Origin of the sequence: Alteromonas sp. KUL49 (assembly GCF_006538345.1) — a bacterium.
Taxonomy (GTDB): Bacteria; Pseudomonadota; Gammaproteobacteria; order Enterobacterales; family Alteromonadaceae; genus Alteromonas.
The window spans coordinates 288356-346026 of record NZ_BJKL01000003.1; the positions used below are offsets into that span (position 1 = coordinate 288356).

Below are 57671 nucleotides of genomic sequence, written 5' to 3' on the forward strand. Positions count from 1 at the left end.
CGCTCGGCGTAGATATCTAAAAATGGACTCGATGCCACGACTCGTAGAAGGGGCTCTCGCGCTTGAGTGTCTGGTGTACTAAAAAAATCGCCCTGAATATTCAAAAACGACGGTGACGTATCTCCCCACATAATCGCTAGGTGAGTGTTTGCTTGTATTATCCGTTTTTCAACCAGTAACACATTCATGCGGGCTTGAGATAACGCAGCTTCTGCACGATGTTGTTCAAACTCAGCAGTTGCGCCTGCCTCAACTCGTTGTTTTACGGCTTGATACGCATATTGCGCCAATTCGAGGCCTTGTTGAGCCAGAGTAAGATTAGCCTGCTCGGTAAGGGCATTGATGTAGCGCCGATTGACCTCCCCTAAAATACCTAAGCTTACCGCTCGCTTCTCAGCTACCACTAAGCTTCGTTTCGCATCGACAGTAGCTAATCGCGCATTCACTTTATCGCCAAGCTCAATAACAGATGAAAGTGTTAGTGTTGCCTCCGCTTCCTTAATCCCAGAGACTTCACCCGTTCCTAAAACATCTTCCAACTCAAACTCCAATGTATATCCGGGATTGAGTGCAGCTGATTGTGCCTCACCGTCAAGCGCTAGTGTCTTAAAATCAAAAGATGTTATTTGCGGGCTATAGGCCAATGTGCGCTTGACGGCATCTTCTAAAGTAATACTGGTTATTTTGCTCTCTTCAGCCAAAACTGTTATCGAGTAGAGTAAGCCAATCGTCAGGGCGAAAAGCACACGCTTATTGTGCCCACACATTCGGGCTCGTTGGGCATATCCCAAGTTAAATAAATACATAAAAATCCTAACAAGATTAATTTCATTGAGTGACGTAACGGATGCGGTTTCGTCGGACTAAAATAAAAATGAAGGATTAAACTTTAGGTGGGCGTAGCAGTCTTTCTGGCAGCGCGTTGAGCACTTTGCTTAGATAATGAAAAGTGTGTAATTGGCTAAATTCGATAACATCGGAAGTCACGCTTTGACTCAGCCATTGCACATGAGAGCCGTGGCAGTGACCGCAATGATGACAATCGGCAGGATTATGTGTGTTATCCCCTTTATCACTGGCAACCGTTTCAGCCTGGTGTAAGTATGTGTGCTCAGTATGTGTATGTTCATGTTGGTGCTCAACGTTATGACTTAACGATGCGACATCGTGTGAATCAAGTGCTTTGCCCATTGATAAAAATGACTGACAAATCAACAATGCAACCAACGCATAGCCAAGGTGCGTGGTCCACTGTTTGATATGATGCTTAGTGCCGCAGTGCAGCTTCTGAGTCATAGTTTTCATAATTTTAATCATACATCGCTTATATCACTTCGTCACGGCATCTTTCATCCGCAAATTCAAACTCTATAGTGGTATGCGCAAAACCATAATTGCTCAACACGTTGGAAAAGTCGGTCTTAAGACTTTTGATATTTTTTAGCTCAATGCCTTCAACCAGCACGATATGAACAGTCAACACATGTTGTTCACCATCGAGGGACCAAACATGGAGGTGATGCACTTCACTAACCGAATCATGCCCTGTAAATCGTTGTCGTATCTCAACTAACTGCGCGTCATCGGGAGTGGCTTGTAAAAACAATAAAAGTGTCTCTTTCAAATTTCTAACTACATTAAACAGGATAAATATGGTGAAACCGATTGACAGCAGTGGATCAAGAATGGGCCAATTAACGAACAACAGCACAATGGAAACGATCAATACCGCGACCCAGCCCAGCACGTCTTCTAACAAGTGCCAGTTAAGTACACGCTCGTTGAGGCTCTTACCTTTACTAAGTTTAAAAGCAGCGAAACCGTTTACCAAAACACCAAAGATGGCTAACAATAACATCCCTTCTACTTGCGGCATTTCAGGCGCAGACAAACGAGGAATGGCTTCAAACAAAATCCATACAGATCCCACCGTCAGCACTAACCCATTGATAAGTGCCCCTAGCAAAGAAAAGCGTTTGTACCCATAGGAAAAGGTTTGATTAGCGTCTTTCCGGCTTAACTTGTTAAGCAGCCAAGCGGTGCCTATTGACAAGCTATCACCTAAATCATGGACGGCATCTGCCATAATCGCCGTGCTGTTAGTGAGCCAACCACCGATGAATTCGATGATGGTGAACATCACATTGAGAAAAAATGCCCAACCAATCCGTTTTGAGGCGGTCTCTTCATCACCGTCATGGTGATGGTGTGGATGATTATGCACGATTGACTATATCCAATATCGCTTGGTTCTCTTTTGATATCGACATGGGCTTAAATGCACTGACGTTACTGCCGCCGGTGTTACCAGTTGGCAAAAGACCCAAGAAAGTTTTAGTCAATGCCCCTACAAGGCGCAAAGTTTGACCTAACATTTCTTTAATTGAGCGCTGCCGCCACCCAAATACAAACATACGCCAATGCACCAAGGTATGAAAATACGTCGATTGTTGACCTAGCACATGCGCATCCTCCAGATATTTGAATTCTGTTTCTAAGTCGCCTTGCAAACGGGCACGCTCTGCTGATGCTAATTTTTCATATATGAAAGGGGTAATTTTTCTTTTGAACTGTGTATTCATTTTCATATTGCTTGTGCCTCACGAATTTCATTATTAGCGTCGGTTAAGATCAATCTTGCTCCTCGCAGCACCACGCAGGCGACAATTGAACCAACCGCAATATCCGGCCAACGGGTATCGGTTATCATAACAAGTATACCGGCGCAGATTACGCCTAAATTAGCGATGACGTCGTTGGCTGAAAATATCCAACTGGCTCGCATATGCACTTCATCACTTCTATGATTGCGAATGATTAAAAGGCATATCACATTGGCGATGAGTGCCAGACCGCCCATCATTATTATTAATACAGAGACGGGTTCACTGCCATAAATGCCGCGCCTGACAATATCGATGAGAATGAGCAATCCTAAAGCCAATTGAAAATAGCCACTTACTTTTGCTGCATTGGCCTTGTGAATGATGGACTTGCCTATTGCATAGAGTGCTATTCCATACACAATCGCATCGGCTAGCATATCCATTGAATCAGCAATAAGTGCCGTCGAATCAGCTATCAGTCCAACGCCTAACTCAATGACGAACATAAAGGCATTTATCCCTAAAAGCCAAAAGAGTACACGCTTCTGTGATTCATCATTAACAGTGACTTCACAACCACAACCACTCATATGCATCTCCAAAAAAACGTTCTGATGTTTCCATCTTAATGTCTATACCAGGTATAGGTTCAAGCGAATTACTCCTCAGACTTTCTTTCGACATTCAAACCACCTACACCAAAAGCGATGAGCACAAAGCTCAAAAGTATCACCAAGGGGTGAAGTAATAGGCTGTGCACGATACTTTGCCCTGTAATAAAGCCATGAGTCAGTGCAATAACCAACGTGATAAAACCAATCCACAGTAAAAATGATTTCATTTTTCGTCTCCTGATAGAGCGTGTTATCTAGACTGAGTAAAACTATAATGTCTATACTTAGTATAGGGTCAAGAGCAAGGGTGAAATTATGCAAATAGGTGAATTAGCAAAGCAAACTGGGTGTAGCATTCAAACGATCAGGTTTTATGAACGCAAAGGTTTGCTCGATAAACCGTCGCGCAGCGAAGGAAATTATAGGCTTTATGACAAAGCCGCCGCGGATAGACTTATCTTTATTAAACAGTGTCGCGCGCTGGATATATCAATGAAAGAAGTCGAACGCTTGTTGGAGCAAAAAAACTCACCCAATCAGAGTTGTGCAAACGTAAACCTGCTTATAGAAGAACATATTGCGCAAGTTGATGCCAAAATAGATGAGCTTCAACAGCTTAAAACCGTACTTGCAGACATGTCCCAAAAGTGTTCTAACGAAAATACAATCAAGACATGCGGCATTCTCAGTGAGCTTGAGAGATAACCTAAAAAATTAATCTTTAACTCAAGTATTTGAGCAATTGTAGTTTGATTGCATCTTTAGGCTTAATGAGACCAATGGATGTGCTTGATCTTCCACTGCCCGTCTTGCTTCACCAAAGCGATCGTTTCCATCCCCTCGTAATCACGATCTTTACCGTTATAATTGCCCACAGTATGAGTACGAGATATTGATATTGCTGTGTTCTCAAACATCGTGACTTGATGCTCAATCGATTTGGTTTCAACGGCAGCAAGATATTTCATATCAGACAGCATGTGATGTTGAGCATATTCATCAGCACTGCGTTCTACACCACCACCTTCAAATACAGTTAGTTTGTCGGCCAATAGCGCTCTGGCTTTCTCAACATCACCGGTTTCCAATGCAGTGTGAAACGCCAAAACTACTATGGCTGGCGGGGTATCAACTCCGATGAAAAGTCCTTGCTCAGACTCTTTGTTTTCGTGTGCAAATGCTGTGAGACTTAATGCTGTTAGCATTACAACAATGAGTTTATTATTAATCATTTTTTCTCTCTTTTAAGTGTCAGTACTCAGGTCCAACAATACTGGTAAGTCCTGCGGTAATGAACAGTATTAAAAACGCAATAAGCATTTCCATTGATATTGATTTGTTAAGCTTCGAGCTGTCTAACTCTCTTTTTAAATTCGGTACAAGCTTATATTTATGCCTCACTGCCAACATTGAAATGAAAGAAACCAGTATCAATTTCACAATGAGCATTTGCCCATAGCGCGAATTTACTAGATTCTCCAAACTACCTAATAATGAGTACGCCAATCCAAGCCCTGCAAGGAAAAGAGTGCCCACCATAAAACTTGCTTGTTGACCGAATTTCTCCATCACGGAATGAAGCTCACGGGCCTCCAAATGAGAGCATGCACGTTTTAAGGGGTAAAGTGCACCCATCCACCAAGCCATTATGAGCACATGGACACACAAGAGGGCCTTATCTACGAAACCCTGGCTGGAAATATGGCCGATTAATGTGAATGAAAAGGCGATTGTGGTAAGGCTCAAAAACAAGATGCAGCGTCGCAGAAAAAACCATTTGCTAGTTGTGTATGAAAAGCAAAACAACGCAACTAATGCCACTGCAAACCCTATAACCCGGAAGACAGTGACTTCACCTACAGAACTCGACCATATCATGCTGATCAGGTCCGCATCAAAGGCCCCCACAATACCCTCTTCCGCCAAAGCGCCAACCTGAGCGAAAAACCATAGTATGCTCGCCAGCAGAGCAAGACATAGCACTGTTTTCTCAATGCGTGCACTTGCAGTATATTTATTGTTGAAGTGAGAAAAGAATAGACACCCAGCTAAAACTGCAAAGCCTATATAAATTAGAGCTTTTGATAGAACTGTCACCGAATTCCAAAGTATTATCTCCATACCAGCTACCTTTAACCCTTCAATGCTTTAACCGCTAGTGCACCATAAAACTAAATGAGTGTTTCATTTTATGCCCGTCTTCTCCAAAGAAAGTCACATCCACTGTGTAGGTGTCTGGATTGAGTTTAGATATCGGTAAGGTGAAATTAACAACGGCTTCTTTCGTAGGCGAAAAATCAGTCTCAAGCTTTTCACCTTGACTGTTTTTCATTGTCAATTTCGCAACACGTGACGCTTTGCTGAACGTCAACGAAACGTTCTCTGGCGAAGCCATTAGCATAGCGTTGTCTTCAGGCGTAGTGTCAGTCACACTGACATGCGCCAATACTTGTTGGCTGAAACCAGCAACAATAGCCATTGATAAACCAATCGCTCTAAGCGTATTTGTAAAATTAAAACTTTTCATTTTTTCCTCTTTTTATCCTTTTTATTTGGGTGAGCGCCATAAAAAATACACGGCGGGCAACACAATAAGGGTTAATATAAGCGCGCTGACCATACCGCCAACCATTGGCGCGGCAATGCGACTCATTACTTCAGATCCGGTTCCTGTGCCATACATGACTGGCATCAAGCCGAAAATGATGGACGTTGATGTCATCATGACCGGGCGTATACGCATTTCGCAGCCCTGCATGACAGCCTGTTTAAGCGCGTCAATACTAAAATCATTGCCTAACTCTTTAAATCGGTTATCAAGATAGGCCAACATAATGACCCCTATTTCTACTGCCACACCCGCCAGGGCAATAAAGCCCACTCCAACAGCAACTGAAAAATTGAATTTTTCAAAATACATGAGCCATACGCCGCCAATGAGGGCGAAAGGCAAAGTGCCGATGATCATCGCAACCTGCGTAAAACTTCTAAAACTGGCGTACAGCAAAATTATGATGATGCCTAAGGTAAGCGGAATGACATAGGTCAGTTTTGCCTTAGCGCGCTCCATGTATTCAAACTGTCCACTCCAATTCAATGAATAGCCGGGCGGCAAGTCGACTTGTTCAGCCACTATTTGCCTCGCATTAGTGACATACTGTCCAACATCGATATTTTCAATATCAACGTAGACCCAACCATTGGGTCGCGCATTTTCACTCTTGATCCCCGGCGGACTGTCTTCAATGGTGATGGTAGTGATGTCCCCAAGCTGAATATGCGCGCCGTTTGGCGTCACAAAGGGCAGGCGCCGAAGTGCCTCAGGTGAATCGCGGTAGTCTTGTGGAAAACGCACTTGAACGGGATAACGCTCAAGTCCCTCAACGCTCGTCGTTAGGTTCATGCCACCTACACTACTGGCGATAAATGACTGCACATCGGCGATGTTTAAGCCGTAACGTGCAGCCCTTATACGGTCAATATCGATGGTGATATAACGACCGCCGGCTACCCTTTCTGCGTAAACAGAGGTCGTCCCTTCGACTTTACCGAGTACCTGTTCAAGCTGTTGGCCGATGGTTTGAATGACCGATAAATCAGGTCCGCCGATTTTAATGCCAACGGGCGTTTTTATACCTGTTGCCAGCATATCAATGCGGGTTTTAATCGGCATAACCCAAGCATTGGTTAGCCCCGGAAAATTAACCAAATTATCAAACTCATTGATTAAGTCTTGGGTTGTGACGCCAACTCGCCATTGGTCTTTTGGCTTTAACTGAATAAAGGTTTCAATCATGGTTAGCGGGGCAGGATCGGTCGCGGTGTCTGCACGTCCAACTTTGCCAAATACCGTTTCGACTTCAGGCACGGTTTTAATAAGTTTATTAGTTTGTTGCAAAATGTCTCGAGCTTCCCCAATAGACACCGCGGCATAGGTAGTCGGCATATACATCAAATCGCCTTCGTCTAGTGGCGGTATAAATTCACTACCAATTTTGTTCACTGGCCAAAACCCGATAATCAGCACTAAAACAGAGAGAAATATGGTAATTTTTGGGAAGCGCAACACCGCTTTTAATATGGGGCGATACACAGCGATAAGCGACCGGTTAATCGGGTTTTTGTGCTCAGGCACAATTTTCCCTCTGACAAAATAGCCCATCAGCACGGGCACTAAGGTAATGGCTAAAAACGCGGCGGCTGCCATGGCATAGGTTTTCGTATATGCCAAAGGACTGAACATGCGTCCCTCTTGCGCCTCAAGTGTGAATACAGGTAAAAAACTCACCGTAATGATAAGCAGGCTAAAAAAGAGCGCTGGCCCGACTTCTGTTGCTGATTTCGCAACTACTTCCCAACGGTTTTCCTTTGTGATTTCGGTCTTTTCCATATGCTTGTGCATGTTTTCAACCAGCACAATCGCACCATCAATCATTGCGCCGATGGCAATGGCAATACCGCCTAAGGACATGATATTGGCATTTATCCCTTGTAGGTGCATGACAATAAACGCACCTAAAATGCCGATGGGTAGACTGATGATAGCCACCAACGATGAACGCAAATGAAACAGAAACACTACGCAAATCAGTGCGACAACCGCAAACTCTACTACCAGTTTTTTAGTGAGGTTATCAACTGAGCGCTCGATTAAAGCCGAACGGTCGTACACCGGTATGATGTCCACGCCGTCTGGCAGACTACTTTTAAGCGAATCTAGTTTTGCTTTGACGCCATCAATCGTCGCTTGTGCATTCTCACCAAAGCGCATGACAACAATGCCGCCAACACTTTCGCCCTCGCCGTTCAGATCCGTGACGCCTCGGCGCATTTGAGGACCTATTTCAACTGTAGCGATGTCTTTGATGAGAATAGGCACACTGCTATTTTGTGGCGCTGAGCTTTGTGCCATATTGGCACTGGAACGCACGCCAACAGGAATATTTTCGATATCTTCCTTAGTCTCGATATTGCCTGTCGAACGGATCATGTATTCGGCTTCTGCCATATCAATAACAGACGCACCCGTCTCCTGATTACCGCGCTGCACAGCCATTTTCACGTGAGATAGCGGAATATTCAGTGCTTGAAGTTTGAGCGGATCTACCATGATTTGGTATTGCTTAACCATGCCCCCTACGGTTGCGACTTCTGATACACCGGGCACTGTTTGTAGTTCGTATTTTAAAAACCAGTCTTGCAGGCTTCTAAGTTCACTTAAGTCATGTTGGCCACTCGAATCGGTCAGCGCATACATATACACCCAACCCACCCCTGTAGCATCTGGACCAAGCTGGGGTTTTGCAGTCGCTGGCAGAGACGGCGCAACTTGCGACAGATATTCCAGCACGCGACTGCGCGCCCAGTAAAGGTCAGTATCGTCATCAAAAATAATATAAATGTACGAATCACCGAAAAACGAGAAGCCTCTTACCGTTTTAGCGTTGGGCACGGATAACAGCGCAGTTGTCAACGGATAAGTCACCTGATCCTCAACGACCTGTGGCGCCTGTCCTGGATACGAGGTTTTAACAATGACTTGCACATCGCTTAAGTCGGGTATGGCATCAACGGGGGTATTTTTCAATGAATACAGGCCGCCTCCAATCAGCATGAAGGTAGCCAATAAAACAAAGAATCGGTTGTGAATAGACCAATGAATGATTGAATTTATCATTCGTGACCCTCCTTACCTTCTGTTTTCGCTTCATGATGTTCCATACTAGATCCCATGATATGCAAGGTTTTGACTTGAAACATGCCATTGTCTTCGCGAATGATTTCAACATGCACTGTGTCGCCAACAACAAAATCATCAATATTGATATCACTGGCAACTGTAAAACCCATAGTCATACCCATCATGTCAAAGGCATCAAGATAACCATGTGTTAAGGTGACTCGACGTCTATCGAGCTCAACCTCCACAACAGTCGCTTCTGACCATGCACTTACCTCCTCCGATTGCATATCCTTTTGTTGCATTTCGAACTGCATATGTTCAGCGTGACCATCATGAGCAGCATGCGAGATTGACTCATCTGTCATATGCTGATGTATATTTTCTTTATTGGGTGATGAATCCTCGACAAAATGCACCGTCTTAATTTGGAACATGCCGGTAGGTTCACGAATGACTTCGATATGGATATCCATGCCGATTTCGAAATCGGATATCGCAATGTCATCAGCCAAGGTAAAATTCATGGTCATGCCCATCATGCCGAAGGTATCAAGGGGGCCATGGGTAATGTTGATCATGTTTCGGTCTGCTAACACTTCATTGACGGTCGCTTGAGTCCATGCACTGGCGTCAGCGTCTATCGTATTTTCAACCGGAGTCATGCGCATAAAGTCAGACGTAATACTGCTTTCAGAATCAATCAGAAACTGCGCTGAGGTCACAATGGCATCACCTTCTACAACGCCATCCAATATTTCAAACACATCACCAAAATCCTTACCCAACCGTACACTGACAGATTTGTATTTACCCTCTTCCATGGCCAGCACAACGCGATCGCTTTTGCCCGTTCGGATCACCGCTTGCTTAGGCACGATTAACACGCCGTCGTTTTCACTATTCCCATAAAAGAGTTCTACCCTAGTGTACATGTCCGGCTTGAGTGAATATGAGAGTCTCCCGCTCAGGTCTTTGGTTCGGTTGTCGACTACAAAACGTGCTTGCACCGTGCGCGTCGCGCTATTTAACATCGGATAGATGTAATCCAAAGTGGCCTCAAATACCTGGCCGGGCAAGTCGGTACTGCTGATACTTGCGCGTTGTCCAATGCTTAATAAGCTAGCGTCATTCGGAAATACATCTGCAATCACCCACACAGTATCCAAAGAGGCAATAGACAGCATCGTCATCCCTGGCTTGACATACATACCTTGCTGTACATTGAGCGCATCGATAAAACCCGTTGCAGGGGCTAGCACAGTAACGGTTTGAGAAATCTTGCGCGATTTTTCAATACTTTCAACGTGTGATTGAGGCACCGCTAAAGCGCGCAGCCTTGCCTTTGCAGCATTGATTAACGCAGCGTTTTGTTGATTCAGGGCAATAACAAACTCTTCCTGCGCGTTAACCAGTTCGGGGGAATAAATCGAATACAAGGCTTCACCTTTTTCAATGAAATCACCTTGCGTGCGTACATTTAGCGTCTCGACCCACCCTTCGATACGAGGATGCACATGCTCAATAGCATTTTGCGCATATTGCACCTGACCGACCGCTTGTATCGTGCCTTCAGGCTTTATACTTTTAACTCTGCTGGTTTTTACACCCAAGTTTTGAATTGTCACAGGATCAATAGATACCGTACCAGGCGAATCGTTGGCACTGCTTTCTTCGTAAACGGGTACCAAATCCATGCCCATCGGGGATTTACCGGGTTTGTCTCGCTTAAAATTTGGATCCATCGGAGCGACCCAATATAAAGGCTTATCATCGCCTTTGGTATCGTTTCCCGATGTCTCAGTCATGTCATGAGAGGGTGAAAAAACCAGGAAGGCAAGCACACTCATTACGATACCAAGCCCTAATCCAATACCAAGTGCTGCCTTGGTAGTGATGCTGTTTGTTTTACTTGTCATTGTTGTCTCTTCCACTTGCTTGGTTTACCTGCCTCTGTTGCTCAGCATCAAGGTGATATTCAGAAAAATAATAGTGAATCGAAGCCAGCGCTTTGCGTTTTGCTACCTTTATGCTAAGCGCAGTTATTTGCGCGTCCAGCTCGGCAATCTTGGCTCTTACCACTTCTGCGAAATCGCCCAAATCATTGGTGTAAGCATTCAAAGCAGCATCGGCTTGTTGTGCCATTTGCGGTAAAATTTGTGACTGATAAATAGCTAGGCGTTTGGACGCGCCTTGATACTGGTCGATGCTGCTTTTTAAGCCCGCCATTAGTTCTCTTAACACCAAACGTTTTTCAGTTTTCGTGGCTTCAACTAACTGAATACTGCTGCTGACTTGCGCATCTTGTCGAGCGGTAGAAAACAAGGGTAGCGATACGCTCATGCCCACAGAAAAAAAATCCGCACGGCTATTGCCAGCAGGCGTATCATCGCGAAGTGCATAACTGGCATTAACACCAAATTGCGGTTTAAAGTTTTGCTCAGCGATATCAATACCGATGCGCTCTGCTGAAATTTGCTGGTCAATGGCAACGACTAAGGGATGATTAGCCAAAGTGGAATATAAACGGTGCTCATTGCTGTTCTCTAGCGCAAGCAAAGCCCTCTTTTCTTGGGGAAACAGTTGCTGTTCGCTCGGTAATTCGCCGACTGCCTCAAAGTCAAAAGTTAAGCCTGAATAAGTGGCGCCTTGGTCTGGGCTACGTAAAAATTGCATCAGTTTTGAGAGCGCAGAGCGCTGCCGTGTTGATAGTGATATAAGGCGGTCTTGCAAGCGAACCAATTCTAATTCGGCTCTAATGATATCTTGTTGATTGGCCTTTCCAACGGATGACGCGTAACCTGCGCTGACAATATCGCCCAATTTGTCAAAGAGAGGCTCAGCGTCTTTTACCAAGGAGTAGCTTGCTTGATTTTGATAAGCATCTAGCCAAAGTAATGTTGTCTGTAAAGCGACTTTCTGCCGTCTGTCGACACGCTTGACGGGTTGAATGTTCGCCGCTTGTTGAAGTTGCGCTTCTTGCAATGTCAAGGTGTCGCCACGTGGAAACATTTGCGTGGCACCTACTTTCAACTGTGTCATCGGCTCTTGATCAAATGCAAACCCATCTGTTGGCAGATTGAGAATGCCGATGCTTAATGTAGGATCGGGCAAGGCACTTGCCCCTTCACTCAAGGCCATTAGGCGTTGCTGCTCAAATTGACTTTTTACTAACCAATCGTCTTGTGCCTGAGCAATATTAATGGCGGTGTCCAAACTCAAAACAGGTTTTTCGTTTGCATGGCTTAATGTGCTAGTGAAATTCAAGACAAGCGATGCCAGTGCAACCATTAGCGAATGAGTTGCAAACGCGCCACGACCGGCAGGTTTTGTCGAGGATCTGGATGTGTTAAATGAAGACACCCGTTTTCTAAAAATGTGTAATGGGCCCATGTCGGATCCTTAACTTAAAAAAGTTCGCAATCAGCGAATGTCATTTTTTGGACCTGTACATATCGCACGATGGGCATGCAAAGAGACAGAAAAACTGACTTGAACCGACCGTGAATGGTCAGCTATTCGCTACGTGAAAGAGTTGATTAAGCTAAAGATTGAATTGGGGGCCGCATTAAGAGTGCGGAAAAGGCCGAATGAGGCGGTGGTGAAGACTCGATAAACGTTTCATTTATATTGGGTAGATGGTCTTCAGATAGAGATCCAAAAATAAAGACAGCCGTTGCGGCAACGGCTACGCAAGCGCATTGCCCGTCGCAACAAGTATTTATATCAACACTATCACAACAATCCATTGTGGTTGTCTTGCCGTTATCTAACATCATGTGTACGGACATCGACGCTGTCTCTTTATTTGCATAAGCGTCAGCGTGCAAGGCATGATGGGAATCATTGCTCATGGAACAAGAATTATCAGACATCGATGAAAACACCATTGCAGACGCAAACGCGCCGCTTATCTGAGTGATAAGAAGCGCCAACATCATAATGATTGTCGTAAGCTGCTTTTGCATTTTCATGTGGCGAGTATAAATAATAAAAGCAACTAAATAAATAGTTGCGGAACCAACATCCATATGCCTGCACCAAACATGACTGCATTTTCAGAAAATGAGACAAAACCCAGTGGCACATTAGAGTCGCCACCCACACAAGCGCACTTGAGCTCGCGTTTATCGATGTAAACTGCTTTTGTGACCGATACACCGCCGATACCGCCAATGAACAACATGATTGGAACCGATATTACAGAAAGCGTTCCGCCCACCATTAATAAACCGCCCAGAATTTCTGCATAGGGATAAACAAAGGCATAAGGCACATAGCGACGAGCAAGTAAATCATAGCCCAAAAAGCCATTGACAAACCCTTCCAGATTTTGAAGTTTAAGTAGACCCAGTACAATCATGGAAAAACCAATGAAATGCATTATCAACGTTTGTATTTCCAATCCATTGCCAAATGGATAAGCAATGGCGACAGCTAATAATGCAGCAACGACAAAGACCGCTAAAACGGGAAAGTAGGTTGTGCTGGATTTATCTTTTGGCGCTTTCCCTAAGTGGCGTTGTAAGTCTTCAAAGCCGCCAACGCGCGCATTATCGATGATGATTTGAGGTGTAGTTTTAACATCCAGTTTAGATTTGACTTGTTCCACCTCATCACGTGACGTCAGTATTTTATCGTCGACCTGAAATCCCTTTCGGCGCAACAAATCTTTGGCTCGAAGTCCAAATGGACAAGTATGGTCGTCAGTTTCCATTCGATATAGCGTTGCTGATTTACTCATTGCCAGTCTCCTTATTTGTTGAAACACGATGAAATGATAAGCTGCGTACCTTAGTACGGTGTCAAGTAGACTTTGATTAAATTTGTCGAACGAGGTGATTATGAAAGTGGGAGAGTTTGCGAAACAAGCGGGCGTAAGTGTGGAAACCGTGCGATATTATCATCGCGAAGGCTTGTTAAGCGTACCTGAATCTCTAGGCGCTTATCGACATTACACATCAAAGCATGTCGACAAAATTAGGTTTGTTCAAAACGCTAAGTCAGCGGGATTCTCTTTAGCAGATATCAAACAACTAGACCAACTTGATGCGTTAAATGATAAAGCGACAATTAGGCAGATGTCAGAAGAAAAGATGCGATTACTCGAAGAAAAAATCCAAGAATTAGTCTTTGCTAAAACGTTTCTGACAGAGCTTGTAGACGCTTGCCGACAAAGTGATGAAGAACCTTGCCCCATACTGCAAACACTTAATGGTAAGCCAGCCTGAAATTCGTTTTGAATTGGCACTGACACATTAGGCGTAGAAGCACACTATAGATATGAGACAAAGATCAAAATTCGTGCAGTTTGTCTATGGGTATTACTTTATTATCAGCCCAAAGCCCCCACCAGTTCGTTTCACGTCCAACGATTACCACGATCGCAAGTTTATTCATAAATGCCTTGCGCCAACTACGCAAATCCATTCTCGAAGGCAATGGATTATCCTCTGGGTGCGTGTGCCACTCGCCTAAATAAATTAAATCCTTGTAAGTTTTTGCAGGGTTTTTCATATCAGCTAGATGATGCTCGCATCGTCTCACAAACCTTGTGTTGGTAGCGTAGTCGTGACGACAGGGCTCAGTAACACTCAGCACTTCAATGCAAGGCGGATTGTCGACACTAACTTGCTCATCGCGTTCTGCCCGCATAACCCCCATAAGTATTCCGCCCTGCTCTTTACTTGTGGATTTTAGCTGTCGATACTGCTGCATCGTTGTAATCACATGAGATGGCACTAATAAATATCGGCCATTGGGTAAGGTGAACATCAGATCGTGCATCAGCGCCGGCACACACTGCAGTTGTTTAATGGTTTGGGGTTTTGCCACTTTAGACGTTGCACACCTGCACCCACTCTATACTGACGCAACCTCGGCGCGTTTTTATCATGTATGTTGTCCAGCAGCGTATTGACAATAAGTGACGCACCGGCTAACGACACACTTGTCGCGTAGGGCGTAAAAGACTGGCCACAACTCATGGCTAGTCGATTGTGTGTATCGTTGTCGTTGTTATGTTTGAAGACCGGAAACCGCTCTTTACCTTCAACGCGAAGACATTGTATGCAGCCGGCAGTGTTATCATCCAGTAAACACCTCACTGCCTCGCCATCAGCATCTATCCAGCCGTGCAAAAGCGTTGTTCCCTGTGACAGTGTTGATCGATGATAATCAGAAGAAAGCATGTTAGACAGTGGGATATTACCAACCGCATCAATGACAATATCGCAAAGGGTCAATAGTCTCTTGCAATAGGCTTCATCCATTGGAGGCCACACCTCACATTTTAACGGCCAATAGACACTATTTTGTAGAAAGTGTTTAAGCGCGGACGATTTGGGCTCTCCTAAATACTGTGCATCAAGTACATGACGTCCTATATTTTCAGGTTTTAACCAATCCCCGTCACTGAAGATAAGCTCACCGCCCTCGCCTGTTCCCGCACCTAGTTTGATCAGTGTGCTTGCGATATACCCACCTAAGGTGCCGCAACCCACAAGGGCTATCTTTAAGCCTGCTAAGTCTTTGTTTAATGTATTTCGGCCAATCACAAAGCCAGGTGAGGCATTCAAAATCCCTATTCGTTCGAATGACGTGGCTTGTTGTGCCGAGAACATCGCAACAATATCTTTGAGCTTTCTGCCTTTTTGTCGTGACTTTTTAGCCGATTCACGGGCTCGTTGATCACGTTTTGCTATGGCGCGAATATCCCGCTTGAAAATCACTCTCACTGCAAAGTGGTGTGTTAAACCGCTATTGTTGTTGTAATTTATCAAGATCGTAATCTCATGGGTGCGAAGCGCCATGTTCGCTACTTTCTCCAGCAATAAAGCCACAAAACTGCTGCCTTGTGATTGGCTCCACGCTATAAACGCCTGCCATGATTGTATCGGCCAAGACAACGGTTTGTCAGCGTTTGCTTGAATAGGCGCGTCTTTTAAGGTTAGCGTAACAACATTCTCAGCGGCGCCTTGGTTGTTTTGGGTGTAACCGCGTTTATGTGACCAGGCTTTGAACGTGACACTGTTTTCCCCTTCATGGAGCAGTGTTTCTGAAGTTTCACTCTGGGTTACCGGTGACCACCTCTTGTACTGCGCTATGTATCGCGCTTGTTCATTTCCAATTAAATACGCATAACGGTCTGGTCGCCAATAGGCATCAAACTCATTGTTGAAATCTTCCAATGACAGCTCTGGCGACACCATGCGTTTGATGGTCAGGTTGATAAAACCAATGATATCAGACGCGGCTTTTTCGGGTTGCTCAGCATCCAAATAGTACGCATTGTCATCGATGTAGCATAAAGCATTCCCATCCACGACATGGGTTTGTTTTACACCCTCTATCTTAGGCTTACTTAAGATAGTGACTTTTGGCGCATGTAAAAAGGCTTCATCGGGTTCGTGAATAAGCAACGAAAACGCATGGCCTGATTCAGTCACGTCATAGCGATAGCCTAATGTGGGCGTGGAAACAGGCTCCACGCCGATATCCTTCATGGCTTGACAGAAACGAGCTAAGGTATCTGTCGCCATTAACCAGAGACGTGAGAACGCGCTGCAGAAGGCGTAATGGCTGGTGCCGCGACAACCGGCTTTTTGCGAATGGCTGCCGGCGTGGCTTTTTCCTTTACCCAGTCTTCACGGTTTGGCAAACGTTGCCCCAACAGTGCGATTAACGCATTCACCGCGGATTGTTTTGTGGATGATGCGCACACCGCTTGTGAGTAGCGCAGCGACAACCCAGCTATTCGCGTCCTGATATCCTCTACATCAGCCTCGTCTTTGCAGCGCGACGGAAACATATTCTCGTTATCGTCGGTGGGATTGTTAATCTCGGCGGCGAAAATAGTCGGCAATGCTTGGGTTACCACCAAGAGCGCTTCACACTCACTGTCGGGCGTTTTAGCAAACTGTTCCAATGCTTTTACGGCGGCAACCATCAGCATAATTGAAGAAGGCCCCCCTTCTTGCCACTCAAAATCACGCCATGCTTTGAGGTAGCGACAGACATTGCGTAAAAATGGATAACGTCGCGTCTGTGCGACAAACCAATCGTGTAACTGCTTGGGGTCTGATTGTTGCCACGGTGCATTGTCATCTAATAGTGCAAGGTACACTTGATTGGGATCCAGTCTTTGATAGGGAATGAGCTCATCTTTATAGGCAAAATTGAGGGCTGCTGATCGAGCTTCTGTCAGTTGTGCATATTTGTCATCAGGGATTGCATACACCGGGACATCGATATGGATTTGCTCGTCTATTTGTAGCCGAAAACACATCTTTTTCTCTGACAATGGCCAGCCCTGTTGTTGTGATAACGCGGTCAATGATTGACGTACGAGTGTTATGAGTATCGACTTGTTCGCTGCAGGGTTACTTTCGACAAAAGTCATCGGAAAGTACACGCCGTCATCCAAATCGATTTGTTGATTGGGATAACACGGGAGATTTTGGGTCTTATAAGCGTGACTGCCTTGAGTAAAAAATTTCGGGCTAAGGCTCTGAGCAAACGTCTCTTCAGATTTCCTACTGTCCGATGCATTTTTGCGGTGTAAGGCAAAGTCATCGCGTAGTTTGTCTCGAATCGTCTTTCTGCACGCTAGCATGAATTTATCCGTTTCATCTGGCACATCGAGCCTATCTTTAAACGCTGGTTCGCTTTGATTATTCTTTAGCAACTTTTTAACGATGTATTTTTGGTTCACGTTTACGCCTCTTCTGTCTTTTTTGGGCCATAATAAAACGCTGGCCGTTTTGCTGTGTGGTTCATAAACCGTTCGAAATTCGGTGCATTGATTTGTTCCATCGCCACCTTATGTGCACTGGCCTGAAGTATTTCCATGGCTTGATCGCTTGCGTTATCTAGCGCCAAAATGCTGGCTTTTTTCTCTAAAGGCATTTCATCAATATTCAGCAGATTATCGCCATTCTCTAACATCTTACCCGCTAAAAAATTGTGTAATGTCTCGGTGGTCGACATGGCTAAATCAATGATCCCTTCTCCCATTCCCCATGCCTTCCAGTAACCGCTATTATGCTTTTCAGAATGATCGCTTGTGCGCTTACTACCCATGGTACCGACTTGCATGACATACACGTCCGATAGCGAGCGTCCAAGGTAGTGTTGCGTTTCCATCAGGCCCATCAAAACGGGTGAATTGGCGGCGAGTCCGCCATCAACGAAACGCTCTTTTTCTATTTGATGGATAGGAAAATACGTCGGTGCGGCACTGGTGGCGAGCGCCACGTCAACGACCGATAATTTGTGATCGGTTCGCAAATATGGATGATGCGGGGTTTTAAACGCTCTGATTTGGCCATTGGTCAAGCTGATGGCAGGCACGAGTACATATTTATCCAACTCCCCTATAGTCGTTGCTTGAAACATGAGTTCCAAAACGTCTTTTAAGGGTTGCGATTTATAGAGCGGATGCAACATTCGCTCAACATTGCTAAACCAATTCATTTTCTTCGGAAAAATAGTGAGTCGGTGGGTCAACATTGTTTGCAAGATCTCACGTGCGGTCAGTCCTTTGGACAACCCTAACGCAATGATCCCACCGATAGAGGTGCCACAGATCATGTCGAAGTGTTTTGCAATCGAATACTCTTCTGCTTCTGTTCCTGTCAGGCCTTTCTGCTCTGTTATGTAGGTTTCAAATTGCGCGAGCACAGAGGCGGTGAATACCCCACGAATGCCCCCGCCACTGAGCGACAATATGTTGAATTGCTGTTCCATCGTCTTTTCTTGCAGTTTATTTTAGCGCTAGAAAAAAGCATTGGGGGTGATTGACTGTTTTTCAACCCATCAACTGAATATATTTACAGTATTTTGATGAGCAGAGATTCTGTGTATGGATTAATTTTAATTGCTTTGGTGAATAATCACCGCTCACTGAGGTGCTGAAGTGCTAGTTGAGCGTGTTAATTTATCAATCAGGTCTTGTTGGCTCTGGCACCTACCTTCCAGACGGCTTTTCTCGGTGCGTATCGCATCTATTTCTTTTATCATGTTGCTGTTGGCCTCCTCTAGTTTAGCGCATTGCTGTTTGAGGTGACTACACTCTGCTTGCAAGACAATATGCGCGCTGTTCAGCTCTTCAAGCGTGTTTTTCTGCAACTGATATTGTGCTTTATTTGCGCTTTCTGACTTGATGCTCGCATCACGTTCACTGCGAACAACAGCCAATTCACTTTTTAGGGTGTCAATGTGGTGATGTGCGTCTGCTAACGCGGTTTGTTTTGCCGTTAATGCCTGTTGGGTTTTATGAGACACCTGGCGTAGCTGTGCGCACTCTTGTTCATGTTTCTCACTTTCTCGTTCGCGCTGCTGTGCCATGGCCTCGCGGTAGTGAGACAGTGCCTGGCGCGCATCGTGATGCTTTTCCTCCAAAGAGCGGTTGTGCTGTTGCGCTGTGTCAAGTTGTTGCTCTAACGCACTGATTTGCTGATGATAAAGTTCAAGTTTCTGTTGTGACTTGTCATTTTTCGCACGCAGAGATTTATTTTCTTGCCGCAGCGCATCCGCGTCATCACGCTGTTCTTGATTCAATACCGTCAATGTGTCGATTTGTGCTTTGAGCTGTGCGATCTGTTCGTCTTTATCTTGTATACCCTGCTCAAACAGCACGGTCTTTTCGTCAAGTGTTGCATGGGCTTCTTTTGTCAAACGGGCAGCCACGTGGTGCAAAAGCTGTTGCAATTCGTCAGATAACAATACTTGCGCATGTGCTTCATCTTGTGCGTCTTCCAAATGTTTCAAGTGCTTGTGAATGGTGCTTTTCGAGCCTGTATGGCCCAGCTCCGCGCGCACTGCATCAATGGAGACACGTTCACCACGCGCCAGTAACGTTTGTTTGGCCTTTTCGACGTTGTGTAAAGTGATCCCGCTTCGTGCCATTATTGCATACCGTATTACGTAATATGTAAACAAAGTATATTTACGAGGATTCAAAAGCGCAAACTTGAAGAAATAAGAGGCGTGATAATTCTGGGTTATGTTACCTTGACACCTCTACAGCTTTGATAAACTGTCAAAGTGATACATACTGTGTTATCGAACCGTAAAACGTCGTGAAAAATACAGCACATGCCTGGCTCAAAACGAAACGTACATGTACATTCCGTCGACGACTATATTCATGCGGCCACACGCGATAACACGCGGCGCACATACCAAGGCGCGGTTGAGCATTTTGAAGTGGATTGGGGCGGTGTGTTACCGACAACCAGTGATACCCTGTGTCGGTATTTGTCCCATTATGCTTCTTTACTGTCCTTTAATACCTTAAAGACCAGACTGGCCGCTTTGTCCCAGTGGCATCAAAGCCAGGGGTTTGTCGATCCAACCAAAGCCGCACAGGTCAAAAAGGTGCTCAAAGGCATTCGCGCATTGCACCCTGCCCCAGTAAAAAAAGCACAGCCGCTGGCGATGTCCGTGTTACAGCGTATCGATAACCATCTGAACGAAGCATGTCGGAGCGATAAACGACCTATCGCTTTGCGAGCTGCACGAGATCGCGCATTAATATGGGTTGGGTTTTGGCGTGGATTTCGAAGTGACGAACTGACGCGTCTTACACTGCAGCACATTAATAAATCGTCTGACAATGCGTTGACCTTGTATCTCCCCCAATCCAAGGGTGACAGACTCAACACCGGCAGGCACGTCTCGTTACCGGAATTAAACGCGCTATGTCCTACGTCCGCGTTAAAGACATGGCAAGAGATGCTAAATGAACAAGAAGGCCCTGTATTCAGAAAGATTGATCGTTGGGGTGCTGTAGCCGAGCATGCGCTCAATCCACGAAGTATTAGCCGGATCTTGAGACAACGCTTACAACAAGCTGGAATAAGAGACGCACAGATGTTTAGCAGTCACTCGCTTCGCCGAGGTTTTGCGCATTGGGCCGCGCAGCAACATTGGAGCTTGAGCGATCTGATGACGTATGTTGGTTGGAAAGACACGCGAACCGCCATGGCGTACCTAGATTCGTTACATCCTACCTTCCAACAAGTTAACGCTCTGGCGTCGACTCATCTACATCGGTAGCACCGGGTAAAAGCTCCTCTGGTGTAACACCAATTACCTGTGCAAGTTGAAATAAAAGCTCCACGGTGATATTCGTTTCTCCACGCTCAATACGTCCCATGTAACTTCTATCTATTTTTGCTTTTAACGCAAACGCCTCTTGTGATAATCCGACGGATTTGCGCGATGCGCGAATATTACGTCCCAGCGCAAGGGATAAGTGTGACATAAACCGACCTTTCTAAAAGTCAGTAATATCTCTACTTGCTGCCTAATAAACCACGGACTATAATCCGCATTTTTAAAATTCCCTTTGCAGTAAAAAGGTAAGTTATGCGTCAATTTACGCCCCACCCTGGCCTTATCCGGGCTATTACATCATTGAATACAAGTCGATTTCGCGTGACCGAATTACGCGACCGTTACATGGCATTGTACCCTGACTCACAGAATAAAAATGATGTGAGACGCTGGGTACACAGTTTTATGCGTACCTTTGTTAAACATGGGTTTTTAGTGGATGTCACACAAAAACAGGACAAGGCTGCGCATTATCAGGCGACGAAGAAATTGCACGATACTGTCAAACCTAATACAGAGACAAAGTCCTCTTTTCAAAACGATAAGGTTTCAAATCATACAGAAATCCAAAAACGTCTGAGTGCAAGACAGCACGATATTTTGATCAGTTTGGGCGCAACTGAAGAACTTGAAAGCTTGCGAAATGAATTTCCAGAGTTAGCACCGCGTATTGACCAACAACTGGTTACGTTTAAGGATCAAAATGTACGCACCTTAGGCAAGATCAAAGCCCTTGAAGCTTTATTAGCACAACCATGATAGATCTGCGACTCTGGCAACAGATTTGCCATGACCAAGCCATTACGCATTTTATGAATGGCTATCACCAATTCGGTTGTTTAGCGACGCCGGGGGCGGGTAAAACCATCTTTGCTGCGGCGACAATAAAGCGTCTATTCGATTTGGATATGATCGATTATGTGATATGTGTGGCTCCTTCATTAACCGTCAAAGCGGGATTAAGAAGCACGTTTGAACACGTCCTGTCTCTTCCTATGGATGGGCAGTTTAATGCAGTGGGTGTTTGTATGACGTACCAAAGTTTAGCGAGTCTACCCCCTGCGCTTCTCAATCGGCTGCGTAGCTATCGACTCGCTATCGTTTTGGATGAAATCCATCATTGCGGTGGCCAGGATAAAGCCGAAGCCACAGCATGGGCCGATCCGCTTTTGGCCTTGACTTATCAAAATGAACAAGCTTATACCTTGTCGTTATCCGGAACGCCCTGGCGTTCCGACCGTTTGCCGGTCACCACGCTGCGCTACAATGCATTATTGTCTCCACAGATGCACTATTGTTATGGCTTAAAAGAAGCCATAGCCGATGACGTTTGCCGCGCCCCGATAGTGTCGGTCATCGATAACGAACACTGGACAGTCACCACTGAGCAAGACGGCACCACTCATCATGCCTCTTTAGCATCCTTGTTATCCCATGATGGTCTGCGTTACGAGATGGTGCTTGAAAATCCACGATTTGTTAGTCATATGCTTAGCCTGTCAGTACAAGAATTAACAAAAAGACGCAGGCGTTATGCCGATGCGGGCGGTTTGGTTATTGCGTCTTCCATTGCGCACGCGAAATACATTCAAGCTGAACTAGAGAGCATGACGCATGAACCGATTTGTATCATCACCAGCGAAGATCCCGATAGCCAAGACAAACTCAACCGATACCGAAAAAGTCGCCAAAAATGGCTGGTCACGGTCGGTATGGTCACAGAAGGCACCGATATCCCCCGTTTGCAGGTATGTTGTCATTTAAGTCGAATCTGTACGGAGCTGCATTTTAGACAAGTGCTTGGTCGGGTGCTTCGACGTCGCGAGAAACGCGATGCCAATACAGCGGTACTATTCATTCCGGCTCAACCTGATCTGATTACCTTTGCCAATCGCCTGCAATGCGAAGTGCCGGATGCCGTTGTGATTGACCGCCCAAAATTGACGTCGACACAAACAATAGGCGTTTCACCGTCCTCAACATTCCCTCTTTCACCTGTTAAGCACACGCCCGACAGGGTTTCCGATGAGAACAATGTCGATGACAATACAAGTGTGGTCACTTCATCAATAATACGCGCGCACTTACTCCCTTCCACAAATACAGTGACATCAAGCGAAGTGAGTGTGAGTGCCTACGGAAAATACAAAGAAGAGGTTTTGCGTTACATCTAGTTTATCGACCCATCTGCATCGACCGCTCTTAATTCCTCATGTAGACATTGCATGTTTATACGTACCCATCAACGTCCCCAAACCCAGCATGGGTTTCCCTATCGCAATTCATTTCTGAGTTTTTTGGCATCTAGTATGTAATTTTTTGGATAAACGTATGATTTAATTCTATAATGTTAGAGAAGCGATCATTCCAGAAACCTTAAAGGTTAGACCAGATTGATTTACTGTAAACATTTGAAATCTATAAATAAAATAAATTTTCGATAAGAATATTTTGGATCGTATGATCCAAAATGAAGCGAACGGAATTAATAACGATGGCGTCAAACAAGCCGACTGAAAAAACGTATGGGCAGCTACAGTATGCCTATGACTATTTCAATAAAAAACTGTTCAATGCCCGTTTGCCAGAGGTCGTTTTCACCTACCACAGACAAAATCGCGTCATGGGTTATGCCTCATTTCAGCGCTGGGAGCAAGGTAACAACACCTATGTTGATGAAATTGCCATCAACCCTGAATACTTTACAAAATACCCGTTAATTGAAATATGTCAAACGCTTGTGCATGAGATGACACACATTTGGCAGGGGCATTTTGGTAAGCCTGGACGACGCGGATACCATAACCAACAGTGGGCAAACAAGATGCAGGAAATCGGTTTGATGCCTTCTGCAACTGGAAAACCAGGAGGTGCAATAACAGGCGAAGCAATGATGGACTATGTCTTGCTCGATGGGCCGTTCATGCGCGCGTGCAAAGCCCTAATAAAGCAAGGCTTTTCATTTCCTTTGCTCGACCGCTTCCCCGTGTTTAGAGTGGATGCCCCAATCACAGTGTATGATGATAAGGACAATCCCGTCACTCTCGACCAGCACTACCAATTAAAAGACGCTCCATCAGCCCCCATGTCAGCTTACAAAGATGATCTTTCTGTTGTCGCCATCCAACCTCATGACGCTGATGAGGCAAACGTGTCATCGATAAATAGTGAGCAGATATCAAATGGCGCGCCTGACATCCTGACCACCACGCGCCCGAAACGACATTCAGGTCGCGTCAAGTATATCTGTAAGGGATGTTCTTGTTTATTTTGGGCAAAACCAGGATTAAATGTTGGCTGTTTAGATTGCAATTTAAAATTTCAGGAAGAGGACTGAATTCTTATCTACGCTTAGGGTTTTGGAATAGAAATCAAAACCTGCCATGCAAAACCCAACACTCTTTACACAAGCGCATCACGATACCCCACCGGTGTTTAATGCCGTCGATCGACGATACCATCTCCAGCTCGATGAAGCTTTTATACAAGGCCCGTTAAAAGACGTACGTAAGAACAGTAACCGCGTGTTCTTGTGCTTAGCGTATCGCTATTTCTGTATGTCGAATCAGTTTTTTGACATCGCTATTGACGACGATATTCGTTTTATCGCGCAACAGCTGGGCGTCGCTAATCCGCCGAGTTGGGAAGACTATCAAGCCGACACGAAAAAACGTCACAAGCTTACTATTCTGGAATACATGGGCGTTAAACCTTTTGTTGATGATGACGCCCAGCAACTCATCTTAGACAAACTCATTCACTTCGCACAATGCCAGCTCCCCTTTAAACAAGCATTTAAATCCTTGGTTGTTTTTTTGCGAGAAAAACACATCGAAATCCCAGACTTTCGAACCCTTGAGACGAAGATCAAAAAGACCTATCAAGAGGTTGTCGATAAGCGAATTAAGACTGTCGAGAGTGCATTAGATGCGGACACCAAACGCGAATTGGATAAACTCTTCGATAAATCACCCGGTGGTGTGCACGGACAATACCAACTAACGTTACTCAAGACCTTTTCACAAAAGCTCAGACCACGAGAAATTGCACGAAATATTGAGAGTTTTAAACAGCTCCACGCACTCTTTACTTTGATTGAACCTGCCTTGAAAGCACTGCATTTACCAACGGCCGCTATCAAGTATTACGCTAAAACTGTTCAAAAAACGCAAGTATTCCAGATTGAACGACGCACTGAAGCTGATCGCTATTTGCATTTAGTAAGCTTCATCGCAGATCGTTTCTTTACGCTGCAGGACATCTTGGCGGAGACCTTAAGGCAATCTGTCACCACTGCCTATAATGCCGCTGAAAAACAAGCCAGAGAACACTTTTACAAAGCAAGACAGACGCAGCACGCGCATGCACAAAGTTTAGTGGCATGTACCACTGACCTATACAAAGCCGTGCAACAAATCGAAAGTATACTCAATGATGCGACTTTAAGTGCTGAGCAAAAACTAGCCAAAGTGAGTGAGGCAGTGCAAAAGACGAAGCCTAATCACGATAAAACGGCAAAGACCATTGAAGATGTTAAAACCGATTTGGATTCGCTCAGTGGTGATGCTTTGTTTTATCATTTTTTGGAAGAGGGCTCGCGAAAGCTTCAGCTGCGATGCAATGCGTTGGTTAGCTGCTTAACGTTCAGTGATGACAGTGTGGATAAAGCCCTGTTAAGTGTTATCCAGCGTTTCCAAGAAACTGAAGGGAAAGTCGATGCCTCATTTGCGGTCGATTTTCTGTCGGTAAAAGATCGCAAACATATCGATAAGAAAGAGACGTTTAGAGCACAGCTCTACAAGGTCGTACTATTCAAGTATATATCGGATGCCATTTTTGGCGATGGTTTGTCACTCCCCTACTCTTATGAATGTCGCGCCCTCGATGACTACATTATCCCGCAACAGGTTCTTAATGACAATTATGACTCCTTTCTTATTCAGGCTGATGCGCTTCACCTTAAAGATAAAGCAACTGTCCTGAAAGATGCCTTAGCAAAACTGGATGTTAGCTATCAACAGACAAATGAACATGTGATGGCAGAAGCCAATGACTATGTGAAAGGCGATGGCTTAGGGGGATTTCGCCTCGCACACAGTAAAATGAACGCGGTTCAACTACAGGAAATGGTGGAGGCCGATGTTGACCTCTTTCCACAAGCACTCCGTGTGACCTTGCCGGAATTGTTAAGTACCGTGCATACCTGTACGGGATTCTTAAATGAACTTCAACCTCACAGCCAACGCTACAATAAAAAGCGTCCACACAATCGCGAGTTGGTCGCGGGACTCATTGGTAAAGGGTTGCATTTTACTGAGCATAAGTTTGCCAAAATCATGCGTCAGACCAATACATCGACTGTGGCTACTGTACAAAAGAGCTTTCTTTCCAATGAAAACTGTATATTGGCCTGCAACGCTATTATGCATTTCATTGACAAAATGCCATTGGCCGATCTTTTTTTAGTCAACGGAGAGCCGATCACCTCAAGCGATGGCGTAAAATATACCAATTCGAAAGGATCGCTTAACGCCCGAAACTCGTTTCGCTACGGCGGCAAAGAACAAGTGGTCAATGCGTACCTTGCTAATGATTGTCGAAACCTATTCACCCATGCCAACGTGATAGGCGGTGCAGAGAGGGAAGCCCCTTACATGATTGATTGTGTTCAGAATCAAGAAGTGGTGAAGTCGAAAATGCACGTTACCGATACGCATGGCTACACGGAAATGGTATTTGGTGCCACCGATTTACTCAGTATTACCTTTGCGCCCAGAATAAAAAACATTCATCGTCTGCAACGCTTTGCCCCTAAGGGCAAGAAAAAGTCATATGCCCACAAAGAGTATCCCATTCTGCCAAACAAAAACATCACTCCGGAACACATACTCGCAGGTTGGGATGAGCTTATTCGCATGGTCGTATCCATCAAGCTGGGTTACACCACCGCGTCGCAGCTTTTTAAACGGTTGAACTCCTATACCAGCGACAGAAACCCGCTCAAAAAGGCATTAACAGCATACGGGCAAATCATGAAGACGCAGTATATTTTGGACTACATAGACAACCTGGAATTGCGACAGGTCATTCATAAACAACTCAATAAAGGCGAAAGTGGCAACCGACTGGACAGAGCGCTGGCCATCGGCTCATCAGGATTAGACTATGTAGAAAAAGAAGAACAAACAGCCGTTGAAAACTGTAAACGAGTGATCAAGAACGCCATTATTTGTTGGAACTATATGTATCTGACGCAGAGACTCATTAATACTGAAAATACAGCCGAGCGACGCGCGTTAATCGAAAAGATCAAAGCGTCTTCAGCCAATGCGTGGGACCACATAGTTATCCATGGTGAAATCGACTTTTCAGATTCTCAATTGGAAGACTCTCAGCATTTTGCGTTTGAGCGTATGCATGATATTGATATTTTACTGTCTTCGTAATACAGGAAAATAGCCACAACGAATTGGCAAACGTTGACTCATTAGATAGTTTTCAAAATGCGTTGTAATTCGATGGATTTGTCATAAGTAGCACCGACTAATTTACCTGTCCAGAGTGCTTGGCAGTCAGTTGTTACTAAAATAAATTCCAAAATAATATACTTTTTGAACAAGGCTTAAGTAATGCAAAAACAAGAACAAATTTACGAATCGGCAAACGAAGTTGCAAAATCTAACTTCAAGAAACTCTCTAACTCGATGCCGGTTGAGTTGAGCCAAAAAGAAGCCAAGATAGCAAAACGATTAACCAAAGCTAAAATGCCTGTGTTGAGAAAACTCAACAGGTTATATGAGTTGATGGATGAGCTATCGGCCCATGTTGATAGATTTACGCCCTGTTCCAAAGGCTGCAATCACTGTTGTACTTATCCTGTTACGGTGTCAGAGATTGAAATACAGAATATTGAAAACAGTACAGGCGTGAAAAGAAACGCAATAATCGTGAAACAAGAAAGGGGGAAGTTTACACCATGCCCGTTTCTCAAAAATGGTGCCTGCTCTATTTATGATGCGCGGCCGTTTGTTTGTAGGATGCACGTAACAATAACTGAAACCAACGAATGGTGTAAGCCTGAAAATGCTTTTGAATATTCTTTTCCACTACTCTCCTTTACAGAAATAAATAAGTCTTATGATTTGATTAGAGTTGAGAGTGGAAAGCCTTCATTGGTGGATATTAGAGATGTATTTTGACGTGTCGAAAAAAGCTTACTCTAGGCGTAACATCATTTTGATTAGTAAAAACTTAACCTGAAACACCCGCACAGACATGCAACCAATGGAATGCAAACATCGATTGAACTCACAAAAATGGTAGACTGTCACTTTCAGGAATCACAACAGGACTTTCCCTCCTGGATCGGCGGGCACTTTACAGTTCCAAAAGAACAGTAAACACAACAGTCGCCTGCTTTTGGCTTTAATAGCGTTTTGCAAGCTACGCATTCGTAAAACCATTGGCATGCATTGATCGGCATAGTTTCTTGACTAACGTGCCCACACTCAGGGCAAGTTAAAGTTGATAGTAATTCAACATCAGCCACAGCGCAGCGCTCCTTGATAATAATTAACTCTTAAGAAGTTTGGCTGGGAAGCCAGAATTTGAAACAGCGTCTATTAAGTCCTGTGTTGAGACTTCTTCATTATCAAAAATCACGACAACCGTTTTGTCTTTCATAGACACTGAAACCTCATTTACCCCATCTAACTTGAGCAATGCACTTCGAACTACCACTGGGCAGGTCGCGCAGCTCATATTTTCTACCGTCAGCGTAGCGTTTTGCGTTTCCGCATGGCTGACAAATGGCATTAGCCAAAAAGTCGTTGCTAGCAATATATACATTAAATTACGTTTCATTTTTTATACTCCATAATACAAACTGACTGCATAAGGGAACGCCGCTGCAATAATTATCAATACAGCGGCTATCCAGAAAGCATTTTTCACAAACCTTTGTGGTAACGGTTTTGTGCATATTTTTCCATCATCACATTTATTCTTCGAATTGCTGAATATCAAACGGTAACTCAAACCCAACATTAGTAATGCGCCGCTTAATATCCATAAATGGTATTCAGCTAAGGCTGTAAGGTTTGCTATCCAAGCCCCTGAGATACCCACCCATAGTAAAACAAGTGGGAGTACGCAACATGCTGATGCAGCTAAGCCTCCAACAATCGCGCCCGAGACTGCCGTCCACTTTTTCGCGTCAGAAGCCACAGTTAAACCTCTTCATCTATTTTACGCCTCGATAATTTTTGACATCTATTACCCCTAATACCTGTTGAGCCTTAGCTTGTAAGCCTTGCCCAACTTAATTGTAATGCTAATATCTGTAGTTACTACAGATGCAAGAAAAAATTTCATGATTAAAGACCCAAACTCTATTGGTTCAGTTTCAAAGCTGACTGATATCAATATCGAAACCATTCGATACTACGAAAAAATAAACCTGATCGACAAACCATCCAGAAGCGAGGGCGGAAATAGGCTTTATCTCGATGAGCACATACGACAACTGCGATTTGTAAAAAGAGCGCGGCAGCTCGGGTTCAGTCTTGATGAAATCAGAACACTGTTAGAGCTTTCTGCAGGCAATTCTGCCGACTGTTCATTTGCGAAAAATATCGCTGATAAACATTTGTTAGACATAGAGCTAAAGATTATAGATTTGAAAAAATTGGCAAAGGTTCTGAAATCACTCTCGACTGAATGTGAGCAAACAACAGGCACAGATTGTCCGATATTGGCCTCGCTGAATTCATTTAATTAGCGGTAGTCAAATGTAAGCCCAATGCGCCCTGAGCAACTTATTGATTCTTGCTGCCTTTCAGGTGAAGTCGAAACTCCCGATTAAACCAGTCAGATTAGATATGAATGACTACAAACCATGGATATTAATAATTATCATTCGCTATGCGTGATTTTGATGTTTTGTTTAGGAAAAACCATAAGATCAAAGTCACCAAATGCCACGCTGGGACCAAACGAAAAGTACTCATTTCCGATGTTTCTTCCACCTAAAATACTCGTCACGCCATCGGCGGTAATCAACTTATTGTGCATTCGTTGGTTAGCGGTCTTAAAATCAAAAATGTACGACAGCCATTTAGGGTTTCTATATTGAGTTGGGTTAAAGAGTCTAACTTCTACATTAGGATGTTTAGCTAGCGCGTAGAGTAACTGCTCGTTTTTAGCCGGGAAATCATCTAACAATAAGCGGACTTTCACGCCTCGTTCAGCGGCTTCGAATAAGCGCCAAGAGATGAGTTGCCCCGTTTCGTCGTTATTGAATATGTAGTATTGGAGATCCAAACTTACCGTTGAAAGCTCAATAAGTAATAGTCTTGCTAAAAGCGAGGCTCTGTTGTTACTCAGAGGATAGAAGCCATCTTTTGAAGCGGTTGGATTACCAACCGCTTCAAAATAGTTAGCTAATGTAGAGTTATTAACGTAAGGCTGGCTCTGGCTCATAGATTTGGGCGGGTATGTTTTGAACTGCGTTGCACAGCCCGATAAAGCAAAAACCAGCGCAATAATGTTTAGCTTTATCAACAATCGTTTTATCTGCATTAAAGCTTTCCCTCGCTAAACTGACACTATTTGTAGTTTACTCTACACAACATAGACAAAGCGAACCACCCTACACTGCCGCCTTACGATTACCACTGCAACGCTTGGAACAGTATTTAACATGCTCCCAGTTCTTCTCCCATTTTTTACGCCAAGTAAATGGCCTATTGCACACAGGACACACTTTTTGTGGAAGATCACACTTCTTGGTTGGCATCTAATTTACTCAGAAAACGCTCTGCACTGTTGTTCATAGCATCGATAGATTCAGGTTTCATACGATGATACGTGTTCAATATCATCCCCATGCGATGGTTTTCTTTGAGCTTGTCCTTATGCTTGTCGATAAAATGCCAGTATAAGTAATTGAACGGGCATGCATCATCGCCTACTTTTTTATTCACTTTATAACCACAGTTACCACAGTAGTTGGACATTTTTTTGATATAGCTACCGCTTGCCACATAAGGTTTACTGGCAAGATTCCCACCGTCACTATACAAGATCATTCCCGCTACGTTGGGCAACTCAACCCATTCGTACGCGTCGGCATAAACGCTCAGATACCAGTCTTGAACCTGAGCTGGAGACAATTCAGCGAGCAAGCTAAAGTTACCCAAGACCATCAGGCGCTGTATATGATGTGCGTAGGCGTTTTCCTTGGTTTCTTTAACGCACTGTCGCATACAGTTCATGTTTGTTTGGGCAGTCCAATAGGCATCAGGCAATGGTCGATGGTTATCGAAGTAATTGTCTGTTTTTAACTTAGGCATGAAATACCAGTAAAAGCCTCTCACATACTCTCGCCAACCAAGTATTTGCCTGATAAATCCCTCGGCAGAATTTAATGGCGCCTGACCTGAATGATAAGCAACTTCAGCAGATTTAATGATTTCTCGTGGGGTGAGCAGGCCACAGTTTAAGTACAATGAAATGTGCGAATGATAGAGCCAGGGCTCGTCTTGTAACATTGCATCTTGGTATGTACCGAAGTTATTAATTCGCTCATCAATAAATCGGTCTAAAACGTGGAGGGCATCTTCGCGAGTCACACCATAGTGAAATCCGTCAGTGCTTCCCATGTGATCATGAAATTGTTCATCAACTAATGCAATCACTTGTTGCGTCACCGCATTAGTTGGGAAAACCGTATTTTTTGGGACGTTAGTACCCGCAGGAAGCGTTGCCCTATTTTGTTGGTCGTAGTTCCATTTCCCTCCGATGGGTTTCCCGTTTTCCATCAAAATGTCATAGCGCTTGCGCATTTCTCGATAAAAATACTCCATGCGATACTGCTTACGCCCCTCAGCCCACGCTGCAAAATCGCCAATTGACGCCATAAATCGAGTGTCTTCATTTATTATCACTGGAAGGTTAAGTGCTTGCTCCCAGCTTTTCATTTCTGTATCAAGTCTAAATTCACCGGGCTGGGTCACTTCCACTGCACTGGCATCAGTAGTTGTAACGGCATCTTTTACCGCATTAAATAAACTGCCCGGATTTTCAGCATCATCATATTCAATATAGTGAACATTAAATCCTTCTTGTCTCAGTCCTTTGGCAAAATGACGCATCGCACTAAACAGGAATACAATTTTTTTCTTGTGATGTTTTACGTATGTAGCTTCTTCCCTCACCTCTGCCATTATTATGGTGTCATTAGACTTATCAGCATTTTGCAGCATGGGAAGGCTTAGCGTTAGTTGGTCGCCCAGTACCAGAATAAGTTTTCCTGCCACCCTACTTTCCTTTTATCTTTGCAAACGCATCAAGCGCTCGAAGTCTCGACGCTTTTAGGTCAACAATGGGTTTAGGGTATGTTTTCCCCAACTCAACCCCCACACCTTTGGCAATGATTGAAGGAGCTTCCCAGGGTTTATGGATGTATTTGTCGGGTAAGTCTTTTAGCTCAGGGCAGTACCTGCGAACGTAGTTGCCTTTACTGTCAAACTTTTCTCCCTGTAATACTGGGTTAAACACTCTAAAATAGGGTGCAGCATCTGCGCCGCTCCCAGCCACCCATTGCCAACTCGCACTGTTACTGGCTAAGTCAGCATCGAGTAAACAATCCCAGAACCATCGTTCTCCTTCACGCCAATCAAGTAGCAGATTCTTCACAAGAAATGAACCTACAATCATACGAACACGATTGTGCATATATCCGGTTTGCCAAAGCTCCCGCATTCCCGCGTCTACGATTGGAATACCGGTATTACCCTGTTTCCACGCATTGAGGGCGTCAGTGTCAGATAACCACTCAAAGTGGTCGAACTTTGCGTTGAAGTTTTCTGTAGGTAGTGTTGGAAAGTGATACAGCAAATAATAGCTAAATTCGCGCCATCCAATCTCGCTAAGAAAAGTGTCGATACCTTCTTGTGAGGTATCACCAAACGCACCTAGTATGGCGTACCAAATTTGATGCGGCGAAATCTCTCCAAAATGTAGATGGGGAGATAGTTGAGAAGTACCCGTGACCGATGGAAAGTTACGGCGCTCGCGATATTGCGTTACAGCGGATGATATAAACTGTTCTAATTTATCCGAGGCACTGCTCTCACCGGGTTGCCATTGGTTTGCAATCTGAGTATCCCAAGTAATAGTGGGAAGTAGACCTAGATCGTCGATTGCGGTGCCTTTATTTTCTACTTCAGCAAACTCAATACTTGAGGGCACGCCCATGGGCATTCTTGGAGCGTCCTTCCCCAAACAGCCTTTTCTATAATAAGGCGTAAAGACCTTGTACGGTGTGCCGTCTTTTTTAAGTACGTCCATAGGTTCCCAGAGCAAGCTACCGTTAAAGCTTCTTGCGTTAAATCCGCTCTTTTTTAACGCTGTTTTTAGTCTCTTGTCCCTCTCCATTTCCCATGGTGTATAACAACGGTTCCAAAAGATACTGTTGGCTCCGAAAGCATGCATCAATTCAATAAGTATTTTTTTGGCACTGCCTACAAAAACTTGTAGGTTGCCGTTAAGACGTTGATTTAGTGACGATAAACTATGGTGTAACCACCAATTACTTGCGCCACCTTTTTGGAATTGTTCTGGGGTGTCGGTATCAATGATATATACAGGAATGACTTCACCTGAATCACAGGCTGCATGCAATGCAGGATTATCATTTATGCGTAAGTCCTGCCTGAACCACATTACACTGATGGCTTGAGTCATTAATACCTCATTTATTAAATATAATTATCTCTAAGCTATTTACGTGTTTTTTTCGTATTGAGTTTCATTGATCTGGCTGATAACTGAGAAATCGTCGTTAAGTGGTAAAAATTTCATCAACTCAACCTATTCGTGGGGTGTTCTGGTTTAGAAACGACCTGCGAACCCACGACTTGCCGGCTCTATCGCAGCTTTGTGAACACATCGATGAGTTAGCTTTCGTCTATGTGATGGCTACCGAAAAAGAGTACCGACAGCCTGACGACGTGTCCTCGTCAAAGCTGGTGTTGCCGAGCGAAAAGCGAATACAGTTTTTAAATGAGTGTATCGACGATTTGCGTACTAACCTGCAAGAATTAGGACACGATCTAATACTACTAAAAGGTGATCCGGTTACTCAGCTATCTGCTTTTTGTGAGCAATACAAAGTGACATATATAGGTGTAACGGAGCATGCTGGATTTAATGAAAGAGTTCAGGTTCAAACACTTGACGAAGTATTAGCACACACTGAGGTAATAATAGGTGAAGGTGCTTCAATGATAAACGAGGAGCAACTCCCCTTCTCTATTACGGGAATGCCGTCAACCTTCAGTCCGTTTAGGCGCAAAATTGAAAAGCGACTCGAACGTACAGACGATGTTCTAGCGCCATCAATTAGTGTTACTGAGCTTCCCCCACCGTTTGTGCGTGGCGTATCACCAGACACATTGACCAATAGTCCAATGGCAATGCAGTTTTTTGGTGGCGAATCCGCAGCTTTGCGGCATCTCGACAACTACTTTAAACACTCTCACCAAGCGAGTGTATACAAAGAAACCAGGAATGCACTGGATACTTGGGAACATTCTACAAAATTTTCGCCTTGGCTCGCCCATGGTTGTATATCACCAAAAACCATACTAAAAGCACTCGTCGAATATGAGGAAGCAATTGAGAGAAACGAAAACACCTACTGGATCTATTTTGAATTACTGTGGCGTGATTTCTTCCTTCATATGCAAAAGCGACACACTAAAAGCTGGTTTGCATTTGACGGTATAAACGGAACACTCCCATCTACAGATTTCAAACAATCAGAGTTTCAGCGTTGGTGCGACGGGAATACTGGTTATGACATTGTTGATGCTTGCATGAAACAGTTATCAGAGACTGGATACATGTCAAACAGAGGCCGTCAATTAGTGGCTAGCTGTTTTGTTCACGAGTTGAATCTTGACTGGCGGTATGGCGCTTCATGGTTCGAGCACACCCTACTAGACTATGATGTCGCTAGTAACTGGGGGAATTGGCAGTACCTTGCTGGTGTAGGTTGTGACCCTCGAGGACATCGTCAATTTAACCTCGAAAAACAAACACAGATGTATGACCCCAATGGTGAGTTTCGCAACCGATGGTTGAAGTAAAACCGGAAATCGCTTTGGTGTGGTTAAAACGTGATCTTCGATTACGAGATCACGCTCCCTTGTGTAGCGCCATCAACACTGGCCTGCCAGTGATTATGCTTTACTGCTGGGAACCTGAAGTCATAGCAGATCGACACATGAGCCAACGGCATCTGCAGTTTATCGCTCAATCCCTTAACGACATAGACCAACAGTTAGGCACTAACGCCGTATTGCAAATACAAGGGAGTGCAATTGAAGCACTGAATCTCGTTTTAACTGAGTTTACTGTACGCCAGTTATTTAGCCATGAAGAGATAGGTGTAGAAGTCACTTTTAAGAGAGACAAACAGGTAAGACAGTGGTTAAACGATCGCCAAATACCATGGACCGAAACGCCGTACGGTGCGGTGCAACGAGGTCTACCAAATAGAAAAGGTTGGAATCGACACTGGAAGTCTGTCACTCAACAAGCCACTTTTGACCCAGATATTACTGCCTTGAAAGATAATCATTGGGCAAATACCAAACTCTGCTCATTGGTTGGCGCTCCAACAATAGAGAACAACACAAATTTCCAGATGGGCGGTGAACGAAGAGCGTGGCATACGCTGTATGATTTTTTCAAAGGACGAGGCCAAGACTACTATCGTAAAATTTCATTTCCAATGGACGCGCGTACCGCTTGTACACGCCTGAGCCCCTATCTTGCTTGGGGTAACATCACAATTAGGCAAGTGATCCAATTTATCGATCAGCAGAAAGCCAATGGGAATGCCAAGGGTATTCATTGGACACGCACGTTAACGGCATTGCGTTCAAGGCTTCAATGGCAATCACACTTCATACAAAAATTTGAAAGCGAACACCAAATGGAGTTTAGAGCGGTTAACCGAGCCTATGCCCATTTTCCCTTTATTGATGGCCCTGAGTCACATCGAAGATTTGTTCATTGGCGTGATGGGAAAACCGGATATCCTTTGGTAGATGCCTGTATGCGAGCACTAGCGACTACCGGGTATTTAAACTTCAGAATGCGCGCTATGGTAACGAGTTTTTTATGTCATCATCTAAACGTAGATTGGCGCTGTGCTGCAGAATACTTGGCACAACAATTTTTAGATTTTGAACCCGGAATTCACTTTCCTCAAATTCAAATGCAGGCCAGTGTGACGGGGGTGCATACAGTACGCTTGTATAACCCAGCAACACAGTCAAAACGGCTAGACCCAGAAGCCGTATTCATCAAAAAATGGTTACCAGAGTTAGAAAAGCTGCCCAAAGACGTGTGTCATGCCCCCTACGACATCCCTCCCCTTGAGGCGCAAATGTTGGATTTTGACATAGCGCGTGACTATTTTGTCCCCATTGTCGATATTCAAAAAGATCGAAAGCAGAATGCTGAACGACTTTGGAGCTTCAAACAACGAGATGACGTGTTAAAAGAGGCAAAACGCATCGTAAAAATGCATACCCTTGCTGATAGCCCAAGCCGAGTTTGGGTGAAAGAAAATACCGAGTAGCTTACCAATGAGCTTAACGATCGTTTTTAATCAACCATTCATTAAGTAGTTTTATCTGACCACATTTGTACGCCGCATAGGTAAGCCGTAATGAGTTAGAAATGATTTCGTTATCACTCCATCCGGTTTTTTCACGGATTTCCTCAATACATTGTAAGGCTTCAGGTTTTACGTACCCGCGAACCAGCGTATTTCCCGCTTCTTTTTGACGCTCCCTGTATCGTCTTTGTTTTTCCGCGTTTTTTGAGGTTGATACTTTTTCTGAATCAGGCAACTTTTCTTTCATCATAAACTCTCAATAGCTGTAGAATGAGTGTAACATGTGAATTAATTCAGAAAAATCACTGTTCAGAGTTGTTTAGCTTACAAGTGTTCGCTAAATTACCCACCGAAAAGTTTTTTAAACTACGAGTTGTTAATGTCAGATAAGAAAAACAGTTTTAATAAAGAGGACCTTCTAGCCTGTAGTCGCGGAGAAATGTTTGGTCCAGGTAACAGTCAACTACCAGCACCAAATATGCTAATGATGGATCGTATCGTTACTATTAACGAAGACGGTGGCGAACATGGTAAAGGTGAAATAGTTGCAGAACTAGATATCGACCCTTCACTTTGGTTCTTTGATTGCCACTTTCCTGGCGATCCTGTAATGCCGGGTTGTTTAGGGCTTGATGCTATGTGGCAACTCGTTGGTTTTTTCCTAGGCTGGAGCGGTGGCCCAGGTAAAGGTCGTGCGCTTGGTGTGGGTGAAGTTAAGTTTACTGGTCAGATCCTACCTACTGCGAAAAAAGTGACTTACCGCATCACCATGAAGCGTGTTATCAAGCGTAAATTATTTATGGGTTTGGGTGACGGTACTGTTGAAGTAGACGGACGCGTTATCTATACGGCGAATGACCTAAAGGTTGGTTTGTTCCAAGACACATCTAATTTCTAGTTGTGTAATCGAATGTAAAAAGCCCCAATTAATGGGGCTTTTTTGAATCTGTTAACTGCATTCTACTTTACGGTAAATCCTAGTTGCCTATCTTCTACGGCTTCTCGCCAACCTCCTAACCATTGTGAGCGAGTTTCATTTTGTTGAAACGGACAATTTTCTTTTGAGCGTCCACTAATACCAGCTTGATACCCTTTAGCATGAGCTCGTGTCATTTTATCTCGTTTTTGTCTTTTCATTGAATAGCCTCTTTTATTGTTGGACGATCAACAGCGATTTGGCTCGTAGTTCAATTCAGTCTGTAAGTAAAACGGCGCAAAACGCTCTTGAACAATTAATAGATAGGTCTTTTTTATGATTGGTTCAAGAGCAAAATGTTCAATAGATCTATTGACAAAGTGTAAGTTGATGAGATTTCTATGAAATAAATATTACATTTTTTAGTCATAAATATTTCAATTTTTAAACACTATCGATATAAAAAAGCCGCTTTTAAAAAAGCGGCCTTATATTTGTAACTTAATTGTCGTAGTTACTTTCTACGACGGAAGAGCACCAGAGCAAAGCCCATGAGTAAAGCAGCGATGCTTGTTGACGCACCTTGACGTTCGTAAGGAGCATCGTCGTCATCAATGTCGCACTCATCAACACTGCCGTTACTGATCGGTGATAGCTTCACTGAAATAATGGAATCAACTTCAGACGTCTCGCCTTGATCGTTTACCACTTCTTCCCCACTTACGTAGCGGTTAGTAGCTTTAACACGAGCATTAGCGATAATTTCGTTATTGTCATTAATATCAATAGCTTCAAGCAAAGTGTATGGTGAATCACAAGCGGTCAAATCATTAAGATCAAGAAACTCTTGTGTGTCTATGTTGAACATAAAGGCACTCGTTTCTCTAATCGCATCAGAGGTTGCTTCATTTTCAGCGCGACCAACAATAATATTATTGTTGTTGATGGCGTTGGCGTGGACGCCTGAGCTAGCGAAAAAACCATCTGGGTAGAATGCTTCGGTAGTGTCCAAGTTGTACGCAAACATACGTGGGCGGGCAATATCATTGGTCGCTCGTAGTAAGGTACCTGATACCCAGTTGCTATCGTTAATTCCAGACGCTTGGCTGATCAGGTTTTCATCGCGAGGCAGCAATTCTACTGTTTCACCGTCACGAAATACTGTTGCAACACGCTGCACCTCTGTTAATTCAAATGAAGAGGTATCACTTGGACGCGTAATTCCAATGAACTCTCCTGTCATCCCTTCCCCAACTGCTATGCCCTGACTATTGATGTCAAGAGCGTAGGTATAGTTGTATAGCGTGTTATCTTCTTCGGGAGTAAAGAGTAACGGATACGCTTGTGAGCTTATCACGTCGCCATTAACATCCAACTGCCAGATGGTGGCATTGACTTCAGACGCAAAAATGTAATTAAACGTACCTGACTGAGCATTGGAAGCAAAATAGTCTGACATTTCCGGAAGAATAAACGTACCACGGTAAATGATGTACCGACAGAATGATTCTGGGATGTCGTCACGTTGTTCGTCATCTGCACAAACTTCAATCGCATTGTCCAAACTCTCGTTGAAACTAACGGTACTGAACCCTGCAACTTGAAGGTTTGTATTAATAGCACGAGCTGATGCAAAACCACCTAACGTGTCGTCAATTGCCGGAAGGCGTTTACTCTCATTACCTACTTGCACAAATGCTTGTTGTGCTGATTCTGCGTACGTATAGTTAATGGTATCCCCATCTTCATTCTCGTATGCTTCCTCTATGAATATCCCAGTAGAGTCACCAACAATGTAATCACCTGCGACGCTGTCACGACCATTAGCGGATACCGACCATGAAAAATCATCTTCAAATTTTCCATTTTTCTCGTCTAATCCAGGTACTAGTTCTGCATCTGTAGTATCTGTAATGTAGGTACGATACGAAGCGAGCTTTTGTCCTACGGGTGATTCAGCATTTTGCAAAAGATAGTTGACGATTAATGTGTAGTCGGCATTCGAAAAAACACCCTGTTTTACGTCGTCCTCGCTTTCTAAAGACTCACTATAAATGTCAAAGAATGTAGTATCGTTTTCGAGTTGCTCTACATCGATAGGCGGATTAAATTCAAGCTGAGTAGCAGCCATTGTTTTACCGGAATTATCAATAGACAACGCAAAAGTATTTCGGCTGGTATCCTGAAGTGGTAATGGTGTTACATTGTACGTTGCGGCTACCGCAGAAAAACTACCAGTTGCCATCAATATGGCGGCGGCTAGCTGAGATCGTTTCATTTAAAATCCTATTTACTGCTGATTATCGTCCAGCATACTTTCTAATTCGTCCCAGCGCGCATACTTCTGAGACAAGGTTTCTTCTAATTCAGCCAACTTAGCAATTGTTTCAGCCGTGGCACTACTGTCTTGCTTGAAAAATTCAGGGTCATTGACTTGTGACTGCAATGACTCGATGTCTGATTCTAACAATTCTATCTCTGCTGGCAATGATTCCAGCGCTCGTTGATCTTTGTATGATAACTTTTTCGTCTTACGTGGTGAAGACTTAGCAGTAGGACTCTGTGAAGTAGAATTAGTTTCATTCTTTACTTTCGCTTTTTCATCTTTTATTTGCTGTTGACGACGTTTGTCTTGTTCGCTATACCATGCAGCAACGTCACTGAATCCACCAATGAACTCTCTTAACTGCCCATTACCTTCGAATACAACACAGCTATTAGCCACATTATCTACGAATTCTCGATCGTGACTCACCAATAATACTGTTCCTTCATATTCATTCAGTAAGGTTTCCAGCATCTCTAGCGTTTCAACATCTAAGTCATTGGTTGGTTCATCCAGAACCAGCAAGTTACTTGGCTTCAACATGAGTTTAGCGAGCATTAAGCGGTTTTTCTCACCACCAGAGAGGGATTTCACCGGGGCATTTACTCTTTCTGGTGTGAACAGGTAGTCCTGTAGATAACTAATCACATGGCGTGGATTACCGTTAACCATTAGATCTCGTTTACCATCACCCACAGCATCGATAACAGTTTTCTCAAGGTCTAGACCATCTCTATGCTGGTCAAAATAGGCAACTTCAAGATTCGTTCCTTGTTTACTGTTGCCACTATCTGCATCTAACTTACCCAAAAGCAATTTGATCAGCGTACTCTTACCACAACCATTAGGGCCAACTAGAGCTACTTTATCGCCTCTCAGTACGTTTAAACTTAAACCGCTAACAATAGATTTGCCTTCAATGGCGTAGTGGAGATCGGTCACTTCAAAAACACGCTTGCCCGACCGTGCTGCTTGGTGTTGACTGACCACAGCATTACCCTGAGTTGCCCTTCTCGCCTTTCGAGTTTCCCGCAACTTCTTTAGTGCCCGAACCCTACCTTCATTGCGAGTTCTCCGCGCTTTGATACCTTGACGAATCCACACTTCTTCCTGTGCGAGCTTTTTATCAAATTCTGCGTTTTGTGCCGCTTCTACTTCAAGATCTTGCTGCTTCTTAACTAGGTATTCTTCGTAGTTACCCGGGTAACTCGTTAATTGACCGCGGTCTAAATCAACGATTCGGGTCGCCATATTGCGAATAAATGCCCTATCGTGGCTAATGAAAACAATGGCACCTTTGTAATTGAGCAAACTAGACTCAAGCCATCGAATCATTTCTATATCAAGGTGGTTGGTTGGCTCATCGAGAAGCAACAAATCTGGTGAGCGCACTAATGCTCTTGCTAGAGCAGCTTTGCGTCGCCATCCACCTGACAGTGTCGATAATGAAATATTTGGGTCTAGCTTAAGTGAGGTTAACGTGGCGTCGATTTGTTGTTCATATTGCCAAGCATCGCGAGCTTCAAGAGTTTCTTGTAAACGTTGAAGTTTGTTAAGGTTGGCCTCACTTGGGTCTTCTGATACTTTTTTCGTTTGATGAAAGTACGCCTTAATGGTGTCACCAATATCGGCTAACCCTTCAGCAACATAGTCAAACAGAGTCACGTCTGTGGTTTCGGGTGGGTCCTGCTCTAAACGCGCGACTACAACATTGTTTTCAATGATTCGTTGTCCATCGTCTGCAATGATTTCTCCGGAAATGACCTTCATCAAGGTTGATTTTCCGCTGCCGTTCCTACCCACTAAGCAGACACGCTCTTTGGGCTGTATTACCAATTCAACACCGTCTAACAGTGGCGGATTTCCGTAAATTACCGTGACATCTTTTAACTGCATAATACTCACAGTAAAAATTCCTCAATATCTTGATGGGTGAAAGGCCACCCTAATTCACCGCCGTTATCTTCGCGTTTAAGTACGGGTATTCGTGCACCGTACAAATGATAAAGCTCAGTACTCGTGCGAATATTTACTTTTGAAACAGTAAAAGCGACATCCGTCGATACTTTTGCAAGTTCTTCGTCAGCATAATCGCATAGCCCGCATTGTGGCCCTGTGTAAAAAACGATATTCATAGATGCTATGACTGCTTACTAATAATCCAACACTGGTGGATTTTTCCGCGTCGAGCGAAGTCTTCGGGTATGGTGCGACCGGTAATATTTTGCGCACTCAATCCTAACGCGCCAATTCCAGCTTCATCGAGTTTAAAGCCACGCTTATTATTTGAGAACACAATAGTGCCGCCTTCTTTCAAGCAGCTGTTCGCATGGGTTAGCATAGTTAAATGGTCACGCTGAACATCCCATGTGTTCTGCATTCGCTTTGAATTTGAAAACGACGGTGGGTCAATAAAAATAAGGTCGTATTTTCCTTTGTGATCGCTTAGCCACGTAGTGCAATCTGCCTGAATGAAGGCTTGAGGACATTTCACTTTATTGAGTGCAGCGTTTTTCTTCGCCCAGTCTAAATAGGTATTAGACATATCAACAGTCGTTACTGATTTAGCACCGCCTAAACCGGCATACACAGACACACTGCCCGTATAGGAGAACAAATTCAGTACATCTTTACCTGATGACATATCCATAACAATTTTTCGAGTGTTGCGATGGTCGAGGAATAACCCAGTATCAAGGTAATCAGTAAGATTAACCAAAAAGCGAATACCATTTTCGTGCACTTCTTTCATTTCACCAGATTGACGAAGCTTTTCGTATTGCTTAGTTCCTTTCTGTTGGGCTCTTACTTTCAGTGCAATGTTTTTTGGCGAGATCCCCGTAACGGCTGGTAAATATAAAAGTACTTCCTGCAATCGTTTACGTGACTTTTCTTCCGATACGGTTTTAGGTGGTGCATATTCTTGTACCACAAGCCAGTCGTCATATTGGTCGATAGCGACGTTGTAGTCGGGCAGATCTGCATCGTAAATACGGTAGCAATTAGTATTGGCCTTTTTTACCCACGATTTCATACGTTTAAGGTTCTTGCGTAAACGGTTGGCAAACTCATGGTTTTCAGCGTCTTCGCCGAACTGAACCGTGTTTTCCTCATCAAGGACGTAGTTGACCAGCTTACATTCAAGCTTTCCGTTGTTAAGTGCATATTCCTTGGATGCGCGAAGTTTCATTACTCTAAGCAGATCGCGATTACTGCTGAGCAAACTGATGTTCCAGCCTTTCCATGCAACTTTAAGTCGTTTTCCCCAGTCGCTAAAAAGCGGGATCAGTTCGGTAAGTTCACCGAGGCGTTCGCCATAAGGGGGATTAGTTACAACATAACCCGGTGTTGCTATTGGTGGAGAAGATTTAACTGCATCTTGATGACTAAATTGAATATCACTAAAAACACCCGCAATATCCGCATTAGTCTTTGCTACATGAATGAGTTTGCGACTCACATCAGAAGCATAAATCTTGGTATTCATTGGCTGCTGTACAGACTGAGCCTGTGTAACCAATTCATCCCAAACAGCGTGTTCATGACCTAGCCACGCATTAAAGCCCCAATATTCACGCTTAATACCTGGCGCAATGTTTCGCGCTATGTAAGCCGCTTCGATGGCAATGGTACCTGAACCACACATTAGGTCGACTAAAGGAACATCGGTATTGTTCGCCCAACCACTTCTTAACAGCATTGCACAAGCAATATGCTCTTTTAGCGGAGCATCACCAGTTTGTTGACGATAAGCACGCTGGTGTAAACTTGCACCAGCCATATCAAGGCCAATGGTTACCTTATCTCTACCCAAACGAGCGTACACTGGAATATCGGGTGATTTCCGTTCCACTGACGGACGTGACATACCCTGCTCTACAAACAGATCAACAATGGCGTCTTTGATTCTTACCGCACCGAATTGGGTATTTTTTATCGCCCGATTGGTACCAACAAATTGAACACTTAATGTGTGATTGGAATTCATGTGCATGGGCCAATCAACGCTCATAGCTGTTTCGTACAACGCGTCAGCACTATCCGCTTTACCCTCAGCCAAAACCCAAATGACACGGTTGGCCAAACGGGACCATAAACATACCTTGTAAGCGTCTGGTTTACTGCCTTCAAAAGACAATGCCCCAGGCATCATTTTTACGTTTGCATCCGGGCACAGTGTTTGGATTTCTTGCTTAAGCAGTTCGTCCAAACCTCTGCTTGTGGTAACTAAAATTTTATTCATTAATGATGCAGCCTGAACTTACAATGATTGCGCAATGCGTTTTACAAGGTCTGGACCTTGATAAATAAATGCAGAGTACACTTGTACTAACGCTGCGCCAGCATCTAATCGTGCCTGGGCCGCTTCTGGAGAATCTATTCCCCCCACACTGATCACGGGCATTTTGCCGTCAAGCGCAACAACAAGCTTTTTGGTCACCTCTAAACTCATTTCTGTCATAACCGAGCCACTTAAGCCGCCCATTTCTTCAGCGTGCTCTAACCCTTTTACAGGATCCCTTGAGAGCGTAGTATTGGTCGCAATTACACCGTCCATTCCGCTGTTCACCAATGACGCGGCAATACTAGTGATTTCATCATCGGTCAAATCTGGGGCAATTTTTACAAAGATTGGAACGTACTTACCATGAGTTTGGCTCAGTGTACCTTGTGCGGCTTTTAAACCAGCCAAAAGTGCATCTAACGCTTCACCATATTGCAGGTTGCGAAGGCCCGGTGTGTTTGGTGACGAGATATTGATAGTGATATAGGTCGCATGCTGATACACCTTGTTAAGGCAAATCAAATAATCGTCTAGTGCATTCTCTTCCGGCGTATCTTTGTTTTTACCAATATTGATTCCAATCGGGCCAGTAAACTTGGCTTTCTTTACTTGTTCAACAAGATGGTCAACCCCTTTGTTGTTAAAGCCCATGCGATTGATGATGGCGTTTTTTTCTGGGATCCGAAATAATCGTGGTTTTGGATTACCAGGTTGTGGGCGTGGTGTCACTGTTCCTATTTCTACAAAGCCAAATCCCATGCTAGCAAATGCATCAATACAATCGCCATTTTTATCTAACCCTGCAGCTAGCCCCACAGGGTTATCGAAGGTAATACCGGCAACAGTGACAGGTTTACTAATGCGCGGTGATGAATAAATCCAACTTAACGGTGTATTTTGGGTTTTGTTTAACCAATTGATAGTGAAGTCGTGACTTTTTTCAGGTTCGCACTGAAGAAGTATTTTTTGAACAAATGATTGCATGGGACCTGTCTTTGCTTTGTATAGAAAAAAGCCCTGTTTAAACAGGGCTTATTTATTTCGCCGAATACCGTGTATTCTAAATGTTAGACTTGACGCTTAAAAGCATCAATTCACGTAATGCTACAGAAAACTTCGCAAAATCGTGTGTTGTACTCGTTTTGAACTCTGTCATCATCATATACCAACGATTTAGCAAGGCTTCATTCTGGCTGATCCAATGTTCAAGAATCGCCTCAGCACCCTCACCTTCTTTGCCACATTGAAGCAAATTAGAAGTGATTGAACGTTGTTGCCAATCCAGCTCTTCACGATATGACGCTCTGGCGAGTGCTTGCCAATGATTGCTTACCGCTTGATGGTTAATTTGGCTTAAGAACCAATGAAGTTCTAGTTTGGCACCAAGCAAGTAATACAAACGGGCAACTACGTCGGTATCATGGGGATCGTTCTCAATGATCTGTGCCAAATCGAATGCACAGAATAAATTGGAGAAGCTAGCCACTTGATATGCGATATCTTGTGGAACACCCTCTGAAGTATATTTACGGGTCGCCTCTTCCAGTTCAGCATATTCTTCCTCAACAAGGTAATGTTGAAGGTTACGTGACAAGGTATCAAACGTATCTCGATAACTCGCAATGGCTTTATCGATGGACAACTCTTTGATGCCGTGACGCAAGTACCAACGAGCCGCCCTACGAAGGATACGACGAGCCTCCTCGAGTAGCTGTAGCTGTAACGTCGCCGAGATCTTATTGTCTAGATCCTCAATTCTCGACCAAAGGGTGTCGATATTAAAAATACCGTGGACAATAGCATAAGCGTTTGCGATTTCTTCTGCCGTTGCGCCAGTCTCTTCTTTCATTCTGAAAACAAAGTTGAGTCCCATATCATTGACCAGATTATTGGTCAGCTTAGTCGCAATAATCTCACTACGAAGTGGATGATTCTCCATGTGACTACTGAATTTGTTACGGAGTACTTGAGGGAACGCACTTACCAGTAGTTTTCCATGATACGGATTATTGGTAATCTCAGGAATATTAAACTCGTCCTTCAGTACCATTTTACCGTAAGCGATAAGAACACTTAACTCTGGACGTGTTAGCCCTTGCCCAGTCGCTAAGCGGTCGGACAACTCGTCGTCACTGGGTATAAACTCTAATTCGCGATTTAGATGCCCCTCTCTTTCAAGCCCATGGATAAATCGCAACTGCTCTTTCAACTGGCTTCCGCCGCCAAGCTCGGTAATTGAGATGGACTGAGTTTGGCGATAACAGTCTTGAAGTACGATTTGAGAGACATCATCAGTCATATCGTAGAGAAGGTTGTTGCGTTGCTTAGTGGTAAGCTCACCGTCATTCACCAGACTATTCAGAAGAATTTTGATATTAACCTCATTATCTGAACAATCCACACCGCCCACGTTATCGATAAAGTCGGTGTTTACACGTCCACCATTACTTGCGTATTCAATACGACCAAGTTGGGTAAGTCCTAAGTTACCGCCCTCACCGACAATTTTCGCTTGCACGTCTTTACCATTTACGCGCAAGTCGTCGTTAGCACGATCACCAACGTCTGAATGAGACTCTTTGGTGCTCTTAATGTAAGTACCAATACCACCGTTCCAGATGAGGTCTACGGGCATTTTGAGAATGTTGTGAATTAACTCAGTAGGTGTCATTGTCATTTGACGAGTACCAAGCCACTTCTTCATTTCAGGCGTCAACTTAATTGACTTAGCTGAGCGTTTGAAGATACCGCCACCTTTTGAAATCAAAGACGCATCATAGTCTTCCCAAGACAAGCGAGGGTTTTCAAACAAACGTTGGCGCTCTTTATAACTCTTTGCTGCATCTGGGTTGGGGTCAAAGAAGATATGTAAATGGTTAAACGCAGCCACTAAACGGGTATGTTCGGAAAGCAACATGCCATTACCGAAAACGTCACCGGCCATATCACCAACAGCAGCACAGGTGAATTCTGTGGTTTGACAATCTATTCCAATTTCACGGAAGTGACGTTTGACCGATTCCCACGCGCCACGAGCCGTTATACCCATCTTCTTGTGGTCGTAACCAATACTGCCACCTGACGCAAATGCATCACCTAACCAGAAACCAAATTCTTCAGAAATACCATTAGCGATATCAGAGAAAGTTGCCGTACCTTTGTCGGCTGCGACGACTAAATACGGGTCATCTTCATCCAAACGTACAACATCTTTGGGTGGCACAATTTCGCCATTAACAATGTTGTCTGTAATATCAAGTAAACTTCTGATAAATGTGCGATAGCAAGCTTGACCTTCCGCTTGGAAAGCTTCGCGGCCGCCAGTGGTCGGGAGCTTTTTACAAACAAAACCACCTTTTGCTCCCACAGGTACAATCACCGTATTTTTTACCTGTTGTGCTTTTACGAGCCCCAATATTTCCGTGCGGAAATCCTCTTGACGATCAGACCAACGAAGACCACCACGGGCAACCTTACCTCCGCGAAGGTGAACACCTTCAACTCTTGGGCTATAAACGAACACCTCAAATTTTGGTAATGGTAACGGCATATCAGGAATGAGTTCTGGCATCATTTTAAACGACACATAACTCTTCTCATTGCCCTCGTTATCCGCTTGATAGAAGTTTGTGCGTAAAGTTGCGCACATCATATCTAGGTAACGGCGGATGATTCTGTCGTCATCGAGGTTACTCACATTGTCTAGCTGTGCTTTGATTTGCTCGTGAATAGTGTCTTCTTTCTTGCTACTGCGTTTAATCGACGGATTAAAACGCTGATCAAAGAATGATACCAACAAACAAGCAATATCGGGGTAGTTCGCCAAAGTGTTGGCAATATAATCGCGGCTAAATGAGCTACCTGTTTGACGCATATATTTTGCGTAAGCTCTCAGAATAGTCACCTTGCGGCCTGTTAAGTTCGCACCCAAAATAAGGCGGTTAAACGCATCGTCTTCTAGGGCGTTATGCCAAACCTTAGCAAACGCGTCTTGGAACAAGACTTGCGCATTTTCCATGTCGAAATGCTGACCGCTTTTGTGCAACATGGTGAAGTCCATTACCCAGTTACACGAACCTTCGCTACATCTGACTTTGTAAGGGCTTTCGTCAATAACGCGCAATCCAAAGTTCTCTAACATAGGAAGCACATCAGAAAGATGGATAGGTTCAGCACGATGAAATAGTTTTAACTTAACAATTTCACTATCGGCCTGCTCTTCCTGCGGTCGGTAGAACAACATATCGAGGGTATTGTCATCGCTTAAACTTTCTAACTTTTCGATATCTACCAGCGCAGCGCTCGGTAAGTTGTGCTCCATATAACTGCGAGAGAAGCCATTGTCATATTTACGTTCAAGCGCTTTACCTGCTGCCTCGCCGTAGGCTTGTGAAATTGCTGCCGCTAACCTATCGTTCCACGTTTTAGTTAGCTCAATGATATTTTGCTCTATTTCCTTCACATCAAATTCCGCATTATTGTCTTCTACTCGGGCAATATAGTGGGTACGTGCATATACAGATTCTGAGAAGAAGGTCGTAAACTCAACTTCTTCGGTTGCCCCTAAGGACGCACGTAAAAGCGCTTGGGTATCTTTACGCAGCTGTGTGTTGTAACGCTCTCTGGGTACAAACACCATGCAAGAAAAGAAACGGCCAAAAACATCTTTTCTGATGAATAAACGGGAAATACCGCGCTCTTGCATCTGAAAAATGCCCATAACAATTTGAGCCAATTCTTGTGCAGGGGTTTGTAGCAATTCGTCTCTTGGATAGGTTTCAACAATATTAACGAACGCTTTAAAAGCGTGGCTGCCGGCTTCAAAACCAGATAGCGCACAGATTTGATCTATTTTCTCTTTTAAAATAGGTAGCTGTGTCACGCTTTGATTGTAAAACGCCGCAGAGTACAAGCCTAAGAATCTGTGCTCGCCCACTACAGCGCCGTCTTTATTGAATACTTTTACACCAACATAATCCATGTATGCCGGACGATGAACACGAGCTCTGCTATTCGTCTTTGTCAGAATGACAGGCGTACTGCTTAACGCTTCGTTGCGTGCTGAGGCAGGAAGGTTTGAAAGCAAACGTTCTCTGTCGTTTATGGAGTTTTTCATCAACCCCAAACTGCTATCGTTATTGGGGACCCAACGGTGATCACCCTCAATGGCTTTCACATCGTAATAGCGATAGCCCATTAAGGTAAAATTGTGATCGGCTAACCATGCAAGAAAGTTATTGGTACGTTTGACTTCTTCTTTTGAAACAGGCCAGTTATATGCACCACTCTCTTTGGTCACTTTTTGCAGTACCGTCGACATATCTTGCCAGTCATTAACTGCGAGGGTGACTTCTTCAACTACTGAACGCAGTTCATCAGTCAAAATGTCTATGTCTTTCTTGCTGCTCTGATGGTCCACTTCAATAAAAATGACTGTTTCACGACCAGCATCTTTCAATGGCTTGTTAGGCTCAGAAAATGCAGTTACTTGATTTTGCTTTGTTCGCTTAATACCCACGGGGCTGTGTAAAAATAGGTGAGCCGTAATATTAAGTCGATTGAGCGACATTCTTACGGAATCAACCAGGAAAGGCATATCTGCAACGATAATTTCAACAATAGTGTGGCTTGAATGCCAACCGTGTTTAGCGATTTCTGGATTAAAAACGCGGATATAAGGTGAACTACTGTCAAACGTGGAAAGCGCATTCCATAAACTCAAAGTTGCGCCATATAAGTCACTGTCGTTACGGTTTTCTAGATCGTCATTAGAGATGTTTTTATAAAGAAGCTGGCCAAATTGTTGTACGAGGGATTTTTGTTTGGCATCTACTTTTTTATTGATAAGGGCAAATACATTATCAAGCAATACGGAGTGTCGCTGCGAGGTGACTGTCATTCTTTAACCTTCTAATTATCGTAAGTGCTTTGCTACAAGGCCATTTTCGCTAAAAAAAACGAGGTATTTAAACCCCTTTTTAACCTTATATTAACAGCATAGATAACTATGCAGAAAACACCTATAAAAAACGGGCCTAACGGCCCTTATTTATGATAATCCATGCAAAAATAATTTATGCATCTGGGTCTGAACTGTTCCACCAGAGGATTCTTGCGAGTGCTGGTAACACTATGATTGCTCCCAACATGTTCACAACAAACATAAAGGTAAGCAGAATACCCATGTCCATTTGGAACTTAAGTGAAGAGAACACCCATGTGCTCACACCGATGGCCAAAGTAATACCGGTAAACAGCACTGCACTTCCACGTTCTTTTAATGCCGCTAAATAAGCCTGTTGCACCGTGGCGCCTTGTTTAAGCATACTGCTCTTGGTAGATAAGATATAAATACCATAATCAACACCGATACCAACACCAAGTGCGATGACCGGTAAAGTTGAAACTGTAAGCCCAATTTGCAGATAGGTCATGAGTGCTTGAGCCAACACCGACACTACATACAATGGAATAACAACAACCAAAGTAGCGCGAACAGAACGGAAACTGATTAAACACAGCGCGATTACCGCGCCAAACACGTAAATCATCATTGGTGTTTGTGCAGCTTCTACGGCCTCGTTTGTCGCTGCCATTACACCTACTGGACCAGACGCCAAGCTAAACTTCATATCATCAGTTTGATATTCATTGCGGAATGCCTTAACTGCATCAACTACTCGAGTAATGGTTTCCGCTTTGTGATCTTCCATAAACAAAATAACAGGCATTACAGAACAATCACCATTGAGTAAACCCGATGAGGTCGGTACTCGTGAAATCGCTTGAACTAGCGTTTGTTGGTTTCGTGGCAACACTTGCCACTTAACATTCCCCTCGTTATAACCAGCATTGACGATCTTAGCGACTGACGCTAGAGACACTGCCGATTGAACGCCTTCAACGTTTTCCATTTTCCATTGAAAATCATCTATCGCTTGCATCACGCCATGAGAAGTACACGCTTCTGGCGTGGTTTCGACCAGAATAGAAATATAATCTACGGTCACTTCATATCGGTCCGTTATTAAGAAGGTATCTTGATTGTATCTAGCAGTTTCATGCAGCGACGGTGCACCAGCATGTAAATCACCAATTTTCATTTTTTGCGATTGAACATGACCGAACACAAACAGTGCAGTAGTAATCGCTAGAATGACAATAGCCGGCTTTTTGTGCGAGCACGCCGCAATTAACGACCAGAATTTAGATTGAGATTGCTCTTTACCCGAGAATTCGCCCATTGCCTTTTTATTCAGGTTGAGGAAACTCATCAGTACGGGTAATAGCAAAAGGTTAGTCAGGATAATTACCGCAACACCCATACTTGCAGTAATTGCTAGTTCTCGAATAATACCAATATCGATAACAAGCAAAGTCATGAAGCCGACTGTGTCTGACAACAGTGCTATTCCGCCAGGCACGAGAAGATTTCTGAAAGCGGTCATCGACGCTTGTTTCGCATCAACGCCTTGCGCCACTTGTTTCTCAACAGCATTTATCATTTGAACGCCGTGGCTCACACCGATGGCAAAGACAAGGAACGGTACCAGAATAGACATAGGGTCCATACCAAACCCGATCGATGTTAATAGCCCTAACTGCCATATAACCGCAATTACTGAGCACAGTAGCGGAAGCAAAGTGAGCATTACGCTTCGCGAGAAGAAATACACCATTACCGCTGTAATGGCTATTGCAATGGCAAAGAAAAGTAAAACGTCTTTTGCACCATTGGCCACATCACCAATCATTTTAGCGAAACCTATGATGTGTACCGACGTGTTCTCGTTTTCGTATTGACCGCGCAGTTGAGTCTCTAACTCAGCTGCTAAGGCTAACGTATCCAACGGTTCACCGGATTGAGGATCTATATCTAAAAGTTGGGCCGTCACCATTGCACAGCTGTAATCGCTAGCAACCTGACGACCAACAATATTGGCTTTTTCGATATTTGCCGCAACGAGCGCTAAGGCCTCTGGTCGTGATGAATCAAAGTCTGCTGGAATTACTGGGCCGCCAGCAAAACCGCCCTCAACTATTTCAGTAAAACGGGTAGACGGTGAAAACAACGAAACCACTAAAGAGCGATTTACGCCATTTATAAAGAATAACTGGTCGTGTACACCTTTTAAGGTGTCGAAAAACGTTTGATTAAAGATATCGCCGTTCTGATCACAAACTGAAACGAGAATATTATTAGCGCCACCAAAATCTTGCCTATGTTCTATATAGGTTTTCATGTATTCGTGGTTTAGCGGGATATTCTTTTCAAAGCCCGCGTCTAGACGCATCTGTGAAGCTTGGAACCCAAGCCATACCGTAATAAGTGCAAATATAAAGACAACGAGCTTTCTATTCGCAAAAACGAGTCTTTCTATAAATTGGGTCATAAATGTAACGCTACCCTACTATAAATCTAATAATTTTATACCGTTAGACGATACTGCAATCACTTTGTCATTAAACGATACGGCGTTTAGCAACGCGGATTTGTCTTCGACTTGTGTTACAGATACGTTATCCGGCTTTTCACATGACGCAGGATTGGCGTATGGATCTAAATACGACGTAGTTAATGGACGTTGGGCCGACACAATGACGCCATTGTTTCCAAGGCTGTGTACTTCGCCATTAATGACATGAATTGAATTCAGTGTGCTTGTGTCACAGGTGTTTACGTACTCCCATGTTGCACCGTCTTTCATAACAAATATATTGCCTCGAAGACCTACCGCCAAAAACGATGCGTCATCTAACGGCGCTATATCAAAAAATGAACCCATGTAATCCACATCGTACCGCTGCCAGTTTTTACCATAATCGTCGCTCATAGCGAGTAAACCGGCCTCTCCTGCAAGATAGAGTTTTTCATCGTGCATAGTTACGCGATTAATGTGAGGGAGAATTGACTCAAGCTCCTGAAGATAAAACTCTTCGCTTTCTTCACGCACACTGTCTAAATATTCTTGATCGTAAGGGTCAAGTAAGGTCGCATGCATTTCAGCGTTCCAAGAAACACCTCCGTCCATTGTGCGATAGAACAATCCATACGCACCTACAGCTATGCCGTGTTGCTCATCGAAAAATACAACGTCTAAAAAAGGACGCTCGAGTTCAGGTTGTAAATTTTGGACTTCCCATGAATCGCCACTGTCAGATGAATGCAAAATAACGGCATCGTGACCAACGGCCCAAACGTTATTCCCTACAATTGTGGTTGCGGTCAACGTTGCTCTGCTAGGCACTGAAACTTGAGAAAAAGTAGAACCGTCTGTTGATTTGAGAATATGCCCACGCTCACCAACAACAATGGCATAGTCAGTGGCAGCTACGTCGAGTAATACGGATTGCTCAACCAATGGTGCTACAAATGCATCTTGTGCAGAAACTGAAATAGAAAAAGAGGCAGCAAAACATGCAGCAATCGCTTTATTCATTATTAGTTATTCCTCCTTTTAGAAATATCTGTCATACATACAAAAACGGTTGGCAGAGCCAACCGTTTCACGAAAGGCGAATTAACGCATACCTTCTCGTCGCAACGCTTGAGGAGTAAACTCAGCATCACGAGGACGAACAGTAAAGTCGTACATCTGCTCTTCGTTGTCCAGACCGATAGCTAGGTAACGACGAGAGTTCAAGTCGTGGTATACATCTAGCGTAGACCATTGCGTAGGAACTTCATAATAGTTCACGCCGTAAGCAACACCCACGCGATAAAGTTCACCACGGTTGTCGTACATGTCAGCGACTTGAATTTGCCAGCTATCTTCATCGATGTAGAAAACTCGTTTTTGGTAAATATGACGCAAACCTTCTTTAAGCGTCGCTTCTACCACCCAAACACGGTGTTTTTCCCAGCGAGTTAGGTCAGGGTTAACGTGATTTGGCATTAAGATGTTTTCGTATTGCGCATTATCTGAATGTAGCGCGTAGTTATTGTACGCAACATACATCTCTTTTTTACCTACGAGGTTCCAATCGTAACGGTTCGGTGAACCATTAAACATATCGAAATCATCGGTCGTACGCAGACCATCTGCTGCTGTTCCTGGTGTATCGTAAGCAATGTTTGGCGCAAGACGAACACGACGCTGACCCGTGTTGTAAGTCCATGCTTTACGCGGCTCTTTAACTTGATCAACAGTTTCGTGAACCAGCAGTGCAGTACCAGCCAAACGCGCAGGCTTAGTGATCTTCTGCTTAAACATGAACAAGATGTTCTCAGCCGTTAGTTCTTCAGCTGTAGCCCCTTCTTCCGCATATTTGATCTTGAGCTGCTCGTCAAAACCGATAACGTTGTAGTCACCTGAAGTAGTCACTGCTGCTTGGCCACCATTACGTTGTACTGCTTCACCGCGATAGCGAAGAATGTGGTTCCAAATAGCCTCAAGACCATTTTGCGGAATTGGGAATGGAATACCAAGTACCGCACCTTTCAGGCCATTACCGTCATCGAGTAGTTCTGCGCTTGTTGCGTTAACACGAGTGGCATCATACACCTCTTGAGGGTTTGATGCAGAACGTCGTGTTTGGTAAACCGGCATTCGGAATGTATCAGGGTAAGCTTCGAACAGTTTTTTCTGACCGTCAGAAAGGAAGTCAGCATATTCCTGATAGTTTTGCGCAGTAATCTCAAACAACATTTTATCTTCTGGGTATGGATCGGGGTGATGATCACCCACTTCATAACCCGCTGGAGCTTGAGTAATACCACCTGTCCACGCTGGAATACTACCGTCTGCATTACCAGCAACCTCAGCACCGAGTGGCGTGAGTGTTGTACCCAGCGCATTTGCTTGGTCTTCTGAAACTTTTGCTACTGCATGACTGCCGGCCAATGCAAGTGATAGTGCTGTGGCAATAACGCCTATTTTTCTAATCATATACACCACTCTTTAAATTGCATACTTGATGTTAAACGAAATGAAGTCGCGATCCGCAAGCGCATTAGTTGTACCTATGCCACCCCAGAAAGCACTGTATGACGCAGTAGCAGACCATTTACTAAGATAGTCGAAAGTAAATGAGATTGCTGCTGACTTAACATCTTCTGTGAAAAGGAACAACGGATCTGGCGTAGTGCCATCAACGTCGTGTGAGAAAGTTGCGCGAGCACGTAAGTTAACACCCGCCATGATGTCATTATAATCCGCTACCGCGAGTAGTCGATAACCCCAGGCATCTTCTGTTGCAAATGGGTTAGTTTCAGGACCATCAGACAAGGCTGTGTGTAAACCAAAACGTGGGTTTCCATCTGCCGTAGGTTCTAGCGAAGGCGTACGAGCGGTACCTGGAGCGTTCAATCGAATGACTGAAGGATCTGGGAAGTCAACGATATTGACGTAACCTACTTCACCAAGAAGTACGAAGTTATCAGCACCGAACTTAGGTCCAAATACGTGTGACGCAGTAAACTGCATCTGGAAAGTATCAGAGAACAGGAAGCCCTCAGCAGTTTCACCCGGACCTACCGCACGACCAATGTTGTTTAATTGAGAGATACCTTCCAAATCAGGACGCAAACCTGCGTTGGCTAGCTGCTCTGGCATACCCATATAAAGCAGCTCTACGTCGTCTATTTGTAGAGGCTCGTCTACGCGATAAGAGAATTCACCAGCTAGTGCTGTAGTACCAATATTAGTATTGAAGCTCAACCCGTATAAACCAATGTCTTCAGGGTAGTAAAACTCTGCCTGAGTAAATGCTTCTAACTGAGTCAGGTTGTCTTTGGTAATCTGATTGCCCGCAATGAAGGCTAGATCTGCACCAATACCTGCTGCTGTAAAGTTAGATGTTACACCTGAAATTAACGGACGCTGGCTGTGGTAATTAATGTGATAGAAGCTAAACTCAGTTTCGTTTAGAGCTTCTGCGAACCACGTTAAGCGCAAACCGAACTGACCTTGGTCATCAGCATCATTATGTGCTTGGTCAGAATATCCGCGAATCGCAACCTTAGTTGGATAAGCTAAGTACGCCTCAGAGATTGCGCTAGCGTCAGCCCCAGAGCGAAGCAAATCGCCGAAACCGTTCAAAGCTGAAAGCAAGTGATCTAAATCGATATCAGGATTGCCCGTGAAACCAAGCTGGATGTTGTTGGCTTGACCGCCCTCACCTGCAAAATCGTTCGTTGCAAAGTAACTACCGGCAACAGGCAACCAACTGCGTTGCCACTCATACTGGTAATAACCAGAAATACTGACGTTGTCTGTTAGTCCTAGTGACGCGTAAACCATTCCAACGGGAATAAATACTTCTTTAAGTTCTGCACCCGGCGCTCGCGCTCGAGTAACGTCAACTGGGTTTGTTGTGTTTATACCGTGTTGGATGAACGTACTTTCACCCCAGCTAATTACTTGGCGACCTACGCGAAGTGTGAATGGCTTTTCACCGATCCACCAATCGCCATAAAAGAACGCGTCATACAAACGCACGTCAGTACAAAGTAGATCTTCAGCTTCTGGGTCACTACATAAATCAGTCTGTGTGCCTGTGATTGGATTAGAGTAAGGACGATCACCGTCCATTTGCTCGAAGTCATAGAACCAGAATCCGCGAGCGAAGAAACCATAATCGCCAAAATTGATATCCAACTCGTGACTACCTGAGATTTGAGTCGCGAAAGCATCACCTGGATCGTGAGCTAGGTTACCCAGGTCACCGTTAGATGAATAGGCTCCGTCGGCTAGCGCCCATACGTCACCGCTTGGGTATAAAGGATTAAACGCACCGTGGTACCCTGACCAATTAAACTGGGGGTGGTTACTATTACCTATAAGACTGTAATCTCTGTCTTCGGTTCGAATACTTGTTGCTAGGGTAAAAGTAGAGTCTAGAGAAATGCTAACGTCACCCACTTGCCAATTGGCTGCTTGTGCTGGTAGTGCAGCGACCCCAGCCAAACTCATTACACCAATTGCAACAGGTGACATCTTAAAAGCGCGAAGCCTGTTTATCATGTTTTTATACTCCCAAGTCGGCGCTAAATTTACGCGACATAGTCCAACCATCTCATTTAACAAAATGATTACATCATTTTGTCAGAACCGCAAGAACTAATCGTACCAGTTAACAATATTTACAACATTAAGGCGATCAATGAGTTAAAGTTGACGCCAGATATTGAATATATCTTTAGACTTGCTGCATTTTGTTGGTGTAGTTAGCTCACTACACTATCTTAGCCGCTCGAACGATTTTATCTTGTTATTTTTATCAACTATCAATCTAAAGCGCCCTGTTAACCCAACGCCCGACACAAATGGACGAATACGGCTTGAGGGAACTTGAATGGTTTGCCCAGATTCAGCGGTGAGAACCACATTTGGATAATTACCGCTGTACAAGGCTTCACATTGTGAATATGGAAAATTCACTGAAAAGTAATAAACGCTATCAGAAGACTGCATTCTCGTCATAAGACA

53 protein-coding genes (2 of these 53 running past the window's edge) are annotated in these 57671 nt (G+C 44.1%); 12 read left to right on the top strand and 41 right to left on the bottom strand.

Going from position 1 to position 57671, the window contains the following annotated elements:
* The 6 genes from EYS00_RS06990 to EYS00_RS07015 form a co-directional block, all read right to left on the bottom strand.
* Nucleotides 1-806: the 5' portion of a TolC family protein gene (locus EYS00_RS06990; RefSeq protein WP_130635843.1), read on the bottom strand. It extends 517 nt beyond the left edge of the window; only the first 806 of its 1323 coding nucleotides appear in the window; its start codon is at nucleotides 804-806; its stop codon lies beyond the left edge, outside the window.
* A gap of 76 nt (nucleotides 807-882) precedes the next feature.
* The gene (locus EYS00_RS06995) at nucleotides 883-1305 is read right to left on the bottom strand and encodes a hypothetical protein (RefSeq protein ID WP_130635844.1); all 423 of its coding nucleotides are present in this window, start codon (nucleotides 1303-1305) and stop codon (nucleotides 883-885) included.
* 19 nt (nucleotides 1306-1324) lie between these two features.
* Nucleotides 1325-2224: a cation diffusion facilitator family transporter gene (locus EYS00_RS07000; RefSeq protein ID WP_130635845.1), complete on the bottom strand. Its 900-nt coding sequence runs from the start codon at nucleotides 2222-2224 to the stop codon at nucleotides 1325-1327.
* Nucleotides 2217-2588: a DUF3703 domain-containing protein gene (locus EYS00_RS07005; protein WP_242618678.1), complete on the bottom strand. Its 372-nt coding sequence runs from the start codon at nucleotides 2586-2588 to the stop codon at nucleotides 2217-2219. Before EYS00_RS07005 ends, EYS00_RS07000 begins: the two co-directional genes overlap by 8 nt.
* Entirely contained in the window at nucleotides 2585-3196 is a 612-nt protein-coding gene (locus EYS00_RS07010) for a cation transporter (RefSeq protein WP_130635846.1), read from the bottom strand. The genes EYS00_RS07005 and EYS00_RS07010 overlap by 4 nt, the downstream gene beginning before the upstream one ends.
* 68 nt (nucleotides 3197-3264) lie before the next feature.
* Nucleotides 3265-3447, bottom strand: coding sequence for a hypothetical protein (locus EYS00_RS07015; RefSeq protein WP_130635847.1), 183 nt, complete (start codon nucleotides 3445-3447; stop codon nucleotides 3265-3267).
* An 88-nt stretch (nucleotides 3448-3535) separates the two neighbouring features.
* Between EYS00_RS07015 and cadR the strand changes: the two genes are divergently transcribed.
* On the top strand, nucleotides 3536-3925 hold the full coding sequence (gene cadR / locus EYS00_RS07020; protein WP_130635848.1) for a Cd(II)/Pb(II)-responsive transcriptional regulator: 390 nt from the start codon (nucleotides 3536-3538) through the stop codon (nucleotides 3923-3925).
* Between the two features lie 62 nt (nucleotides 3926-3987).
* On the opposite strand, the gene EYS00_RS07025 is transcribed toward cadR, so the two are convergent.
* From EYS00_RS07025 to EYS00_RS07060, 8 genes are all read right to left on the bottom strand, one after another.
* Nucleotides 3988-4452 (bottom strand): DUF4440 domain-containing protein, encoded by a 465-nt coding sequence (locus EYS00_RS07025; protein ID WP_130635849.1) that lies wholly within the window; start codon nucleotides 4450-4452, stop codon nucleotides 3988-3990.
* Nucleotides 4453-4471: 19 nt separating this feature from the next.
* Nucleotides 4472-5341: a copper resistance D family protein gene (locus EYS00_RS07030; RefSeq protein ID WP_130635850.1), complete on the bottom strand. Its 870-nt coding sequence runs from the start codon at nucleotides 5339-5341 to the stop codon at nucleotides 4472-4474.
* Nucleotides 5342-5375: 34 nt separating this feature from the next.
* The gene (locus tag EYS00_RS07035; protein WP_242618679.1) at nucleotides 5376-5747 is read right to left on the bottom strand and encodes a copper resistance protein CopC; all 372 of its coding nucleotides are present in this window, start codon (nucleotides 5745-5747) and stop codon (nucleotides 5376-5378) included.
* Between the two features lie 21 nt (nucleotides 5748-5768).
* Complete coding sequence (locus tag EYS00_RS07040) at nucleotides 5769-8897, bottom strand: efflux RND transporter permease subunit (protein WP_130635851.1); 3129 nt, start codon at nucleotides 8895-8897, stop codon at nucleotides 5769-5771.
* Nucleotides 8894-10819 carry an efflux RND transporter periplasmic adaptor subunit gene (locus EYS00_RS07045; RefSeq protein WP_130635852.1) on the bottom strand — a complete coding sequence of 642 codons (1926 nt, stop codon included), beginning with the start codon at nucleotides 10817-10819 and terminating at the stop codon, nucleotides 8894-8896. Before EYS00_RS07045 ends, EYS00_RS07040 begins: the two co-directional genes overlap by 4 nt.
* Entirely contained in the window at nucleotides 10809-12293 is a 1485-nt protein-coding gene (locus tag EYS00_RS07050) for a TolC family protein (protein ID WP_130635853.1), read from the bottom strand. The genes EYS00_RS07045 and EYS00_RS07050 overlap by 11 nt, the downstream gene beginning before the upstream one ends.
* 146 nt (nucleotides 12294-12439) lie before the next feature.
* A complete protein-coding gene (locus EYS00_RS07055) occupies nucleotides 12440-12931 on the bottom strand; it encodes a hypothetical protein (RefSeq protein ID WP_130635854.1) in 492 nt (163 codons plus the stop codon).
* The gene (locus EYS00_RS07060) at nucleotides 12901-13644 is read right to left on the bottom strand and encodes a glutaredoxin (protein ID WP_130635855.1); all 744 of its coding nucleotides are present in this window, start codon (nucleotides 13642-13644) and stop codon (nucleotides 12901-12903) included. Before EYS00_RS07060 ends, EYS00_RS07055 begins: the two co-directional genes overlap by 31 nt.
* Before the next feature lie 100 nt (nucleotides 13645-13744).
* On the opposite strand from EYS00_RS07060, the gene EYS00_RS07065 reads away from it, so the two are divergent.
* Entirely contained in the window at nucleotides 13745-14131 is a 387-nt protein-coding gene (locus EYS00_RS07065; RefSeq protein ID WP_130635856.1) for a MerR family transcriptional regulator, read from the top strand.
* Nucleotides 14132-14195: 64 nt separating this feature from the next.
* On the opposite strand, the gene EYS00_RS07070 is transcribed toward EYS00_RS07065, so the two are convergent.
* From EYS00_RS07070 to EYS00_RS07090, 5 genes are all read right to left on the bottom strand, one after another.
* A complete protein-coding gene (locus tag EYS00_RS07070) occupies nucleotides 14196-14687 on the bottom strand; it encodes a Mov34/MPN/PAD-1 family protein (protein ID WP_165399334.1) in 492 nt (163 codons plus the stop codon).
* Nucleotides 14687-16441 carry a ThiF family adenylyltransferase gene (locus EYS00_RS07075; protein ID WP_130635858.1) on the bottom strand — a complete coding sequence of 585 codons (1755 nt, stop codon included), beginning with the start codon at nucleotides 16439-16441 and terminating at the stop codon, nucleotides 14687-14689. Before EYS00_RS07075 ends, EYS00_RS07070 begins: the two co-directional genes overlap by 1 nt.
* Nucleotides 16441-17613 (bottom strand): cyclic GMP-AMP synthase DncV-like nucleotidyltransferase, encoded by a 1173-nt coding sequence (locus EYS00_RS07080; RefSeq protein WP_130635859.1) that lies wholly within the window; start codon nucleotides 17611-17613, stop codon nucleotides 16441-16443. Before EYS00_RS07080 ends, EYS00_RS07075 begins: the two co-directional genes overlap by 1 nt.
* A gap of 2 nt (nucleotides 17614-17615) precedes the next feature.
* A complete protein-coding gene (locus tag EYS00_RS07085) occupies nucleotides 17616-18647 on the bottom strand; it encodes a CBASS cGAMP-activated phospholipase (RefSeq protein ID WP_130635860.1) in 1032 nt (343 codons plus the stop codon).
* A gap of 153 nt (nucleotides 18648-18800) precedes the next feature.
* Complete coding sequence (locus EYS00_RS07090; RefSeq protein ID WP_130635861.1) at nucleotides 18801-19808, bottom strand: DNA-binding protein; 1008 nt, start codon at nucleotides 19806-19808, stop codon at nucleotides 18801-18803.
* Nucleotides 19809-19997: 189 nt separating this feature from the next.
* On the opposite strand from EYS00_RS07090, the gene EYS00_RS07095 reads away from it, so the two are divergent.
* Nucleotides 19998-20960 (top strand): site-specific integrase, encoded by a 963-nt coding sequence (locus tag EYS00_RS07095; RefSeq protein WP_130635862.1) that lies wholly within the window; start codon nucleotides 19998-20000, stop codon nucleotides 20958-20960.
* On the opposite strand, the gene EYS00_RS07100 is transcribed toward EYS00_RS07095, so the two are convergent.
* A complete protein-coding gene (locus EYS00_RS07100) occupies nucleotides 20926-21168 on the bottom strand; it encodes a helix-turn-helix domain-containing protein (RefSeq protein ID WP_130635863.1) in 243 nt (80 codons plus the stop codon). The genes EYS00_RS07095 and EYS00_RS07100 overlap by 35 nt on opposite strands.
* Before the next feature lie 104 nt (nucleotides 21169-21272).
* Between EYS00_RS07100 and EYS00_RS07105 the strand changes: the two genes are divergently transcribed.
* From EYS00_RS07105 to EYS00_RS07125, 5 genes are all read left to right on the top strand, one after another.
* On the top strand, nucleotides 21273-21779 hold the full coding sequence (locus EYS00_RS07105) for a hypothetical protein (protein ID WP_130635864.1): 507 nt from the start codon (nucleotides 21273-21275) through the stop codon (nucleotides 21777-21779).
* Nucleotides 21776-23194, top strand: coding sequence for a DEAD/DEAH box helicase (locus tag EYS00_RS07110; protein WP_130635865.1), 1419 nt, complete (start codon nucleotides 21776-21778; stop codon nucleotides 23192-23194). The genes EYS00_RS07105 and EYS00_RS07110 overlap by 4 nt, the downstream gene beginning before the upstream one ends.
* Before the next feature lie 320 nt (nucleotides 23195-23514).
* Nucleotides 23515-24357: a SprT-like domain-containing protein gene (locus EYS00_RS07115; protein ID WP_130635866.1), complete on the top strand. Its 843-nt coding sequence runs from the start codon at nucleotides 23515-23517 to the stop codon at nucleotides 24355-24357.
* A gap of 46 nt (nucleotides 24358-24403) precedes the next feature.
* A complete protein-coding gene (locus EYS00_RS07120) occupies nucleotides 24404-27466 on the top strand; it encodes a Tn3 family transposase (RefSeq protein ID WP_130635867.1) in 3063 nt (1020 codons plus the stop codon).
* 183 nt (nucleotides 27467-27649) lie between these two features.
* Nucleotides 27650-28219: a YkgJ family cysteine cluster protein gene (locus EYS00_RS07125; protein ID WP_130635868.1), complete on the top strand. Its 570-nt coding sequence runs from the start codon at nucleotides 27650-27652 to the stop codon at nucleotides 28217-28219.
* 134 nt (nucleotides 28220-28353) lie between these two features.
* Here the strand turns inward: EYS00_RS07125 and EYS00_RS20855 are convergent, their stop codons facing one another.
* Genes EYS00_RS20855 through EYS00_RS07140 form a run of 3 tightly spaced genes read right to left on the bottom strand, consistent with a single transcriptional unit; the run spans nucleotide 28354 to nucleotide 29246 of the window.
* The gene (locus EYS00_RS20855; RefSeq protein ID WP_130635869.1) at nucleotides 28354-28569 is read right to left on the bottom strand and encodes a GDCCVxC domain-containing (seleno)protein; all 216 of its coding nucleotides are present in this window, start codon (nucleotides 28567-28569) and stop codon (nucleotides 28354-28356) included.
* 23 nt (nucleotides 28570-28592) lie between these two features.
* Nucleotides 28593-28883 carry a heavy-metal-associated domain-containing protein gene (locus EYS00_RS07135; RefSeq protein WP_130635870.1) on the bottom strand — a complete coding sequence of 97 codons (291 nt, stop codon included), beginning with the start codon at nucleotides 28881-28883 and terminating at the stop codon, nucleotides 28593-28595.
* Between the two features lie 3 nt (nucleotides 28884-28886).
* The gene (locus tag EYS00_RS07140) at nucleotides 28887-29246 is read right to left on the bottom strand and encodes a mercuric transporter MerT family protein (RefSeq protein ID WP_130635871.1); all 360 of its coding nucleotides are present in this window, start codon (nucleotides 29244-29246) and stop codon (nucleotides 28887-28889) included.
* A 145-nt stretch (nucleotides 29247-29391) separates the two neighbouring features.
* Between EYS00_RS07140 and EYS00_RS07145 the strand changes: the two genes are divergently transcribed.
* A complete protein-coding gene (locus EYS00_RS07145; protein WP_207301688.1) occupies nucleotides 29392-29799 on the top strand; it encodes a helix-turn-helix domain-containing protein in 408 nt (135 codons plus the stop codon).
* A gap of 134 nt (nucleotides 29800-29933) precedes the next feature.
* Here the strand turns inward: EYS00_RS07145 and EYS00_RS07150 are convergent, their stop codons facing one another.
* The 4 genes from EYS00_RS07150 to EYS00_RS07165 form a co-directional block, all read right to left on the bottom strand.
* Nucleotides 29934-30599, bottom strand: coding sequence for a phospholipase D-like domain-containing protein (locus EYS00_RS07150; RefSeq protein WP_207301689.1), 666 nt, complete (start codon nucleotides 30597-30599; stop codon nucleotides 29934-29936).
* Nucleotides 30600-30669: 70 nt separating this feature from the next.
* Entirely contained in the window at nucleotides 30670-30816 is a 147-nt protein-coding gene (locus EYS00_RS07155; RefSeq protein ID WP_130635872.1) for a DUF2256 domain-containing protein, read from the bottom strand.
* Nucleotides 30797-32338: a cryptochrome/photolyase family protein gene (locus EYS00_RS07160; RefSeq protein ID WP_130635873.1), complete on the bottom strand. Its 1542-nt coding sequence runs from the start codon at nucleotides 32336-32338 to the stop codon at nucleotides 30797-30799. Before EYS00_RS07160 ends, EYS00_RS07155 begins: the two co-directional genes overlap by 20 nt.
* Nucleotide 32339: 1 nt before the next feature.
* A complete protein-coding gene (locus tag EYS00_RS07165) occupies nucleotides 32340-33767 on the bottom strand; it encodes a deoxyribodipyrimidine photo-lyase (RefSeq protein ID WP_130635874.1) in 1428 nt (475 codons plus the stop codon).
* A gap of 101 nt (nucleotides 33768-33868) precedes the next feature.
* Here EYS00_RS07165 and EYS00_RS07170 point away from each other — a divergent pair, with 101 nt between their 5' ends.
* Together EYS00_RS07170 and EYS00_RS07175 are read left to right on the top strand one after the other, a co-directional pair.
* The gene (locus EYS00_RS07170) at nucleotides 33869-35173 is read left to right on the top strand and encodes a DASH family cryptochrome (RefSeq protein WP_130635875.1); all 1305 of its coding nucleotides are present in this window, start codon (nucleotides 33869-33871) and stop codon (nucleotides 35171-35173) included.
* Entirely contained in the window at nucleotides 35161-36675 is a 1515-nt protein-coding gene (locus EYS00_RS07175) for a deoxyribodipyrimidine photo-lyase (RefSeq protein WP_130635876.1), read from the top strand. The genes EYS00_RS07170 and EYS00_RS07175 overlap by 13 nt, the downstream gene beginning before the upstream one ends.
* A gap of 13 nt (nucleotides 36676-36688) precedes the next feature.
* Here EYS00_RS07175 and EYS00_RS07180 read toward each other — a convergent pair whose 3' ends face one another.
* Nucleotides 36689-36964 (bottom strand): hypothetical protein, encoded by a 276-nt coding sequence (locus EYS00_RS07180; RefSeq protein WP_242618680.1) that lies wholly within the window; start codon nucleotides 36962-36964, stop codon nucleotides 36689-36691.
* A 129-nt stretch (nucleotides 36965-37093) separates the two neighbouring features.
* Between EYS00_RS07180 and fabA the strand changes: the two genes are divergently transcribed.
* Nucleotides 37094-37612: a bifunctional 3-hydroxydecanoyl-ACP dehydratase/trans-2-decenoyl-ACP isomerase gene (gene fabA / locus EYS00_RS07185; protein ID WP_130635877.1), complete on the top strand. Its 519-nt coding sequence runs from the start codon at nucleotides 37094-37096 to the stop codon at nucleotides 37610-37612.
* Nucleotides 37613-37674: 62 nt separating this feature from the next.
* Here fabA and rmf read toward each other — a convergent pair whose 3' ends face one another.
* From rmf to pepN, 13 genes are all read right to left on the bottom strand, one after another.
* Complete coding sequence (gene rmf, locus EYS00_RS07190) at nucleotides 37675-37851, bottom strand: ribosome modulation factor (RefSeq protein WP_130635878.1); 177 nt, start codon at nucleotides 37849-37851, stop codon at nucleotides 37675-37677.
* Between the two features lie 293 nt (nucleotides 37852-38144).
* A complete protein-coding gene (locus EYS00_RS07195; protein WP_130635879.1) occupies nucleotides 38145-39908 on the bottom strand; it encodes a DUF3466 family protein in 1764 nt (587 codons plus the stop codon).
* Between the two features lie 12 nt (nucleotides 39909-39920).
* Nucleotides 39921-41861, bottom strand: a complete 1941-nt coding sequence (locus EYS00_RS07200) for an ABC transporter ATP-binding protein (protein WP_130635880.1) — start codon at nucleotides 41859-41861, stop codon at nucleotides 39921-39923.
* Nucleotides 41858-42091, bottom strand: a complete 234-nt coding sequence (locus tag EYS00_RS07205) for a glutaredoxin family protein (RefSeq protein WP_130635881.1) — start codon at nucleotides 42089-42091, stop codon at nucleotides 41858-41860. Before EYS00_RS07205 ends, EYS00_RS07200 begins: the two co-directional genes overlap by 4 nt.
* A gap of 5 nt (nucleotides 42092-42096) precedes the next feature.
* Nucleotides 42097-44199, bottom strand: a complete 2103-nt coding sequence (gene rlmKL / locus EYS00_RS07210) for a bifunctional 23S rRNA (guanine(2069)-N(7))-methyltransferase RlmK/23S rRNA (guanine(2445)-N(2))-methyltransferase RlmL (RefSeq protein WP_130635882.1) — start codon at nucleotides 44197-44199, stop codon at nucleotides 42097-42099.
* 18 nt (nucleotides 44200-44217) lie between these two features.
* On the bottom strand, nucleotides 44218-45225 hold the full coding sequence (gene pyrD / locus EYS00_RS07215; protein WP_130635883.1) for a quinone-dependent dihydroorotate dehydrogenase: 1008 nt from the start codon (nucleotides 45223-45225) through the stop codon (nucleotides 44218-44220).
* Between the two features lie 76 nt (nucleotides 45226-45301).
* A complete protein-coding gene (locus EYS00_RS07220) occupies nucleotides 45302-50140 on the bottom strand; it encodes an NAD-glutamate dehydrogenase (protein ID WP_130635884.1) in 4839 nt (1612 codons plus the stop codon).
* Between the two features lie 175 nt (nucleotides 50141-50315).
* Complete coding sequence (locus EYS00_RS07225; protein WP_130635885.1) at nucleotides 50316-52634, bottom strand: RND family transporter; 2319 nt, start codon at nucleotides 52632-52634, stop codon at nucleotides 50316-50318.
* Nucleotides 52635-52652: 18 nt separating this feature from the next.
* On the bottom strand, nucleotides 52653-53681 hold the full coding sequence (locus tag EYS00_RS07230) for a YCF48-related protein (RefSeq protein ID WP_130635886.1): 1029 nt from the start codon (nucleotides 53679-53681) through the stop codon (nucleotides 52653-52655).
* A gap of 81 nt (nucleotides 53682-53762) precedes the next feature.
* Complete coding sequence (locus EYS00_RS07235; RefSeq protein WP_130635887.1) at nucleotides 53763-55130, bottom strand: DUF1329 domain-containing protein; 1368 nt, start codon at nucleotides 55128-55130, stop codon at nucleotides 53763-53765.
* 12 nt (nucleotides 55131-55142) lie between these two features.
* Nucleotides 55143-57206, bottom strand: coding sequence for a DUF1302 domain-containing protein (locus tag EYS00_RS07240; RefSeq protein ID WP_130635888.1), 2064 nt, complete (start codon nucleotides 57204-57206; stop codon nucleotides 55143-55145).
* Between the two features lie 216 nt (nucleotides 57207-57422).
* Nucleotides 57423-57665, bottom strand: coding sequence for a DUF2835 family protein (locus EYS00_RS07245; RefSeq protein WP_130635889.1), 243 nt, complete (start codon nucleotides 57663-57665; stop codon nucleotides 57423-57425).
* Nucleotides 57643-57671 carry the end of an aminopeptidase N gene (gene pepN, locus EYS00_RS07250; RefSeq protein WP_130635890.1) on the bottom strand. The gene runs 2572 nt beyond the window's last position, so only the last 29 of its 2601 coding nucleotides appear in the window; the start codon falls outside the window, past its right edge — the gene reads right to left on this strand; it ends in the stop codon at nucleotides 57643-57645. Before pepN ends, EYS00_RS07245 begins: the two co-directional genes overlap by 23 nt.

Excerpts from the sequence above, each read along its gene's own strand:
- EYS00_RS06995 (WP_130635844.1), bottom strand. The coding sequence starts at position 1,305 with ATGAAAACTATGACTCAGAAGCTGCACTGCGGCACTAAGCATCATATC.
- EYS00_RS07005 (WP_242618678.1), bottom strand. The coding sequence starts at position 2,588 with ATGAAAATGAATACACAGTTCAAAAGAAAAATTACCCCTTTCATATAT.
- EYS00_RS07010 (WP_130635846.1), bottom strand. The coding sequence starts at position 3,196 with ATGAGTGGTTGTGGTTGTGAAGTCACTGTTAATGATGAATCACAGAAG.
- EYS00_RS07015 (WP_130635847.1), bottom strand. The coding sequence starts at position 3,447 with ATGAAATCATTTTTACTGTGGATTGGTTTTATCACGTTGGTTATTGCA.
- cadR (WP_130635848.1), top strand. The coding sequence starts at position 3,536 with ATGCAAATAGGTGAATTAGCAAAGCAAACTGGGTGTAGCATTCAAACG.
- EYS00_RS07025 (WP_130635849.1), bottom strand. The coding sequence starts at position 4,452 with ATGATTAATAATAAACTCATTGTTGTAATGCTAACAGCATTAAGTCTC.
- EYS00_RS07030 (WP_130635850.1), bottom strand. The coding sequence starts at position 5,341 with ATGGAGATAATACTTTGGAATTCGGTGACAGTTCTATCAAAAGCTCTA.
- EYS00_RS07035 (WP_242618679.1), bottom strand. The coding sequence starts at position 5,747 with ATGAAAAGTTTTAATTTTACAAATACGCTTAGAGCGATTGGTTTATCA.
- EYS00_RS07040 (WP_130635851.1), bottom strand. The coding sequence starts at position 8,897 with ATGATAAATTCAATCATTCATTGGTCTATTCACAACCGATTCTTTGTT.
- EYS00_RS07045 (WP_130635852.1), bottom strand. The coding sequence starts at position 10,819 with ATGACAAGTAAAACAAACAGCATCACTACCAAGGCAGCACTTGGTATT.
- EYS00_RS07050 (WP_130635853.1), bottom strand. The coding sequence starts at position 12,293 with ATGGGCCCATTACACATTTTTAGAAAACGGGTGTCTTCATTTAACACA.
- EYS00_RS07055 (WP_130635854.1), bottom strand. The coding sequence starts at position 12,931 with ATGGATGTTGGTTCCGCAACTATTTATTTAGTTGCTTTTATTATTTAT.
- EYS00_RS07060 (WP_130635855.1), bottom strand. The coding sequence starts at position 13,644 with ATGAGTAAATCAGCAACGCTATATCGAATGGAAACTGACGACCATACT.
- EYS00_RS07065 (WP_130635856.1), top strand. The coding sequence starts at position 13,745 with ATGAAAGTGGGAGAGTTTGCGAAACAAGCGGGCGTAAGTGTGGAAACC.
- EYS00_RS07070 (WP_165399334.1), bottom strand. The coding sequence starts at position 14,687 with ATGCACGATCTGATGTTCACCTTACCCAATGGCCGATATTTATTAGTG.
- EYS00_RS07075 (WP_130635858.1), bottom strand. The coding sequence starts at position 16,441 with ATGGCGACAGATACCTTAGCTCGTTTCTGTCAAGCCATGAAGGATATC.
- EYS00_RS07085 (WP_130635860.1), bottom strand. The coding sequence starts at position 18,647 with ATGGAACAGCAATTCAACATATTGTCGCTCAGTGGCGGGGGCATTCGT.
- EYS00_RS07090 (WP_130635861.1), bottom strand. The coding sequence starts at position 19,808 with ATGGCACGAAGCGGGATCACTTTACACAACGTCGAAAAGGCCAAACAA.
- EYS00_RS07095 (WP_130635862.1), top strand. The coding sequence starts at position 19,998 with ATGCCTGGCTCAAAACGAAACGTACATGTACATTCCGTCGACGACTAT.
- EYS00_RS07100 (WP_130635863.1), bottom strand. The coding sequence starts at position 21,168 with ATGTCACACTTATCCCTTGCGCTGGGACGTAATATTCGCGCATCGCGC.
- EYS00_RS07105 (WP_130635864.1), top strand. The coding sequence starts at position 21,273 with ATGCGTCAATTTACGCCCCACCCTGGCCTTATCCGGGCTATTACATCA.
- EYS00_RS07110 (WP_130635865.1), top strand. The coding sequence starts at position 21,776 with ATGATAGATCTGCGACTCTGGCAACAGATTTGCCATGACCAAGCCATT.
- EYS00_RS07115 (WP_130635866.1), top strand. The coding sequence starts at position 23,515 with ATGGCGTCAAACAAGCCGACTGAAAAAACGTATGGGCAGCTACAGTAT.
- EYS00_RS07120 (WP_130635867.1), top strand. The coding sequence starts at position 24,404 with ATGCAAAACCCAACACTCTTTACACAAGCGCATCACGATACCCCACCG.
- EYS00_RS07125 (WP_130635868.1), top strand. The coding sequence starts at position 27,650 with ATGCAAAAACAAGAACAAATTTACGAATCGGCAAACGAAGTTGCAAAA.
- EYS00_RS07135 (WP_130635870.1), bottom strand. The coding sequence starts at position 28,883 with ATGAAACGTAATTTAATGTATATATTGCTAGCAACGACTTTTTGGCTA.
- EYS00_RS07145 (WP_207301688.1), top strand. The coding sequence starts at position 29,392 with ATGATTAAAGACCCAAACTCTATTGGTTCAGTTTCAAAGCTGACTGAT.
- EYS00_RS07150 (WP_207301689.1), bottom strand. The coding sequence starts at position 30,599 with ATGCAGATAAAACGATTGTTGATAAAGCTAAACATTATTGCGCTGGTT.
- EYS00_RS07155 (WP_130635872.1), bottom strand. The coding sequence starts at position 30,816 with ATGCCAACCAAGAAGTGTGATCTTCCACAAAAAGTGTGTCCTGTGTGC.
- EYS00_RS07165 (WP_130635874.1), bottom strand. The coding sequence starts at position 33,767 with ATGACTCAAGCCATCAGTGTAATGTGGTTCAGGCAGGACTTACGCATA.
- EYS00_RS07175 (WP_130635876.1), top strand. The coding sequence starts at position 35,161 with ATGGTTGAAGTAAAACCGGAAATCGCTTTGGTGTGGTTAAAACGTGAT.
- EYS00_RS07180 (WP_242618680.1), bottom strand. The coding sequence starts at position 36,964 with ATGATGAAAGAAAAGTTGCCTGATTCAGAAAAAGTATCAACCTCAAAA.
- fabA (WP_130635877.1), top strand. The coding sequence starts at position 37,094 with ATGTCAGATAAGAAAAACAGTTTTAATAAAGAGGACCTTCTAGCCTGT.
- rmf (WP_130635878.1), bottom strand. The coding sequence starts at position 37,851 with ATGAAAAGACAAAAACGAGATAAAATGACACGAGCTCATGCTAAAGGG.
- EYS00_RS07195 (WP_130635879.1), bottom strand. The coding sequence starts at position 39,908 with ATGAAACGATCTCAGCTAGCCGCCGCCATATTGATGGCAACTGGTAGT.
- EYS00_RS07205 (WP_130635881.1), bottom strand. The coding sequence starts at position 42,091 with ATGAATATCGTTTTTTACACAGGGCCACAATGCGGGCTATGCGATTAT.
- rlmKL (WP_130635882.1), bottom strand. The coding sequence starts at position 44,199 with ATGAATAAAATTTTAGTTACCACAAGCAGAGGTTTGGACGAACTGCTT.
- pyrD (WP_130635883.1), bottom strand. The coding sequence starts at position 45,225 with ATGCAATCATTTGTTCAAAAAATACTTCTTCAGTGCGAACCTGAAAAA.
- EYS00_RS07220 (WP_130635884.1), bottom strand. The coding sequence starts at position 50,140 with ATGACAGTCACCTCGCAGCGACACTCCGTATTGCTTGATAATGTATTT.
- EYS00_RS07225 (WP_130635885.1), bottom strand. The coding sequence starts at position 52,634 with ATGACCCAATTTATAGAAAGACTCGTTTTTGCGAATAGAAAGCTCGTT.
- EYS00_RS07230 (WP_130635886.1), bottom strand. The coding sequence starts at position 53,681 with ATGAATAAAGCGATTGCTGCATGTTTTGCTGCCTCTTTTTCTATTTCA.
- EYS00_RS07235 (WP_130635887.1), bottom strand. The coding sequence starts at position 55,130 with ATGATTAGAAAAATAGGCGTTATTGCCACAGCACTATCACTTGCATTG.
- EYS00_RS07240 (WP_130635888.1), bottom strand. The coding sequence starts at position 57,206 with ATGATAAACAGGCTTCGCGCTTTTAAGATGTCACCTGTTGCAATTGGT.
- EYS00_RS07245 (WP_130635889.1), bottom strand. The coding sequence starts at position 57,665 with ATGACGAGAATGCAGTCTTCTGATAGCGTTTATTACTTTTCAGTGAAT.